The sequence below is a fragment of the Fibrobacter sp. HC4 genome (assembly GCF_023373925.1).
Classification (GTDB): Bacteria; Fibrobacterota; Fibrobacteria; order Fibrobacterales; family Fibrobacteraceae; genus Fibrobacter.
In genome coordinates, this window is record NZ_JALCZV010000011.1 from 57,672 (window position 1) to 100,982 (window position 43,311).

A 43,311-nucleotide genomic window follows, 5' to 3' on the forward strand; every position below is an offset into this window, starting at 1 on the left:
AAGGTGCCTCTGGAACCGGCCGTTGCCGATTGTGGCGATGGGGGAACTCCTGCCGTGTTGAGTAACCCTAATTCGGAATCGGCAAAGGTCTTTATGCAGGTGGCCGATGCCATGGTCCGTACGATTTCTGTATTTGACCATGAAGATGAGGGAACTCTTAAGTCCTATAACTACGAATTTGACCAGCTGCCGGTAGAGACGGTCTAAGGAGTGCTAAATGTTGCAACCGAAAAAATTCTTTAGAACTGCAGATGGAAAACTGGGCGTGGAATGGAATGATGGTTCCCGTGGGGCTTGCTCTGCCCGTGATTTGCGTTGTGCCTGCCCCTGCGCCCTGTGTGTGGATGAACATACGGGTGTAAAGACGCTGGATGACGCTTCTGTCCCTGCTGATATCGCTCTTTTGAAGGTACAGTCCGTAGGACGCTATGCGGCTAGCCTTACTTTTAGCGATGGACATAATTCGGGAATTTATCCGTACGACAAATTGCGTAATTTGACCTTGGGTAAATTGACAGAATCCGTATAAAAAAACATATTTGTTCAACTTCAAGGGCTTTTGCCCGCGATGAATAAAAATGGATTGATAGGTGATCTTATGAGTGATGCAAACGAAGCACTATATTTCCGGGACTTGAATCGTTTCCCGACTCTTACCCCGCAGGAGGAGTCGGCTCTGCTTTCGATTATCAAGACCGGGGCTACAGAGGAAATTCGCAAGTCCGCTCTGCAGCGCCTGATTCGCGGCAACCTTCGCTTTGTGGTCAGTGTGGCCCGTAAGTACCAGGGCCGTGGTCTTTCTCTGCTCGATCTTATTAACGAAGGCAATCTGGGCCTTTTCAAGGCGGCTAAGCGCTTTGATATGGACAAGGATGTCAAGTTCATCAGCTACGCCGTGTGGTGGATTCGCCAGTCAATCCAGAAGGCTTTGTTTGAACAGGTGGGCGCGGTCCGAATTCCGCCTAACAAGCTCGCTCTTGTAAACCGCTTCAAGCGTGCCCTTATGCAGAACGATGGCGACTACGATCGCACCATCGCCATGGAAGAATTTTCCCCCTTCGAAAAAGACATTGTCGAAGTCATGGAAAAGATTGTGGACATCTCTCTGGATGCTCCCATTGGTGACAGTTCCACTGTTTCCAGTTCTAGCGAATCTGTAAGCACCCTGATGGATGTTCTGGGTACCGATGGTAACCAGGATGAGGACATGGAAAAGGATGAACGCCGCAAGCTCATCCAGGAAACCTTGTCTAGCCTGCCTCAGCGTGAAGAAGAAATTCTTCGCATGTTCTACGGTCTCGATACCGTAGAAGATACGACCTTGAAGGATATTGGCGAAGACCTGAAACTCTCTCGTGAACGTGTCCGCCAGATCAAGAACAAGACGCTCCGTCGCCTTCAGAAGAGCAAGGAGCATAAGGAAAAGCTGGCTGACTTCCTGGAACTCTAACCGAGGCTTGGAATCAGATGTCCAATTCCAATAATGCTGCCCGCAAGGCTGCCTATCTCTTTTTGACATTGTGTTGTGGAGCCCTTCTTGCTTTTGTGGGCTTTCGCGTGTACGAGATCTACGGCCCGTCTAAGGTTTCTGTTCCGGCCGTCCCCTACGGATTGCCTGTCGGTTCGACGGTTCTGTTGGGCGATGCTCCCGATTTTAACTCCTCGGTAACAAAGCTGCCTGTTCAGGTTCAGACTGAACTGCGTCGTGCCTCTGAACTTTCTCGCGCCGGAGCCCTTTCTTCGGCTTACGACATCTATGATGGCGTTGTTGTTCTCTACCCTGATTTGCTGAATGCTATCTGGGGTGGGGTGAACATCCTCTTTGATATGGCGACCAATGGGGTTGCCCTGACTGAAAATCAGAAGGACCGTCTTGCCCTGTTGACAGGTAAGTTGCAGGGGCGTTATCCTGGAACGGGTCTGGCTGCCTACCTGGAAAGCCGAGTGGTGTATATGGCCGGTAACGAATCGGCTTCCCTTGAACTGGCTCGTGCCGCTACAGAAAAGGCTCCCTCCCTGACTCAGGCTCGACTCTGGTTTGGTGAATTGCTCCTTAAGAATTCCCGCAGCATCCAGGCGGCCGGCGAACTGAAAACCGCCATTAGCCTTTCTAACGGAGATTCCCCCCGAGCCTATGAACTGTTGGCTGAAGTTTACCACGACAGTGGCTTGCTGGATAGCTGCTCCGCCGTTGTGGAATATGCCCTTTCCCAGTTCCCGGTTGATGCTAAACTTCTTCTGCTTCAGGGATACCTGAAGGAATACCAGGGACACTTTGATGCAGCCGAAAAAATCTATCAGCGCATTCTTGCCTTCCAGCCGGATTACGCCGAGGCTCGTGCCGCCGCAGCGACTCTAGGTGAAAAATCTCCTCCGGGTTCTGGAACTGGTGTTGCTCTGTCTCCCCAGGATCGAGCCCAGATTGCCTGCGATATTCTGCTGCCCTTGGTAGAAAAGTATCCCGAAAACCTGCCTTTGCGGGAGGCTCTTGGCCGTGCCTATCTGAAGGGTCGTCAGTTTGACCTGGCTCGTATGCAGTTCCAGGAAATCAAGAAAGCCGATCCCGAATATCCTGAAATCCAGCTTCGTATCCAGGAAGCAAGTATCACGCGTCCTGCTCCCATTTCGAAGACCGACGGTCTGGCCGCCAACTTGAACCGTGCTATCGACAGCCTCCGCGGAACATCTGGCCCTGCGACGACCCATGACTTCTCTTCAATGTTGGGTCATTATCTTGTTCGCTATGGCGCGACTCCCCGTGAATTTTTCAAGAAGTATTCGATTTCCAATTTCCGCCCGGTTGCAAATAACGTTTGGCAGGAATCTTTCTACATCGCCCCCTATATGCATACCTATACGGTTGTGTTTGATTCCCTGAATCATTTCCGACAGGTTCATGTGGTTGTTGTGGATTCTTCTTCAAACTCTAACCACCTGGGGGTTGCTCCCGAGGTGTTTACGCGTCTGTTGAAGCAGAATTCCCGAATTTCAGGTATTGGAAACAGTACCGGCGAAACGGATTGTGGCGATGGCCTTGTCTTGGATGCCGCTGTATGGGAAACGCAGGATAATTTTGAAATGCTGGCCCGTGTAGTTGGTAAACCTGCCGAGGTTCGTATGGTGCGTTTTGACAAGTCTGCCCTGCCGCCAGGTCTTAAACTTTGTGATTATGCCTCCTATTTGAACCGCTACTAGAATTTGCGATTGAGTACCATTGCCTTTTTTGTATTTTTGACCTGATATGTTCAAGTTTAAGATTATAGCTTTTGCCCTGCTCGCCTTCTTTCTTGAAGGGTGTACCTGCTGTGCTTACTTGAACCACATGTTCAATGCGGAACGTCTTTATGATGAAGCCGGAGAGATGCGCACTGCCCGCCAGGATAGTGTTGCCGATGCCGAGGAATCTAGGCCCAGTCCCGAAGAACGTCAGAAGTATGACAAGGTGATCGAAAAGGGATCCCGCGTGCTGGAACGTTTCCCCAACAACAAGAAGCGTACCGCAGAGGCTGTCTTCCTGATTGGCGAATCTTTTAGACATAAGCAGGAATGGGACAAGGCCATTACCAAGTACGACGAGTACGAACGCTATTTCTCTGATTACGATTCAATGCCGGCGGTAGAATACCAGCGTGCCTACTGTCTCTACAAGAATCATGAATATAATATTAGCCGTTTTGCCCTGGAACCGGTTGTCGCTTCCAAGGACCATCCCTATTACTTCCAGGGGCTGAACCTTCTTTCGCTTCTTGATGAACAGGCTGAATTCCCCGACCAGGCTATCGCCTCTCTAGAAGCAGTTCTTGCCGATACCATGGGTACTCCCTTTATGCGCGGCAAGGCCCATTTTAGATTAGCAGGTCTTTATTTCAAGAAAGAAAATTGGGAAAAGGCTCGTGAACATTATGTGGCCGAAGAGATTAAACTGCTGAACTCCCGTGAACGTCAGACCGCCGGAGAACAGGGTGCTGAATGTCTGGTGAATGTTGGACAGTTCCTTCCTGCCGCTGACGAGTATAAGGCACTCTACAAGGAACCTGAATTTGAAACCAAGCAGCCGGATTATCTGGTCCGTATTGGCGAAATCACCATGATGGCTCAGCGTTATCCCGATGCGTTCATTGTTTTCCAGAAGGTGAATTCCGAATATCCGAGATCCGTGCATGCGGCAAGAAGCTACTATAACCTGGGCGATTACGAACAGCACAAAACCTTGAATTATGAGCAGGCCGTTGTCTATTACGATAGCAGTTTTACTTCTAGGACCATTAGCGATTGGGGTCAGAAGAGCCGCGAACGTAGGGATGCTTTAAAACGTTTGCTGGCCATGCGCAAGCAGAATGACGATGACCGGGCCGACTCCATTCCCAATGTGGATAATTTCTTCGGAACGGAATTCCAGATTGCGGAATTGTTCCTTTTCAAACTGTCTGAGACGGATAGCGCTGTTGCAAGGTTGGACGTCATTATTAACGAATCCAAGGATAGCGCGAGGGTCCTGAAAGCGACTTACGCCAAGGCTTTCATCTACGATGAATTTTTGCATGACCCGGATGCCGCCGAAGAAATCTACAAGGAAATCGTAGAAAAATATCCGGATACGGAATATGGAAAGCAGGCCCAGGCAAACCTCGGTATGCGTGTTACCCTCAAGACTCAGGAAGATCTGGCCAGGGATCGATATATGGTGGCAGAAAGCTTGTGGACTGTCGCATCGGAAATGCCCCTGGATCAGATGGAACTGGTGGATTCTGCTTATGCCCATGCCTTTGATTCCTTTGACAGTCTTTATCAGGAGTATCCCGAAACTCAGTCCGGTGTTCAGGCCCTGTACATGAAGGCCGTCTATTTCCGAATGAACCCGGAACGCGTTGACAGCGTCTTTGCCATTTACAAGGTCCTTCGCGATAAGCATGGTGACACGCCCTGGGGTAAGGAAGCCGCTAGGAAGTTGAATTCTCGCCTGACGATTTCTGATGATGACTTGAAGCGTCTCCGCAAGCGTGTTCAGACTAGCGAGGCCCACATCAACAAGCTCTCGGCTCAGTATTACGAACAGCTCAACCAGAAGCCCGAAGAGAAGAAGGCCGAGGTCAAGAGCAAGGAAGACGAAATCCTCGAGAATACATACAATAGTATGTATGACTTTGAATAGGAACGGCGGATGCGTTTAGGCGGATTGAGTTTGCTTTTGGCGCTTGTTTGTTCGTCTGCCTTTATTGTTGGCTGTGCCGGTTCCGATAGTATTGCCGCCCGAAGAGGGTATGTCCGTTTTCCCGGTAAACATTATGCCTCCAAGGAAAAGGCCGAAATTGGTACGACGATCTCGGGAGAGGCCAGTTACTATGGGCCGGGTTTTCATGGTAAGAAGACGGCCAGCGGCGAAATTTTTAACCAGAACGATCTAACCTGCGCGCACAAAAAATTTCCTTTTGGCACCGTGCTGAAGGTGACTCGTATCGATAACGGCGAAAGTGTTGTTGTCCGTGTGAATGATCGTGGCCCCTATGTGGGTGATAGAATTTTGGATCTGAGCGTGGCTGCGGGCAAGAAAATCGGCCTGGACAAGGTAGGACACGCAAAGGTGAACGCCGAGGTTATAGGGAATTAATCGCCGGGATTGAAACGTCTCATTTTTTTAGAAAGGTACGAGGTGTCATAATATGACATCTCTGTTTTTTATATTTACTGCTCGTAAAGGCACTTTGAATTAGACGTCTGTGAGTGCCTTAAAGGAATGAATATGAAAAACGAAAAAAAGGTAAGTAAGAAAGTTAGTCGTAAACGCATTGTCGAGATTCCCGAAAACAGCATGTGGGAATCCGAAGAGTATCGCGATCGTTATTCGGGATTTGTTGCTTTTAAACGTCGCATCGATGAACAGCTCCAGCTGATGGATGCCGATGTATGTATCGATGACGACGATCTTCTGCCCTTTTACCGCATGGGCGAAAGTGAGAACTTTGTTCTGAGTGCGTTAGGCTGTTTTTAATATTTAGGCCTATGAAAAATGCCGCAACAATGTTGCGGCATCAATTGTCTTTTTTTGCTGAAGGCGTTATTTATTTTGCCTTGTAGCTGACAAAGCGGATGTTGTCGTTATAATCCTTGTGGATTCCTGCAAATTCCAGCCACGGGTAGTTCTGGGCTTCGTCCTTGAGAACTTCTGCCTGCTCGCTTCCGATTTCCAGCAGGATGGGGGCGCCAGAATTAAGGCGGCCTTGGGTCTGCTGCAGAAGCTTGCGAACCAGGTCGAGTCCGTCGGGTCCGCCGTAGAGGGCCAGTTCCGGGTCGAACTTGTCTACTTCGGGCTGAAGCTTGCCCTTTTCCGAATCGGGAATGTAGGGCTGGTTTGCGATGAGACAATCTATCTTGGCATTGGCATCTTGGCCGGCTGCCGTCAGAGCTTCTGCGGTGGCGGCGTTCAGCAGGTCTCCCTTGGCGAAAGTCAGCTGAGGGGCGGCTAGTTCATTGGCTTCGGCGTTTTCGCGGGCCAGGGAAAGTGCATCTTCAGAAATGTCGCAGGCAAGAACCTTGGCGTTTTCGATTTCCTTGGCGCAGGAAATCGAGATGCAGCCGGAACCGGTTCCGATTTCTACGATGAAGGGGTTTTCAACGCCTTTCAATCGTTCGCGGGCCATGTCTACCAGGCTTTCAGTTTCGGGGCGGGGAATCAGGGCACGACGGTCGCACTTGATAATGAAACCGCGGAAACTGGTGTCGCCGATGATGTGCTGCAGAGGTTCGCGGTTGGCGCGGCGGGCTACCATCTCACGGAGAACATCCAGTTCGGAAGGGGTCAGCGGCTTTTCGAAGTTCAGGTAGATGTCCATGCGGCTCTTCATCTTCAGCCCATGGCTGATGATGTACTGGGCGTCCAGCAAGGCGTCGGGAACGCCCTTCTTTTCGAAGAAGACCTTGGTGCGGTTCAGAATTTCGAGCACCGTCATGGGGCCCTGGTTTGCGGGTGCGTTTGCCATCTTGTGCCTGCCCTGGAATTCGCCGAATTAGGCGTTGAACTTACCCAACTTTTCCTGGGCGTTTGCCATCTGGAGGCCGTTGATCACTTCCTGCAGGTCGCCTGCCACTACCTGATCCAGATTGTACAGGGTGAGGCCGATACGGTGGTCGGTCACGCGGTTCTGGGGATAGTTGTAGGTACGGATCTTTGCAGAGCGGTCGCCGGTACCCACGAGGGCCTTACGGCTGGCGGCTTCTTCACGTTCCTTCTTGGCGATGACTTCGTCAAGAATGCGGGAACGGAGCATTTCCATAGCGTGCAAGCGGTTCTGGAGCTGGGAACGTTCGGTCTGGCAGCTCACCACCACGCCGGTGGGAATATGGGTCAAGCGGACGGCGGAGTCGGTCTTGTTGATGTACTGACCGCCAGCGCCACTGGAACGGTAGGTGTCCATGTGGATGTCTGCTTCGCGGATTTCCACGTCCACTTCTTCAGCTTCGGGGAGGATTGCCACGGTAGCTGCGGAAGTATGCACACGGCCCTGAGTTTCGGTTTCGGGGACGCGCTGCACGCGGTGTACGCCACTTTCAAACTTCAAGGTTCCGTAAACGCTATCGCCTTCGATATAGGCACGGATTTCCTTATAACCGCCAACAGTACCTTCGCTGAGGTCCTGGATGGTCAGCTTCCAGCCCATCTTTTCGCAATAGGCGCGGTACATGCGGAAAAGGTCGCCTGCGAACAGGGCGGATTCGTCACCGCCGGTACCGCCGCGAATTTCAATCGTTGCGTTACGGAAGTCCCAAGGATCCTTGGGAACCATCAAAATCTGCAATTCATCAATGAGGCCGGGCATGGTCTTTTCGATGGTAGAGAGCTCGGATTTGGCCATGGCCACCATTTCGGGGTCAGAATCGCCAAGAGCAGTCTTCCATTCTGCCTGGTCATTCAGCATCTGCAGGTATTCGCGAGCCTTGATTACGGCCTTTTCAATACCCTTGTACTGCTTGTGAATCTTGTTGTAACGAGCCTGGTCGCCCAAAACATCGGGATTGCCCAATTCGGATTCCAGTTCTTCGTACTTTTCAATGAGTTTACGTGCTTTATCTTTCATCGCGAGCAAAGATAGAAAATGGTATGAGGTGTGAGGTAATGAGGTCGGGGCCCAAGGCCCCTTTGAGGTTGGAAAATCGTAAGCTCTTATACCTCAGAGCGAAGCGACCTCATTCCTCAAAGGCCGAAGGCCGACCCTAGAACTGGTTGATGAAGAAGGTGATGCAGAGGCTGTTGATGAAGTCGGCGAACATGCTGCCGATAATGGGCACAAGCAGGTAGGGCTTCACGGCGGGGGCGTAACGGTGTGTCAGTGCCTGCATATTGGCCATGGCGTTGGGGGTGGCTCCCATGCCGAAACCGCACACACCTGCCGAAAGCACTGCGGCATCGTAATCGCGACCCATGACGTTGAACACCACGTAATAGGCGAACAGGAACATGAGCAGTGTCTGGGCGCAGAGCAAAATCACCAGGGGCAATGCCAGGGAGGCCAACTGCCAAAGCTTCAGGGTAATCATGGCGATTCCCAGGAACAGGGAAAGGCAAATGCCGCCAACGTCGCGGATTTCACCCATATGGACTTCGTACTTGCTGCTGTACTCGCAGATGTTTCTCATGATGGCGGCGATGATCATGGCGCCAATGTAAGAGGGGAACGTCATGCCGGTCTTTGAAAGGAGCGTGGAAACCAATGTTCCGAGGCCCATGGCGATTGCCAACTGGAATGCGGCGGTAGAATAGCGCTGTGCGGAACGGCGATACTTGCTCTGTTCCTCTTTCAGTTCCGCCTGGTTTTGAGATTTGACTGTTTTGAGCAAGTCGTGCTTGATAATCAACTTTCTACCAATGGGGCCGCCCATCAGGGAACCTGCCACAAGGCCAAATGTGGCTGCTGCGGTACAGAGGGTTGTTGCCCCTTCCATGCCGAAGTCCTCGAGAACGGGGCCGAATGCGCCCGCTGTTCCGTGGCCGCCAACCATGGAAATGGATCCGGCAGAAAGTCCTACCAACGGGCTGACGTTCAAGAGGTTGGCCAAGGCGACTGCCAGGGAATTCTGGAATACGATCAAGACGCAGACGCAAACCAGAAGCAATACCAAGTTGATGCCTCCACTTTTTAAGATTTTAAGGTTTGCGTTAAATCCTACCGAGGTAAAGAACACCATCATACAGATGGATTTAAGAGTCTCGTCAAAGGAAAATTCCAAGACGTTTAATTTGTATAGAATGCAGGAGATGAAGGCGAATACGATACCGCCCACAACGGGTGAGGGAATGCAGAATTTCTCCAGCAACTTGATTTGCTTTTTCAGGTTGGCGCCGAATACAAGAACGACTACGGCAAGGGCCAATGTCTGATACATGTCTAAAGAAAGTTTGTACATCGGGTCTCCTTAGTCGCCAGTAGAAGGAATGGGGCCGCGGCCGGGCAGAGGTGCGGCAATTTCCACGTTCATGTTCTTGGTCTTGTAAACGGCCGCTGCACCGGGGTGAAATCCCACAGGAATGCCTACAGTCTGCTGAGCGCCTACGGTGAAAATTTCTTCGGTGATTTTTGCGACGGTTGCGCTGTCCAAAAGCTGACTTGCCACGAGAACGGCCTTGGCTCCGAGAGTCTGCACCGCAGAATCCTGGCCCGCGTAAGTGTTGGCGGGAATCTCGCTTACGGTGAGTTCTGGGTGCAGGTTCATGATGCGGGTCATGTCTGCTGAATCCAGAGAAATAATGCGGATGTTCTTGTTTGCAGAAAGCTCGCTGATAGAGGGCGTGGGAATGCCAGCGGTGCAGAAGAAGGCGTCAATGCGGCCTTCGCGAAGTGCTGCTGCGGCGTCCTTGAAATTGAGATTTTCCTTCTGGATTTTTTCAAAGGTAATGCCGTAGGCTTCCAGGATGATTTCTGCATTGCGCAACACACCGGATTCCTCTTCGCCAACGGAGACGTGACGGTTTTGCAAATCGGCTACGGTCCTGATTTCGGAATCGGCCGAAACCACAATCTGGATGGATTCGGTGTAAAGACCCGCCACCGCAGAAATTGCAGAAACCTTGCGGCTTCTCATCAGGTGATCCTTGAGGATGTCTGCCTGGACAATTCCCAGGTCAATAAAACCTTCTTCCATGAGGCGGATGTTGGCGTGGGAACCAGCAGTGTTCTTGGGCTGGATTTTGAAAGTCTTGCCGGCGCCGTTGATTTTTTCGGCGAAGGTGGTGGCGAAGGTGTCGTAGAGACCGCCTTTGTTGCCTGAACCAAAACGAACATTTGCGTTTGCGGAATCGCAGGCGTTAAAGAGAAATGCTGAGGCTGTTGCTAAAACGGCAGTGGCCAAAACCTTGGATAAGAAAGTCGATGGTTTCATTGGATAACTCCAGTGGAATAGGGACTAAGGTAATAATAGAAATTCTAACTTTGTATTCATGGAAGTGACTCCCATTGGTACATTTTTTGGCGATGCTGTATACAAGTACGAGGCTCCCCGACAGGGCCGACTTTTCGCTGGGCATCCGGGCCGCATTGAACTGAGTAAAGGTCAGAATTTTGAAACGGCCTTGCGGGACCTGGATGGCTTTGAACGTATCTGGGTCATCTTCCAATTTCACGAAAATGAAGGTTGGCGCCCCACGACAAGGCCTCCTGTACCGCCCAAGGGCAAGGACCGCGTAGGAACCTTTGCAAGCCGAAGCCCCTATCGCCCTAATTCCATTGGCCTTAGCTGTGTTCGCTTGCTGAAAGTGGAGGGATTGACCCTTTACGTGGATGAAGCGGATTTGCTAAACGAAACTCCCGTGCTGGACATTAAACCCTACATCCCCATGGCCGATGCGTTCCCTAACGCGAAAGCGGGCTGGGTTGACGAACAGGATGGGGAAAAATGGCAGGTGAGTGCGTCTGACTTTTTTGTTAAACAGAACGAGTGGATTGCTGAACGCAGTACCTTTGACCTGTACAGCTTTTCTCAGGTGCAGTTGGGCCGAGGCGGTTTTAGCGATGGTGTTTTTGACGGCACTCGTCGACGTTTGACTTTGGATGAAAATGCAAAAACAGGGGTGCTTGCCTACCGCACATTCCGAATAGCATTTTCCTATGATGAATCTGCGCAGCGTGTCACCCTAGAAAAAATCTCCAGCGGTTATTCCGCTGAAGATCTTGAAACAGGTTCGCCTGATAAGTATGGCGATAAGCAACTGCACCGAGACTTTCTTGTTGCCTTTGCAGAAGCTTCCTGCGTTCAACGAACTCTATTCTAGATAGAAAGAACGAAGGAGTTCTCTCTTTTCTGCGGTTAGGCCGATTTTCTGCTCCATATAGTCTTCCATGGAACCGAAGTTTGCGTTGATATAATCCAGGGCGCGTTTCATATAAGAGGGGTTCACGCCGAGCATTGCCTGGATAACACCTTGATGCTCCTTGGAAAGTCCCTTATCCTGGGCGACTTTGAGAGCGACGTCAACCATGGTTTGATAGGATTCGTTGGACTTTACGAAATCTTCCATGATAGATGTGCTGTCTACGCCAAGGGCCGAAAGAATGAAAACTGAAGCCAGTCCTGCGCGGTCCTTGCCTTGGGAACAGTGCCACAAAATGGTGCCGCCCTGGGTGGCGAGAATGGAATCGAACATTCTTGAGTATTCCTGCTGGGCGTGCTCCTTGGCGACTAGACCTACGTACAGGTTTTCCATGACGCTGTCAAAGACACCCGTTTGCACGAAGTCGGCGAGATGTGCTGCCGCTTCTTCGTTGAATGTGTTGGGGTTCATAGCCTTCCCGATTTTAACGCCTGCCTCGGTTTGCTTGACGCTTGATGTTTTTTGGGGAAGCGCCCCCAGTACGTTAAACCATATATTCTGTGCGCCAGAAATCTCAACGTCCAGATTATTTTCGCGTTCCTGTTCCGTGCGGAGATCGCAAATCAGTTTGAGGTTCAAACCTTGCAAAAACTTGACGTCATTTTCGCTGGCTTTAGCCAGGTTGGCCGACCGGAAAAGAACGTTTGACTTTACCTGCTTTCCGTTGGAAGTCTTGATTCCTCCCAGCTCTCTTACGTTAGCCACGTTTTCTAGTTTCATAACTCTTTCCGTATGTTTTAAGACCGCTGTTTCCTTGTGTTCTACTTCGCTGTTGCAGGCGAGAATGTTCGCCGCGATCATTGTCGTAAGAACCATTTTTGCAATATTTTTCAATATCATAAATTCTGTCTCGATGATAAATCGTAAAAGAAACCTTTCTTGCCCATAAGCTCTTCGTAGGATCCGGATTCAACAATTTCACCCTTATTTACAACGATGATTCTGTCGCAGTGAATGACTGTGCTTAGGCGATGGGCTACGACAATCTTGGTGCATTTCATTTTTGAAAGGGTCTCGCCGACGATGGCCTGAGTTTGGTTGTCCAGGGCTGATGTCGCTTCGTCAAAGAATAGAACTTTGGGTTTGCCGACAATGGCTCTGGCAATTTGAATTCTTTGCTGTTGTCCACCCGAGATCGTAGAACAGCTTCCCGAAAGAACAGTATGAATGCCCATGGGCATTTCCTGGATGTCTTTTTCTAGGCCGACATTTTTAATTACTTCTTGAACTCGATCTAGAGTTGTCTTTGGATGGGCTACAGTAATGTTTTCAAAAATAGATCCTGAAATCAGCTTGTCATCTTGCAAGACCACACCAAAATATTTTCGAAGTTCCTTCTTGTCAATTTTGTCGATGTCGTTCTTGCTGTAATAAATTTTTCCAAGGGTAGGCTTCTCGAATCCAAGCAGTAATTTTAATAGGGTAGATTTTCCGCTACCGGAACTGCCAACGATGCCGATGTATTCCCCTTCCCTTATGTTGAGGTTGATATTTTTTAGTGTCGGGGTTTCGGCACCCGGGTAAGAAAAACTGACGTTGTTTACTTCAATGTCGCCTGCGATTTTGCCTGGCAGTAGGGTATCGTCAGAAGTTTCGGGAAGTTCATCCAGAATGACTTTACATTCGTCAAACATGGGGATTGCCGTTACGGCAGAGAATGCCTCTACAAGGCAGAGGATGATGGCGTTGGAGAACAATCCGAATGCAGAAACGAATGCCAGGAACTGACCGGTGGACAACGTTTCTGTGTGGCTGGCCAGATAGAAAAAGCAGATGCTTTCAAAGATTTGGAGCGCGTTAATAAATATGTTGAACTTGTTTTGCGTCCATTCCTGTTTCTGTTCCATTTTCTTTCGTTCTGCATAGAACTTCAGATATTCAAGAATGAAGCGGTTGCCGGCGTTTGCGATCCTGATGTTTGAAATGCCGTTGATAGCCTGGATCATCCAGCTGGAACCTTGATTTCCGCTTCTGATAATCATGCGCTCGACATCAATCTGCCGATGGCAAATGATAACCGCCACGACAGCGATAAGGACTGTCAATCCGACTCCTATGAGGGCCAGCGAGGAAGATATAGAAACCATCTGGCAGAAAAAGAAAACCGAGAAAATTCCGCCAAGGAGCGTTCTAAATAAACCGTTAGAAAGAAGACTGAAAATTCTAACTGGTTGCAGTGCCTTGATGGTCAATTCTCCGCTAGGGAATTTTTGAATGAAACTTTCGCTTAAAGAAAACAGTCGATCGAAAACGGCACTCTGTATGCTGATTTTCATCGTGTTGATGCTACGAAGCATGGCAAAATTTTTGACCAGGGCGAAGGCGGCGCTGCCTACGGCAAAAACAAGTACGACGAAACAAATTTGAATGAGTTCGTTCTTGTTCTGCAGGGGGATGACCTTATCGAAGATGATCTGGTTTAATGCCGGCAGGAACATGCCGATGCATGTGCATATGAGCGAGAGTAATGCGAATGTGAAAATGTCTCTTTTCTGGATGTCTTTCAATCCAAACAATATCAAGTCCCTTAAACCAATTTTCTTGTTGGGGAACGGTCTATAGAAAACAAATGCACTAGGTAAGATTTGCTGAGCGTTTGATTCCGTTACGGCAGAAATTTCACCTGTTGCCGGGTTGCATACTTTGTAGACTCCATGGCCGTAACACAGAAATGCCAAGGGCTCGCCGTCAGAGGAATATCCCAGGAAAGAACCGCAATCCTTTTTGAACCAGTCCGCTTCCAGAATGACCGGACGGAGGGTTACATGGCTTATTCGAGTTATGTCGTTCAGCTCAAAACGCTTGCCGCAGCTTTCACGAATACGGTCGATAGAAGCGATTGAAAAACCTTGGTGAATTCCCAAACTGTGAATCGCGTCGTAAAGGTTGTTGCCCGTGCGGCTCAACAGGAGTTTCTGATTTTCGCGCTTTTCGAAAAAGTCATAGATAATCTGGAAACTTTTTGCAGTGGTCTTGCGCTGTTCTTCGCTGGTGGCGTAAATGGCACCTTCTTCCTTGATGAGGTTCAGCCTGTATTTTTCTACAACCATTTCGTTGTAGGAATCTTCATCAAAGTATCTGATTCCGATTTTTTTTGCGAATGTGGCGTTGGCATTGGATATGTCTTCGGCGGATGCGGAGTTACCTTCGAGCTTTACGTGTTCAAGGGTAGAAATGCCAAAACTCCAGTGGCCAAGTAATTCGGAATCGATGCAGAAAGATGGGAACTGTTCGCCCGCAGAAAGTTCACAGAGGAGGATTCGTCGCCCTGCGGCATTTTCTTCAATTGGGACGATGTAGATAAGGGCAGACCCTTCTTCCACAGTAAAAATGGTAGGCTCGCTAGTCAAATACAATTTGCCGCTCAGTAAAGAGATTTCCATTTACATGCTCCTTACTAGGGCTTGATAGGTTCCTTCTGCATTTACTAGTGATTCGTGGTTGCCCCTTTGAATGATTTTCCCGTGCTCCATGACCAGGATTTCATCGGCATCACGAATAGTGGAAAGTCTGTGGGCGACAATTAGACATGTACAGCCGCGTCGTTTGATATTGTCGAGAATCTTCTTTTCGGTAATGGGGTCGAGAGCGCTGGTGGCCTCATCCAGAATAAGGATGGTGGGATTCTTTACCAGGGCTCGTGCAATTTCAAGACGCTGACGTTCTCCACCCGAAATATTTGCTCCGCCTTCAGCCAGTTTGAAATCGTATGCGCCTGGCTTCGAGATAATCATGTCGTGGATGCAGGCGTCCTTGGCGGCTTGCAGAATGTCGCTTTCCTGCGTTGTAGAATTCCACATGGTCAAATTGTCGCGAATGGTTCCGTTGAAAAGGGAAATCTGCTGGCTTACAGTAGAGATACTTGCCGAAAGAACGTCTTGCGGAATCTTGCTGACAGGAATGTCGTCGCAAAGCATTTCGCCATTCCAGGGCGCGAATAGGCCGCTGACGATTTTTGAGACGGTTGACTTTCCGCTGCCCGATGAACCCACCAATGCAATGGACTGCCCACTGCTCAGTTTAAAACAGAAATCCTCCACAAGGGCTGGCTCCAAGTTATTGTAACCGTAGGAAATGTTTCGCAACTCCAAACGTCCTGAAAGTTTTGTTTCCATATGGATCTTTTCGGTTTCCTTGAAGGTCTCGTCTTCGGGGTAGCTTTCTATGTCGTCAACTTGATTCAAGTCGGCCTTAAGGGTCTGGACTTGATTGTAGAAAGTCAGCAGGTCGTTCATGGGAGACATGAATGAGGCTAGAAGCGTTGATGAGGCGAGGAGTGTGCCTGCAGTCATGGATCCGTCAATAACAAATAGAGCGCCAATCATCAACACGAGAATGCTTGAAACGATTCCTGAAATTTCGGGAATTGTAGAAAGGGATTCCTGCTTCTTTTGCAGCTGATTTCCGACATTGGCCATTTTGGCGTAATGGCCTTGCAGTATACCCATGTAGCGCGCCTCGGCGCCAGAAGCCTTCAATGTACTGGTCAGTGAAATTCCTGCAGACAGGGAACCTGCCAATTTTCCAAAGTCCTGCTGGTAACGTTGAGCCAGGTTAGAAACGGATTTTGCCTGCAGTTTCATCATCAGGGAATTGAACAGGACGTTGACTAGCCCGATCAGGGCCAGCACCACGCTAAGCTTTGCGAGGATGATAAAATAGAACAGGGCTACGAAAACATTCAGGATGGTTTCTGCAAACTGGTTGTACAGGAAACTGTTTACGGATTCGTTATTGTCTATTCGGTTGGCGATGTCTGCCGAGTACCTCTGACTGAAGAATCCCATGGGCAGTCTGAACAGATGATTTATAAAGCTGTAGGTGGACAGGAGGCTCTTTTTGTTCCGCAAACGAATAAGAATTTTTTCCCTGTAATAGTTCAGTATCGAGCTGAATATCAAAGTGCAGAACATGGCGCCCAGCAAAAAGTGAAGCCATTGATTATTCTGGACCGCAAGAACCTGGTCCACAAAGAATGCAGAAAATGCTGGAATCAGTGCGCCAGGCAAAATCAGCAGAAGGCCCACTGCAATGAGGGAAAGCAATGATTTTTTTTCGCCTGCCAGACGTTTCTTCAGGAGGTCTATGAAACTTTTTTTGAGGGAGACCTTCTGAAAATTTTCGGTGGGGGTAAAGGTAAGTACGATTCCCGTGTAGCTTTCGTCTAACTCCTGCAAGGTGAGCTTGCGCTTGCCCATGGCGGGATCGTTTATGTATGCGAACTTTCCGCGGGTGCCCTCATAAACTACAAAGTGGTTGAAGTTCCAGTGAATAATGCAGGGGCCTTCTGTCTGAAGAAGACCTTCAAAACTACGCTTGTATCCCTTGGCCTCGAAATTGAATTTGCGGGCCGCCTTTAGAATGTTGCTCGCCTTACTGCCGTCTCGGGAAACTCCCGTCTCGATGCGCATCTGCTCTAGAGGAATGTGCAATCCGTAAAAGGCGGTAATCATGCAAAGCGAGGCCGCGCCGCATTCGGTGGCCTCCATTTGTAGCACAGTGGGCGTTTTGGCGACTGCCATTATTTTGCCCCGGAAATAAGAAATTCTATGGGGGCCACTTCCTTAGTGATGATTTCGGCTCTTGCGGAAGTACCCTTGAGCTTGTTGGCCTCAGTGGTCTGGATTTCCACTTGTGCGAAGACGGATGTGCTGGAGTTGCCTTCAACTTTTTTTCGGAGATTTTCTACAAGCTCTTCATCTGATGCGGTGTAGGGCTTGACTTGACGTACTGTTCCGTTCAGCAGTTGTAACTGGGTGGAAATGATCGCCTTTTGACCGGCCTTGATGTCGTAGCTTTCGTTTACGGGAATAAAGCAGACCAGGGTAGATTCGTCGGAATCAAGAAAGACTCCCTCGGCAGTAATGCTTTGGGGGAGCGTTCCTAAAAATGACCAGAGGGCCACGCAGAATACAATAACAAAACCGCCCACGATCGCTATCCAGGATGATGGCGAAATTGCCACGATCATCTTGTCTAGCTGTTCGGGGGAGGATATTTTTTCTAGAGCTGTTTTTCTAAAAAGAGGCATTTAGAATCTGCCAGTTCCAGGAAGGCTTTTCTTTAGCTGGTCAATGGCTGCCTTGGCTGCCTTTACGGCGTCATCAACGAATGTTCCTGCGCCGATGGTGTTTGCTGCGTTGCCTCCGGAAACCTGATCCAGTTCGTCTTCGGAGATTTCCTGATTGATTTTTTCGTTGGTGCTCATAATATTTCTCCTTATACGTTGGCTATTGTATTAAATGGCGATTGTCATGGTCAAGACGTTTGACTCCTGAACCCTTTCGTAAGAAACGGAATTCATCATCTTCTTAACCATGAAAATTCCAAGGCCTCCAATTTCCCGTTCTTCGGCGCTGGCTGTTGTGTCAGGTTCCTTTACCTCGGTAAGAGGATTAAAGGCCTTGCCGTTGTCGCGGAGAGACATGGTTACCATGCCATTTTCCTTGCTGCAAGTGATTTCCAGCTCTGTTGCGCCGCTATAGAAAACGACGTTGCTCACAACTTCGTCTGCACAAATGGAGAGCTTTGTAGAAATCTTCATTCCTATGTCATTGTTTTCTGCCCAAAGGGATACGAATTCCTGGACGTCAGAAAGACTTTCCTTTTGAACAGGAAACGTTTTTTTCTCGCTAGCCATGTTGAGCCTTCCTTCAGACTATATGATATAGCTTTCTTTAGGCAATGTCCAGGATGTCGACGAAACCGGTCAGTTCAAACACTTCCTTAACGTTGTCGCTGACATTGATGAGTTTCTGGCTGCCGCAACCATTCATCTTTTTCTGAATCTTGAGCAGGACGCGGAGACCGGAAGAGGAAATGTATTCGACTTTGGCAAAATCCACAATGAGATTCTTGGTTTCGTTGGAAGCGGCTTCCATTTCGGTTTCAAAAGCGGGGGCGTTTGCGGTATCCAGGAATCCTTCCGGTGCAAGAACGATAGAGTCTTCTTTTTGAATCTTATTAATAACCATTGTTTGCATCCTTCTTAATGTTGATTTCGCTGTATTGGTACAGGAAGTCTTATAAGGAAAATATAAACAAAAACAAACAAACTGGTTTAGAAAGCACGAAAAAACTGATTTTTGACGAAAAATGCCCTAAAAGTCCAATTTTTCACCAATGACCAAAAGTCTATAAATGGCTTCTTCGCTGCCGACTCGGTGCTTGTCGGGGCAGTTTCTGCCAAAAGTCTTGTGCCAATCCCAGCCTGTGGGAACTATGGCGTCGTCAAAAGGCCAGGGGCGGATAAAGCCTTCTGGAAGAAGACTGTAAAGTTTGCTGCTGTCGATGTCCAGGTCGCCTACGCGCGGGGGCATGGGTCCTGCATCAATTCGGGGACAACCATGAAGCAGTTCTTCGGGGTAACCTCCGATGGCGTTGACCAACTGGCCTGCGTTATAAAGGGTGACTCGGCGGGGGCCGCCACAGTTGTAAATCCCTGCAGGGAATTCGTGTTCCAGAATGTACTGCACCACGCGACACATGTCGTTTCCGTAGATGGGTCTGCGGTATTCGTCGGTATAGAGGGTGGCAGGGCGACCCGGTCTAAAACGGTAGCTGATCCAGTCGATGGCTCCAGCGCAACCGCCGGGGGCGTAATCCATAGGCAGTGGCACGCGAAGCATTACGGCATCGGGCTTGATCCGCTGGATTTCGATTTCTGCTTCCAGCTGGTGTTTGCCGTAATTGTGGATAGGATCCTTGGGCGCGTCGTCTTTGTAGGGGCGGAGTTGGGCAGTTTCTTCGCTGCCACTCCAGACCATGTCCGTTGAAATTCTTACGAAGGTGCAGTTGTAATCGGCGGCCAGCTGGGCGGCATCTACACCCTGTTCGCAGTTCAGCAGATGGCTTCGGGGTGTGTCGCATTCGCAGGCCTTTAGGGCGCAGTTTCCACTGGCGTCAATGACCGTCTTGAACTGATGCTTTTCGAAAAGGCGGGTGAGGCTTGCGGTATCTTCGGCGTCGATGGCTACTACATCGGATCCAAAAACGCAGGGATGCTTGATGGGCCGGATGCCGATTAGTGGTGCCGCTGCATCAGGGTGACGGGGGGCCGGATGGATTGTTCCGCTGGTGCCGTCGCTTTCGTCGGTGCCGCCAAAAAGTTTGTTGAAGTGCCTGAAAAGGGCGTAGCCCGGAACACCGTTCAAACCGAGAACGAGAATGGGTAACTGCAGTTTTCGTGAGGCGAGTTCGATCACTTCTGGCTCAGTTTCCACTTGAGGTAACCCGCCATCTGCAGCGGGTGATTGAATGTTCCGTCAAGCATTTTGGCCTGCAGTTCTTCGTCAGAAAATTCGGAGGATTCTATTTCTTCGGTTTCGTCGAAGTGGGTTTCGCCTGCTCGGATTACGCCGTCGATGAATACCACATGGAACTTTCCACGGTGACGATCCGGGTTCACCGGATATGAACCCAGGTATAAAGGCACTTGCTTATTAGCTGCGCTGGTGACTCCGTAACCGCATTCTTCCTGCAGCTCGCGGAGGGCGGCTTCTTCGGGAGTTTCATTCTTGTCGATGATTCCTGCAGGAAATTCCAATGCGATTTTCCCTGTGCCGTGGCGGTACTGTTCTGTCATGACCCACTTACCGTCTGCGGTACGTGCCAGAATCAAAACCCAATCGGGCTGCCACAATGTGTAGAAATCGTCGATGACTTTTCCGTTAGGCAGTTCGCATTTTTCCTTGGCCACTTTTAGCCAGGGGGCGTTTACCAGGTATTCCGTATCAAGAAGTTTCCAGGGTTTCATCGTGAACCTTACTTTGCAAATCCCGGCGGGGGAAGGTGCATGCCGGCCATGGTCAGGTTGTTCTGCTTGGCGTAGGCGAGAATTCGCTTGCGGGCTTCGATGGACTTTTCCTTGTCCATGTCGTAATTGGAATTGATTTCGGGATGGTCCTTCTGTAAAGCGTAACCGTGCATCAGGTCACCGATAATCAGCAAGTCGGATTTCTGGAAAACGGTGTGGCCGGGCGTGTGACCCACGGCGTCCATGGCGATGACGTTGTGGGGCAGAGTGTCGCCAAAGGCGAAGAGCTTGAGGCTGTCGCTGTATGTGTTCAGAATGCCGACGGCAAGACCGTTGTCCTTGATGTCGTTGAACCAGGCGTCCTTTTCAACTTGGCCCACATAGACGGCGGCGTTCTTGAAGACTTTTTCAAAACCGGTGTCGGTCTTGTTCACGAGACCGTTGATGTGGTCCACGTGCAAGTGGGTCAGGTAAATCTTGGTGATGGAATCGGGGCTGATGTTCAGTTCTTGCAAGTGGTTCAGCATCTGTCCGCCGAATGCTCCCAGACCTGCGTCGAAGAGGACGTATTCCCCTTGGGACTTCAGGAGGTAAGTGCTAACCGTGGCGGGAATGCCGTTAGGGAGATTCAAACTGTTGTAGAGAGAATCGCTGGCATCGCTGAACAGGTCGCGAGGGTTCAGCTTTTCGCCTGCGTTGTCCTGGATCCAGGTGACTGTGGAACCGTCTGCCAATGTGATGGTCTTGGTCACGGCACGAGCTTCCGGGGCTGTTGTGTTTTCATTTGCTACGGAAGTTTCTGCGGATTCTGTTGCTTTGACTTCGGAAGTGTTTTCAGACTTCACTTCCTGCTTGTTGCAAGCGGTGAATGCAAAAGCCAAGGCGAACGCCGGCAAGGAAATTTTTAAAAGACGATTTTTCATAAAAGAACCCTAGACTATAGATATCAGATTATGAGATATAAGATATGAAAAAATAGGTATGAGGTACGAGGTGTGAGCTCGGAGCCTGCGGCTCCTTTCAGCGGAGAGTTTTGAGCCTTGAGCGATGAGCCAGATAATCGCGCCAGAGTCGCCTTACTTTAACACACGACTCATATCTCCCTTTAACCTTTTACGCTTTAACCTTTCTCCTTGCTCATTTCCCTTGTGTAGTATTTGCTGGTGTAGCTTAGGTACATGATGTCGGCGACGAACAGCGCGGCGCTGCATGCCAGGAATACTTGCTGGTGCATCCCGAAATGCTGTGCCATGGATCCACCTGTTAGAATGCCTGCCCCGATTCCAATATCCCAGGCGCTCAGGTATGTGCTATTGGCTGTACCTCGTTGATCGTGTCTTGCCAGGTTGACGCACATAGTCTGATATCCCGGAAAAATAAGTCCCAGGCTTGTACCAATCATCAAAGCCGATGCAAAGAACAGCAAGGTCGTTCCACCGGGAATCATAGGTCCCAAAGTGCCGCAGAAGGAAAGCAGTAAGTAGGCCGCCACGTTCAAGGTCATGCCCATGCCCACCAGGCGGGTAAGCCATCCTTTGTCGATCAGGCGACCGGTAAGAACGCGGTTTATAATGAGGCCGGCTGCAATCAGGGCGTAGAACCAGCCGCTTCCGCCGATGCCTTGTTCCTTTGCATAAAGAGCGATGTAGTTGGTGACGGGACCGTAGGCGAATCCTACGAAAATGAAATTCAGGAATTGAGGAAAGGCGCGGGTCAAGAAAAAGCGGTCCAGGGAAAGGGGCGGACGTTTTACCTTGGGGCGAGGCTTTACGGGAAGCGTCTTTACCAGGATGAGGCCTATTACGCAAAGGGCCACTGAAATGGCGAAAACCACGTTGCTTCCGAGACCTTCGTAAAGGAACATGCCGGTCATGGGACCTGTGGCAAAAGCCAGGTTCACGCTAATGCCGAAGTAGCCGATGCCTTCACCGCGGCGGCTGCTAGGAAGTGCGTCAATGGCGACGGTGTTACTTGCCGTGGTAGAAATTCCGAAGAACACGCCGTGCATGAAACGGACCACTGCAAGCAGGGGCAAAAGTCCCAGAGCCCAGTAGCCCACAAAGCACAAGGTGAATGCAAAGAAGGTCCAGAAATACAGCGGCTTGCGATTGAGGCTATCTACCAGGAAGCCCGCGAAGGGCCTACAGCAGAGGGCGCCGATAGTGTACAGCGAAATGATGATTCCTGCGGTAGAATTGTCCGTCTGGAATTTTTCAAAGATGTACAACGGCAGAACCGGCAACAGCTGGTAAAAGCTGAAGAATAGAAGAAAGTTGGCTGCGGAACACGTTACAAATGGGCGCGTCCAAAGAGCTGGTTTCTGTTCATTATCCGTCATTTTTCGCGCATCACTTTTTTATTGTTCAACTGAACCGTCAGCAACAGCCCACAACCCACCGTCAACCGTCTACTGTCTACTTCCTACTAACCACTAACTACTTCTTCTCCAGCATCACGATAGTTTCGAGATGGGGAGTTCCCGGGAACAAGTCCAGGGGCTGCACTTCGCGGACGCGGTAGCCGTAACGTTCCCATTCCTTGAGGGCGGCGGGGATTTCGTCGGTGCCGCAGAAAACGTGGCACACGCGGATGGGCTTACGCATGGCGAGAGCGTGAATGACGCCCGGTTCGCAACCCTTGCGGGGCGGGTCCAGCAGAATCTTTTCCGGTTCACCGGGCACAACGCGGGGCAGGCGCAACTGCACGAAATCTTCGTCGATCTTGCCTGCGATAAACTTGTAGTTCTTCTTCAGGTAGCGGGCGCTGGCCTTGGCGGTTTCGATGGAAGGACCTTCCCATTCGACGCCCAGCACAGACTTGGCGGCTTCGCCCAGGGCGAAACTGAACAGACCGTAGCCGCAGTACAAATCCAGGAACTTGTCTTCCTTGGTAAGGCTCAGCATTCGGCTGGCGGCCTTGATCAAGTTGTGGATCTGGCTTTCGTTAATCTGGCTGAATCCGGTGACAGGGTACTTCAGGCTGAAATGACCTAGGTTCAGAGCCAGCTCGCGGGGTCCGTAAAGCTGCTTGAAATTCAGACCTTCCGTGGGGCGCTTGGCTTCCAGATAGTAGTCGGATTCCGTGGTGTCTACATAGGCGTGGGCGGCGGTTACATTCAGTTCGCTCTTCTGCAGCACTTCGGAAATCTGCTTCAGTTTGCGGACGATGGTGGCGTCGATTTTCTTGATGTTAAAAATGACCACGCGGTAGCGGTAAGTACCACGGATGATAATCCAGTTCAAGGCATAGGCCAGGGGCTTGTAAGCCGGAGTGATCAGCTTTTCGAAAAGCAGGTCGTAAATCTTGTTGTGTTCTTCCGGTTCCAGCATGGATTCCTGGCGGTCGAACTGCAGGTTGCCCGGGACCATGGCCACGCGTCGCTTACTGGTGGTGCGGTAACCGCGGGGCATGGGGCTTGCGATGACGTTCTGCGGATTGCCTGCCAGACGGTTCACGTCCCAGAATTCCTTGATGGCCTGATTCTTGATTTTCAGTTCGTCCTTGTAGTCGAACATGGCCAAAGATTCGCCGTGGGCGGAATCGGCTTCGCGGGTGTAATTGGGGACGCAGTTTGCAATAGCCTGCTCAAAAAACATAGGTGCCTCCGTGGCGGCAAAATTTTACAAGTGCAAATGTAGAAAAACGGCGTTGGATTACAATATTTTGGACGTTTGAAAATGTTTCTTGCTTCCGGTTACTAGCTAATCTTCGGGTAAATGCTGGATTGGATAGTAGTTTTTATGGAAAAGATCCAGATAAAGAGATACCTTTACTAACCAAGCTCCCTGAAAAATGGAATTTGGTTAGTAAAATGGTTGTGGACAAAGTAATTTTTACTAACTAAACGCCGATGACTAGAGGGTCTGGTTAGTAACCATCGCCAAATGGACCCAAAACATCCATCGAGGAGGGGGTTGGGGGAGGGTGCTAAGATCGGGTTCGTCCAGCAAAAAAGTCCCCCTCCTTTGAGGAGGGGGTTGGGGGAGGGTGCTAAGATCGGGTTCGTCCAGCAAAAAAGTCCCCCTCCTTTGAGGAGGGGGTTGGGGGAGGGTGCTAAAAAAGGTCCCTTCCAGAGGAAGGGGCCTTTTTGTAAAAGCGGCGGACCGGGATCGAACCGGCAACCATTAGCTTGGAAGGCTAAAGCTCTACCATTGAGCTACCGCCGCAATTTGTGCTCAATTATACAAAAAAACACCCGATTTTAAAGGGGTAAATAAAAAAGTATTGTAATTTTTCAAAAAAAATGTTAAATTTACGCCACTTAAACAATTTACCTGAGGTAGCTTAACTTGGCTTTACAACCCCCCCGTGGCCGTCAGATGCCCAACCGTCAGAGCGACGGCACCCGCATCAACGAAGACATCCGTATTTCCCCCATCCGTCTTGTGAAGGAAGAAGGCGAAGCCATCATCATCGAAACCCACAAGGCTTTGCAGATGGCTAAGGACGCCGGTCTGGACCTGGTGGAAGTGTCTCCCAATGCTAAGCCCCCCGTATGCAAGATCATCAACTACGGTAAGTACAAGTTCGAGCAGGTCAAGAAGGCTAAGGCCGCCAAGGCCAAGCAGCATGTGGTGAAGCTGAAAGAAATCAAGATGCACCCCAAGACCGCCGAAAACGACTACCAGTACCGCATCAAGCAGGCAGGTGAATTCCTTCAGGATGGCATGAAGGTGAAGCTTATCATGCAGTTCCGCGGTCGCGAAATGGCCCATATGGATTATGGCAAGCGTCTCATGGAACGTGCAAAAGAAGACTTGGCCGCCTTTGGCGACCTTGAAATGGACTCTAGAGTCGAAGGCAATACTATGCTTTCTATCTATGGTCCTAAGCGTGGTGCCGCTGCCGCCAAAAAGCAGCAGGATGCACCGAAGCCCGTAACCGAGCCCATGGCAGCAGGTGAGGCTTAACTTAATAACCTAACGAGGTAAAAATGCCTAAGATGAAAACTCACAGCGGTTCCAAGAAGCGCTTCCGCCTGACCGGCTCCGGCCACGTCAAGTTCAAGCGCGCTGGTATGCGCCACATTCAAACCAAGATGACCACTAAGCGTAAGCGTAACCTGCGTAAGGGCGCTCTCATTAAGAAGGTCGACATGTATCACGTCAAGCGTCTGCTTGTAGTAGCATAAGGAGTGTAAGAATGCCCCGCGCAAAATCCAGAGTTCCTTCCCGCGAACGCCGCAAAAATATCCTCAAAGCCGCTAAGGGCTTCTACGGTCGTCGCAAGTCCAACATTCGCCTTGCTATTGACGCAGTTGCTCACGCCGGTCAGTATGCCTACGCACACCGCCGCGACAAGAAGGGTGACTTCCGCTCTCTGTGGATCACTCGTCTGAACGCTGCAGTTCGTGAATACGGCATCAGCTATAGCCAGTTCATTTACAAGCTCTCCAAGGCTAACATCAAGATGAACCGTAAGGTTCTCGCTGATATGGCAGTTGCAGATCCTGCATCCTTCGCCAAGGTCGTGGACGCTGTTAAGGCTGCATAATTTAGACGCAAGTCTAAATTCGCTCTAGCATCATCTAGCGAGAAATTTACCCCGCTCTCCGGAGTGGGGTATTTTTTTGTGTAGTCTGCCCCGGCCGGGCCGTACTTTGTCTGGCGCACACGGCGGACGTACTTTGAATGAACGTACTTTGTCTGAAGTACCTGGCAGACGTTCTTTCTTAATGTACTATCTCAGTCTGCGGTCATTTTCTGAGTGAACCGCATAATAGGCCTTCTTGTTTTCGTACATCTCTCGGTCGATGGTGTTGATGAACTCGTCCATCGTTCCCTTTTTCAGATCGAGCAGTCCCTTTCCGATGGAGGTGGAGAGTTTGAAGGGGGCCTTGGAATTGTTGTTGAACTTTTCGATGCGGTAATGGATTTCGCGGATGAGGCCGTCTGCCTTTTCTTGGTCCGCCGTGTTCAACAGCACGATAAATTCGTCGCCGGCATAGCGGATGGCGACCCCTTCGTCGTGGATGGTCCTCTGGAGGATGTCGGCCATGGCGATCAGGGCGCGGTCGCCAACGGAATGGCCGAAGTCGTCGTTGATCTTCTTGAAGGAGTTCAGGTCCAGCATCAGACCGGTCATGACGGTTCTACGTTTTCGTGAGAAGACGTTCATGTGGCGGTCCAGGTACACGCGGTTGTATAGGCCCGTCAGTCGGTCGCGGAAGATGAGTTCGTTCTGCAGGCTAGAGAAGATGCCGGCAATAGAAACGGCCAAGCCTGCCGAAATGGTGGAAATGCCGTAGAACAGGGTCTGGGCAAAAGTGCCAATCATCAGCGGGAAGAAATACACCCAGATGGGGAAGTACTTCAGGATACCGTTACGCCTGCGGCTCCAGAAGTAGACCACGATGCTGTCCATGGTGATGCCGTAGTCGATAACGGTGTAAATCCAATAGCCCCACATTCTGTGGTAGTGGTTGTTGCCATCGATGGAAAAAATGAACGGGCAGAAAAAGTTGATGAGTACGCCCAACGTTCCAAGCCCCACGACGGTTTTCAGAATCTTGGAGTGAATCCTTGATACGCCTCCACAAATGTGTTGCGAAAGGAAGACGAACCACAGGGTAGAGCAATACATGTTGGATCCGTAGAGCCAACCGTTGCCATAGATGTTGATGAATTTTGCGAGGGCTCCGGGGCGACCTTCCGATGTGAAAACAATGGGGTCGATAAGGCAATTCAGGAATCCGAGGATCAGCATGACCAGGAGAGACGTGTTCTCCAGATTCTTGCGGGGAAGCTTCCAGACGTTACCTGCGGCAACAACGGCCAGAAGTACTGCACCGAAGATGTTAACCACATATATGCACGACAGGGTTGAATCCATACATTTTTAATATAGATTCTTGTGGGGCGTTTTGAGGGCCTAGAAAAAATCTGTTGTGATTTCTGACTTCTTCTTGCTCTTGGGTTCGACCACGGCGGCGGAGTATTTGGCGTTTGCGAACAGGTCGTTTGTGAGGCCCGTCACATCTTCGGCGGTCAAATCCCGGATGATCTTTTCGGAGTGTTCCATGGTGTGGAATTCGCCCAGGTGCAGAATCTGTTCCGCCATGCGGATGGCTCGCTTTTCGGGATTGTCTGCACCCAAGTGCATGCCGCCCAAAATGTTGGCTTTTGTCCGTTCCAGTTCGTCTTTCATGAAGCCTTGCTTTAGGAATTTTTTCGTTTCCTTGACGCTCAATTCCAGCGCCAATTTCAACTGCTTTGGTTCTGTTGCCAGGGCCACTCCCCAGTCCACGCAGTCGCGGTAGATGTCGGCGGTGGAATAGACGGAATAGGCAAGGCCCTTGTCTTCGCGGATCTTCTGGAAAAGTCTGCTGGCCATGCCTGCGCCCATGGCCACATTAAAAATGGAAAGGGCGCAGCGACCTTTTTCGTCCATGCGGCTCTTGTCGAAACTCATGCCCCAGAAAAGATTGGACTGGGTGATGTCCTGCTTCTGCACCACCTTTACGCTCTGGTTGGATTTGTAGATGTTGGCGGGTGCGATCCCGCCGGATTTCTTGCGGGCGAATTTCTGCAGGCAGAGTTCCACTAATGCGTCGTGGTTCACCTTGCCTGCGGCGCAGACGTAAATGGGCAATTCATTAATGACTTGGTCGCGATAAGTCAGCATCTGCTTGTGGGTCAGTTCCTTGACTTCCTTGACGGTGCCGGTAATGGAATGGGCGATACCGCAACCCTTAAAATGGATGGCGTTAAAAACGTCGCCTACAAGTTCTTCGGGAATGTCATCGTAGCTGTGGACTTCCTCGATGATGACTTTCCGTTCCTTTTCCATTTCCTTCTTTTCGAAGCGGGGATTCATGAGCATGTCGGCGATGACGTCGATGGCGAGAGCCAAGTCGCCACTTTCTACGTTGGCGTAAAAGCCGGTTTCCTGGCGAGTGGTGTAGGCTTCCAGATTTCCGCCGCGGTCTTCGATGGCACGGGCGATTTCAAGGGCGGTACGATTTTCGGTACCCTTAAAAACCAGATGTTCATAAAAATGACTCAAACCAAATTCGCCCTTGGCTTCGTGTCGGCTGCCCCGGGGGAACCAGGCGCCAACGGTTACGGAATAGGCATGGGGCATGTAGTCGGTCATGACCACAACGCCGTTAGAAAGCTTTGTCTCTTTGATAATCTGCTTCATATAAATTAGCGGTGTTTTGACTGGATGTAGGCCCTGTGTTCTGCCTTGGTCTTTTCGTTTGCCATGGCGCAGGGTTTCAGTTTCCAGTATAGGCTTTCAAGCTGTTCTGTTTCGAGAATTGTCTTTTGGTTCTTTATGATGTTAGACAGCTTTTTTTGCAATTGAAAAATATGGAGGATGATCCAGTTTACGTCTAGTGAAGAACCGCTAACCTTTGGGGAGGTTGGGATTCCCTTGAGAACGCAGCGGTCGCTGAAGACGATGGCTGAAAAGACGGGAAGCTCGTCAACGTTCAGATCGCTTTTGGAAAAGTTCTCTTTCAGAAAATGTCGGAGGGCGCGGATGTGTCCGGCGTTTTGCTGGATGGGGTTGTGGAAGGTGTGGGTGGTGCGGGCGTTCAGGCGCTGGTGCCAACGTTCCTCTTCCAGAGTGCCGGTAATTTCACCGGAGATGTTCTTGGTTTCTAGCACGTAGATGCCGGACTGGTGCAAGAGCAGGGCGTCGATTTCGGTGGTACCGCCGTGGCTTGGAATGTACAGGTTTTTCATCAGCACGAATTTGCGTCCGTCGTCGTTGCAAATGCTGGTCAGTGTCTTGAAAGTGGCCGCTTCGCCGTAGACTCCGTCGGGATCATTTTCCAACTGTTCCTTCTGGAAGTCCTTGAAAGTCTTGCGGCGACCATCATTATGGAACTGCCCTGGTTTAGGCTTGGCTGCCTTTGTCTTGAAAAATACGAAGGCCAAAAGCAAAATGATGGCGAGCAATGTAACGATGGTGGAAGTCATGGCGAAAGTATAAGAAAAATGTTCCGCTAAAATTTTTACAGAATGGTTTATGCAAACGAAAACGGCTCGCATTTAGCGAGCCGTTTAAAATCGCGTTGGTTGATTGCGAACTTGCCGTATTAATGTCTTCCGAAGCGGCGGGTCTTGCGGAAGGGCTTGTCGCCGAAGTCGCGTTCGTCATGGTCCTTGCGGAAAGGCTTTTCGCCGAACTTTTCACGACGGCGTTCTTCGCGGTTGCCTGCAAACTTGCGGTCTCCGCGTTCGCCGTGATCGACACCGAAACCGCGACCTTCACGTTCCTTGCGGAATCCGCCACGGCGTTCTTCACGATTGCCTCGGCCAAAACCGCCGCGGCCTTCACGGTGGAAGCTGCGTCCTTCGCGGGGGCGAGTTCCCGGAGCGGGGCCGGTAGGAGGTTCGTCTGTCATCAGACGGAAGCGGGCGTCGTTTCCGCGGATGGTGATGCCTGCCAGAATGTCAAGAACTTCCTGGCTAGTGTCTTCGGGCAGTTCAACGGTGCTGAACTTGTCGAAGAGCTTGATGCGGCCGATGATGGAGCTGCTGATGTTTGCTTCGCCGGCGATGGCGCCTACGATGTCGCGGGGGGTAACGTGGTCGATGCGGCCCACGCCCATGTAGTAACGCAGGTAACCTTCTTCAACGCCGTTATTGCCTTCCTTACGTTCTTTGCGCAGACGCTGCTTTTCTTCGCCGTTCATGCCTACGCCAAAGTCGTCACGTTCGCGGCGGGCCTTTTCACGGCGTGCTTCGCGGGGAGCGTCCAGGGGCTGCAATTCCGGGAACAGGGGCTGCTTCTTCTGGTACATTTTGATGATGGCGGCGGCTACGTCTTCGGCGGTGATTTCGGTAACGGATCCATCTTCGTTTTCAACGCCGTTGGTCTTATTGCAGCCGGCTGCTACCATCTCGCGGACCAAAGTCTTGAACTTGTCCAGTTCGCCGTAGCTCAAGACGCTGTTCACCTTTTCCTTGAAGGCGGCCACGCGTTTCTGGCTGATGATTTCGCCGGTGGGCATTTCCATCACGTCGATGGGCTGGCGGGTGGCCCGTTCGATAATCTTCAGCATGCGCTTTTCGCGGGGAGTGATGAAGAGGATGGCGTCGCCGCTACGGCCTGCACGACCTGTACGTCCAATGCGGTGTACGTAGGATTCCGTGTCAAAAGGAATGTCGTAGTTCACCACCAGGGAAATGCGGTCCACGTCGATACCGCGGGCGGCCACGTCGGTAGCCACCACGATATCCAGCTTGCCCATCTTTAAACGGTTGATGGTGCGTTCGCGCATGGACTGGGCCAAGTCGCCATTCAGCGGGGCGACGGTAAAGCCGCGGCTTTCCAGCTTTTCGGCCACTTCGGTGGTGTTCTGCTTGGTGCGCACAAAGATCAGCACGCCGTCAAATTCTTCGCCTTCCAGGACGCGGGCCAAGGCTTCGACCTTGTGCTCGTTCTTTACCATCAGGTAACGCTGGCGAATGTTTTCAACGGTGGTGGTCTTGCTTTCGATGCAAGCCTCATCGTATTCGCCCAGGTACTTGTCGATAATGGCCTTCACCTTCTTGGGCATGGTGGCGCTAAAGAGGGCGCGCTGTGCGCTTGCGGGAATTTCCTTCAGGATGGTTTCGACATCTTCTTCGAAACCCATGTCCAGCATTTCGTCAGCTTCGTCCAGGACGATAGCCTTCACGCCGCCCAGGGTGATGGTGCCGCGCTTGATATGGTCAATAAGACGGCCCGGAGTGGCAACGATGATGTTGGCCTGGCGCTTGAGGGCGCGGATCTGCACGGCGATATCCTGACCACCGTAAACGGGAACCACATGGACCTTGGGCAGGTTTACGGAATACTGCTGGATGGCTTCGGCGACCTGGATGGCCAATTCGCGGGTAGGAGTCAGCACCAGCATAGAGGTTTCGTGACCGTTGAATTCCAGGCGGGAAAGCAGGGGCAGGGAGAAGGCGGCTGTCTTACCGGTACCTGTCTGTGCCGTACCCAGGAGGTTTCCGCCCTGAAGCAGTGCGGGAATAGCCTTCACCTGAATGGGGGAGGGGGTCACATAGTTCATGGCCTTGATGGCGTCCAGAACGGCGGGAGCCAAGTCCAGGTCCTCGAAAGTGACCAGTGCTTCGTCACCTTCGGTTTCGTCGCTCAGTTCTTCGTCTTCGTCCTCTGTGGAATCGTTTTTGTCTGCGGAATCATTTTCGTCTGCGGATTCTTCGACGGTTTCGATGTTTTCTTCTTGCTCTTGTTCCGTAGTTTGCTGTTCTTCGTCGACGAATTCAATAGATTCACCAACATTTGCCTTGGCTTCTGCGCCAGCCTTTACGATGTTGCAATCATCATCGATGACGATTCCATCGGGATTCAATGCCAAAAAAGCGGCTTCGTCAGCTTCGTCTTCGTCGGCCCCACCAGCAATGGATGCCAAAAAGGCATCGGCTTCGCGGGCAATCTTGGATTTGGAGTCAATAGTTTCTTCGGGGATGCGATCTTCCGCACCCTGCTTTTCAGGATTCTTCATAAATCACCTTCGGGGACCCGTAAACTTCATCTGCGGCCCATGCCGCGTCATCTCGTCGCTGTAAAGCGTTTAAAATAAGCCCCGAAGTGCACTCGCACTCAAAAAACCTGAAGTTCGTTAGGTCACCTAACTCAAATGTGGGCACAAAGGTAGAAATGTGTATTGGAAAATCAAAGGTTATAAAAAGCACATATTCCAATATGGAATATATTCGGGTCTTGCTTTCTGCCCCTTTGTGTAATATTAAAATAAGTTAGAAACAAAACGTAAAAGGAAAGAAGGGACCAATTAATGAAGCGAAATGGAATTTTAAATAGTGAAATTTCCCGAGTTTTAGGGTATTTGGGCCATACGGACTGCATTTGCATTGGCGACTGTGGCCTGCCCATTCCCGACGAAACAGAGCGTATCGACCTGGCTCTGGCTTTTGGCGTACCCACCTTTATGCAGACCTTGACCGAAGTGGTGAAGGATATGAAGGTGGAAAAAATCGTCTTGGCCGAAGAAATCAAGACCAAGAATCCCCAGGTTGAGGGTCAGGTGCTGCAACTGTTAAAGGGTGTTGAAGTGGAATATGTACCTCATACGAAACTGAAGGCACGCACCCAGACTTGCAAGGCTGTAATTAGAACTGGGGAAACTACTCCTTATGCCAACATAATTTTGCAATCCGGGTGCATTTTCGCCTGATAGGAGGATCGTAATACTCTATGCATGTTGAAATGAAAGGCATTAACAAGTCTTTTGGAAGCAACCAGGTATTGAAGGATGCCGGCTTCTTCCTGAAAGACGGTGAAATCCACGCCTTGATGGGTGAAAACGGGGCCGGAAAGTCGACCTTGATGAAGATCCTGACGGGCGTGTATACCCGCGATTCCGGTACCGTGATTGTGGATGGCAAGGAAGTGACCTACCACAGTCCCAAGGAAGCCGAAGAGGCGGGTATCGTTTTTATTTACCAGGAATTGAACGTTCTGTTTGACCTGACGGTTGAAGAAAACCTGTTCATGGGTCGCGAAATTACCAAGCGCTTTGGTATCTGCGACAAGAAGGCCATGCGCGCTAAGGCCCAGGAAATCATGGACCGCATGGGAGTCCATATTCCCGTGGATGCGGTCATGAGCGACTTGTCTGTGGGCCAGCAGCAGATGGTGGAAATCTGTAAGGCCCTTATGGTGGATGCCAAGGTCCTGATTATGGACGAACCTACGGCTGCCCTTACCCAGAGCGAAACTGAAGTCCTGTTTGAGGTCATCAATTCCCTGCGCAAGAAGGGTGTCTCTATCGTCTACGTTTCTCACCGCATGGAAGAAATCTTTGAATTGTGCGACCGTATCACCATCCTCCGCGATGGTACCTATATCGATACCAAGTACATCAAGGATATCACCATGGATGACGTGGTGAAGATGATGATCGGCCGTGAAATCGGTGAACGTTTCCCCAAGCGCGATAACGCCATCGGCGGTGAAGTGCTCCGCGTGGAAGGCCTTACTCATGAAAAGCTGTTCCGCGACGTAAGCTTTAATGTCCGTGCCGGCGAAGTGCTTGGCGTGTCGGGCCTTATGGGTGCTGGCCGTACCGAGATTATGCATGCCGTTTTCGGCAATATGCCTACGGTGTCCGGCAAGGTCTTTATCAACGGTAAGGAAGTATTCATTCGCAATCCGCGTCAGGCTATTGAAGCGGGTATCGGCTTTATTACTGAAGACCGTAAGACCGAAGGCCTGCTGCTGGAAAAGTGCATTGCTGAAAACATCGAACTGACCAACTTGGGAATCGTTTCCAAGAAGGGTGTTCTGGATTCTGCAAAGCAGTCCAGCCTTGTGAAGCGCGGTATCGAGGAATTCCGCATCCGCTGTTTCGGCCCTCAGCATGAATGCGGTAACTTGAGCGGTGGTAACCAGCAGAAGGTGGTTCTTGCCAAGTGGATTTATACGGATCCCAAGATCCTCATTCTGGATGAACCCACTCGCGGCGTGGATATCGGCGCCAAGAAGGAAATTTACAACGTAATCAATGATATGGCCGCCAAGGGCGTCGCCGTTATCATGGTGTCTTCTGAATTGCCCGAAGTTCTGGGCATGAGTGACCGCATTATGGTGGTTCACGAAGGACATGTGACTGGCATTATTAATGGTGCCGATGCGGATCAGGAAAAAATTATGACTCTTGCTACAGGAGGTAAAATCTAATGAAAAAGGAAAATAAGAATCTAGGTGCTTTTTTATCGGAATATGGCGTCTTTATAGCGCTTGCTATTCTGGTGGTGGTCATTAGCTCCATTAGCCCCGAATTCCGCCAGCCGGGTAACTTCCTGAACTTGTTGCGTCAGGCTTCCTTTAACGGCTTGATTGCCTTCGGTATGACCTGTGTCATTCTCAGTGGCGGTATCGACCTTTCTGTGGGTTCTACCTTTGCCTTGAGCGCCATTGTCTGTGCCGAAATGATTGGCCATGGCGTACCTGTCATTGTTGCGGTTCCCGTAGCATTGCTGGTGGGTGTGGCTCTCGGCTTGATTAGTGGTCTTTTGGTGACCAAGGGTCGTTTGCAACCGTTCATTGCAACCCTTATTACCATGACGGCTTATCGTGGCCTCGCCATGATCCTTACCGATGGTAAGCCCATTTCCCGCCTGGCAGAAAGTTCTGGTGATAGCCTTTTGTTCAAGGCTCTGGGTAAGGGTAATGTGGTCTGCGATTTCTTGCCGGCTATTAAAATTCCTATTCCTATCTTGATCCTGTTGGCCTCCTTTGGAATCTTCTATTTCTTGCTGAAGCATACCACTTTCGGTCGCCGCCTTTACGCTACCGGTTCTAACGCCAAGTGCGCCGCACTTTCTGGCGTGAACATCGATCGCGTGAAGATGAGTGTCTATGGTATTTCCGGTTTCCTCAGCGCATTGGCCGGTCTGATCATGATTAGCCGTGTGGACTCCGCACAGCCTATTATGGGTAGCGGTTATGAACTGGATGCCATCGCTGCTGTTGCCCTTGGTGGTACCAGTATGAATGGCGGCCGCGGAAGAATTACCGGTACAATTGCAGGTGTTCTGATCATTGCTGTTTTGAACAACGGCTTGAACATCTTGGGTGTCACTTCCTACTATCAGAACGTGATCAAGGCTGTAGTAATCTTGGTTGCTGTGCTTGCTGATCGTAAGAGATAAGGAGATTTGAATCATGAAAAGAATTTTTGCTTTACTTTTCGCTTCTTTTGTGTCTGTGATGATGGCTGCATGTTCTATTGTCATTGACGGTGAAGAAAAGACTACTGCCCAGAAAGTTGATTCCAAGGGCGCAATCGGCTTGTCTGTTTCTACTCTGAACAATCCTTTCTTCGTGACTCTTGTGGAAGGCGCCAAGAAGGCTGCCGTGGAACTGAATGCCAACATTACTGTGGTGGATGCTGGTGATAATGTATCCAAGCAGGTGAGCGACATCGAAGACTTGGTCAGTAAGAATGTCAGCATCCTGATTGTGAACGCTGTAGACTCTGACGCCTTGACTGGTGCTGTAAAGGCTGCCAAGTCCAAGGGCGTGAAGGTCATTAGCGTGGACCGCGCCATCAACGGCGTGGAAGTGGATTGCCAGATTGCTTCTGATAACGTTGCCGGTGCAGAACTTGCAACCCAATATATCGTAGACAAGCTTGGCGAAGGTGTTGTGACTGCAGAACTGCAGGGCACCATGGGTTCTTCTGCTGCTATTGATCGCGGTAAGGGTTTCCACAACATTGCCGATGCAAAGTTGAATGTGGTCGCATCCCAGACTGCAAACTTTAACCGTACCGAAGGCATGAGCGTTATGGAAAATATGCTCCAGGCCAACGGCAACATTGCTGCCGTATTCGCTGCCAATGACGAAATGGCTCTGGGTGCCGTTGAAGCTAGCAGCGGTGCAGGCAAGAAGGTGATGGTGGTTGGCTTTGATGCAACCGACGATGCTGTAGAAGCTATCAAGGCTGGCCGCATGGCTGCAACCATCGCTCAGCAGCCTGGCCTGATTGGTGAAACTGCTGTTCGTGCTGCAGTGGATCTGAACAACGGCAAGTCCATCGAAAAGAACATTCCGGTGAAGGTCACCTTGGTTACTGCTGAAAATGCAGACAAGTTGAATGCCGATAAGCCCAGCTTCAGCGGTACCATCGGTCTGTCTGTTTCTACTCTGAACAATCCCTTCTTCGTTACTCTGGTTGAAGGAGCCAAGAAGACTGCTGCTGAATTGAAGCTTGCCCTCACTGTGGTTGACGCTGGTGACAATGTTTCCAAGCAGGTTAGCGACATTGAAGATTTGATCAGCAAGAACGTTAGCATCCTTATCGTGAACGCTGTGGATTCCGATGCTCTGACCGGTGCCGTAAAGGTGGCCAAGTCCAAGGGCGTAAAGGTCATTAGCGTGGACCGCGCCATCAACGGTGTGGAAGTGGATTGCCAGATTGCATCCGATAACGTTGCCGGTGCAGAATTGGCTACCCAGTACATCGTAGACAAGCTGGGTGAAGGCGTTATTACCGCTGAACTTCAGGGTACTCTGGGTTCCTCTGCCGCTATCGATCGCGGTAAGGGTTTCCACAACATTGCCGATAAGAAACTAAAAGTGGCTGCCTCTCAGACCGCAAACTTCAACCGTACCGAAGGCATGAGCGTCATGGAAAATATGCTCCAGGCTAATGGCAAGATTGCTGCAGTCTTTGCCGCTAACGACGAAATGGCTCTGGGAGCCGTAGAAGCTAGCAGCGGTGCAGGCAAGAAGGTGATGGTCGTTGGCTTTGATGCAACCGACGACGCTGTTGAAGCCATTAAGGCTGGCCGTATGGCTGCAACCATCGCTCAGCAGCCCGCACTGATTGGCGAAACTGCTGTCCGTACTGCCATGGACATCGCCAACGGCAAGGTTGTAGAAAAGAACATCCCGGTGAAGGTCACTTTGGTCACTGCTGAAAATGCAGGTAAGTAGGAAGGTATCATGAAAGTTCTAAATATCGGATCCATGAACCTTGACCACGTCTATAGCGTGGACCACATTATCCTGCCGGGCGAAACTGAAGCTACCGGAGCCGTCAAGCATTACCTGGGCGGCAAGGGTATGAATCAGTCTGTTGCTCTTGCTAAGGCTGGCGTTGAAGTTTATCAGGGCGGTATGATTGGTGAAGATGGTCAGCCCTTCCTGGACGCTTGTAAAGAGTATGGTGTTCATGGGGAATTCATTGCTAAAGTCGATGATCAAACTGGCCATACCATCATCCAGATTGACAAGAACGCCCAGAACAGTATCTTGCTGTATGGTGGTGCAAACCAGCGTCTGACTCAGGAATATGTGGATGGCGTTCTCGGCCACTTTGCTGCCGGCGACATTCTGTTGCTGCAGAACGAAGTGAACCTTTTGCCCTACATCGTGGACAAGGCTTACGAAAAGGGAATGCAGATCGCCTTGAATCCGTCCCCATTCAACGAAAAGCTGGATGCGGTGGATATGACCAAGATCAGCATCTTCTTGCTGAACGAGGTGGAAGGCAATCAGGTGACCGGCAAGACGGACCCGGATGAAATTCTGGCTGAAATGCGCAAGCGTTTCCCCAAGGCCCGCATTGTGCTGACCCTGGGCAAGGACGGTGCCGTGTATAGCGATGGTGACCAGAAGGTGTTCCAGCCTATCTTCCCCGTGAAGGCAGTGGATACTACCGCTGCAGGCGATACTTTTACCGGCTATTTCCTGGCAGGTCTCGCAGAAGGCATGCCCATTGCTCAGGCTCTCCGCATGAGCGCCCGCGCTTCCGCCATTGCGGTAAGCCGCCCCGGCGCCGTACCCTCGATCCCCTTGCGAAAGGAAGTGGAGGAAGCTCTGGCCAACGGCTGATGATGTAGCTAATTGGACCTGCTCTAAGGGTCGAATGGACCGCCGCTAAAAACGGCCACCTGTAAAGGAACCTTAATAGACAAAGCAGAGAAATTATACTACATTGCGCCTTACGTCGGAGAGATGTCAGAGTGGTCGATTGAGCCGGCCTCGAAAACCGGAGTCTGTAATAGGACCGAGGGTTCGAATCCCTCTCTCTCCTTTGAATAAAAGACGCCCCCAGGTGGGGCGTCTTTTATTCTATAGACGATCGGGAGTCGAGCCCTCGATTAAGAGGGTTCGCTTGACTTCGCGAGAGCCGTAGGCGAACTGTTTTTTCTAAAAAAAACATTGTATATTGTTTCAGTAACGTTTTAACCTCAATTCAAGGAGACACGATGGCTAATAAGTACGCTGGTACCCAGACCGAAAAGAACCTCGAAGCTGCATTTGCAGGCGAATCCCAGGCTCGTAACAAGTACACTTACTTTGCATCCCGCGCAAAGAAGGATGGTTTCGAACAGATCGCAGCTCTGTTCCTGAAGACTGCAGAAAACGAAAAGGAACATGCCAAGATGTGGTTCAAGGAATTGGGCGGCATCGGTGACACCGCAGAAAACCTGAAGGCTGCTGCCGACGGTGAAAACTACGAATGGACCGACATGTACGAAGAATTCGCAAAGACTGCCGAAGCTGAAGGTTTCGCCGCCCTTGCAAAGAAGTTCCGCCTGGTAGCAGCTATTGAAAAGCATCACGAAGAACGCTACCGCGCACTTCTCAAGAATGTGGAAACTTCCGCCGTGTTCGAAAAGAGCGAAGTCAAGGTTTGGGAATGCCGCAACTGCGGTCATATCGTCGTGGGTACCAAGGCTCCCGAAGTCTGCCCCACTTGCGCTCACCCCCAGTCCTACTTCGAAGTCAACGCTGAGAACTATTAAGAGCCGAGCGTCGCAGAAAAAAGAAAGAATCCGGTGGGGTTCTTTCTTTTTTTGTTGGGAAATTACGGTTGAAGAAGATGTCTTTCCTGAATTAGACCGTATGATTGTTGTTGTGGAGCTTGATTTTTGATTACTGGTACGGTTTATTTTTGAAAAAAAATGAATTTCCAACCGTAGTTCCCGTGGAACGGGGGGGGTATACAAAAAACACCACTCAAGTGAGCGGTGTTTTTGTATACCTCCAAGCGGTTTCGAACCGCTGTTGCGGGAATGAAAATCCCGAGTCCTGGGCCACTAGACGATGGAGGCGTTTAGGTGCGACCAAATATAGGAAAGTATCTGAATTAGTCAAGGGTGTTGCATAAAAATTTTTTTTCGTACAAATTTACCGTTTTGCCTCACATTGTATTATATTTGCGCTTCGTAAGATTTTCGTAGTATTTTGGGCCTTTTGTGAGGCTGATTAAGGCGGATGTGATTGATGTCTAGCGGTGTTGAATTGCTTGAATCTGTTTTGGACGGCTCTGATCGTCTGGTCCTGGTTTGCGATGCAGAATCGTTTTCTGTGGTTTATGCGAATAAGATGGCCCGAGATTATGCAAAACAGGGTGAAACTCCCTATAAGGGGGTGCCTTGTTTCAAGTATATGATGGGCCTGGATAGTCAGTGCCCTTTTTGCCCCCTCCGCAAGTCAGAAAAACGCGATTCCCTAAATGCCGATGTGAATCTTGGTGACCGAGTTTATAATACCAAGGTTGAATACAAGGAGCTGGATGGCCGGAAGGTTTTTGTTGAGTATGTTGCTGACGTAACCTCCATTCGCCGTACCGAAAAACAGTATGTAGATCAGCTTAAATTGCTGAAGGATTCCATTCCCAATACCGATGTGGTTTTTCATTTGGACCTTACCGGCAATGCGGTCCTGGGGGTAGATGGCGAGGACGGTTACATCGAGGGGCTTAAGTCCTGGATGGCTTCGCGTCAGGAATCCACGACAGTAGATTCCATTGTGGAAATACTTTCCTGTAATATCCCCAAGCAGGTTTCCCGTATAGCTTACCTCAAGGATTTTGCTTGTGCTTCCTTGATCCGGCATTATGAAGAGGGCAAGATGTCCTTCGAACGGGAGATGGAATGTTTTAGGGACGATGAAATTATTCCGTACCGTGCTTGCGTCCGCTATATGATGAACCCCATCAACGGTCATCTGGAAGCGGTTATCTATGGAGTCGATCTTTCTCAAGAGAAACTGGCTCAGGAACGTCAGCTGAACTTCGTTACTGCCTTAAGCCAGGATTTCCGTTATGTGTACCTTTGGAATCCTGACAAAGATGAGATCTCCATTGTCAAGCAGGACGGCTTCATGGTCCGTAGCGACCTTGGGGCTGAAAACAAGTTCCCGTATGATGCCATGTGGGCTCACTACATTGAAGACCGCGTCTTCTCGGAAGATCGCGAAATGATGTACAAGGCCATGGAAAAGGAGAAGGTCCTTGCCTATCTCAAGGATCATGAAAACTATGTGGGCACCTACCGCGTGGTTGAAAATGGAGATATTCATTACTTCCAGTACAAGTACGTAAAAATCGAGGGATCCTCCGAGATTATTGCGGGTTTCCAGAACGTGGACAAATTGTTGGATACCGAAATTTTCCGTAATTCCATTATCAGTACCTTGGCCAAGGTTTACTTCTGTGCCTATGATATTGACCTTTCTACGGGGCATTTCCGCGAACTGGGCGATTCTACCCGAGATTATATTTCCAACGTCATCGGTCAGATGGGTGAGTCCATGGAAAAGTTCAGGGCCATTTGCCAGACGACGGTGGCGCCGGAACAGGTCCAGGAATTTCTCGATTTTACGAACATTCATACCTTGGCTGGCCGCCTAGCTAACCGCGATTCCATTGGTATCCATTTTAAGGGTTTGAATGCGGGTTGGTGTGAAGGTCTATTTGTTGTCATCAGTCGAGACAAGAATGGTCGGTGCTCCCATGTTCTGTGGGTTGTTCGTTCCATTAACGAAGAAGTGGCTAGGGAAGAAGCTTACAAGGTTCAGCTGAAGGACGCCCTCCGAAAAGCGGAGCGGGGAAGTGAGGTCAAGTCCAAGTTCCTGGCCAGGATGTCTCATGATATCCGCACGCCTTTGAATGGAATTATCGGTCTGCTTGAAGTTGCTGACCGTAAGGAACAAAGTCCGGAAGAGCGGGCGGAAGGCCGCAGGAAGGCGAAGAACGCCGCCAATCATTTGCTGTCGTTGTTGAACGATGTGCTGGATATGTGCGAGTTCGATGACGCCGAAACTCAACTGTTGGAAGAGCCTTTTGATCTTCAGCAGGTTCTTGGTGAAGTTCGTTCTATTGCCAATCTCCGTGCTGATGAAAATGATGTTGTCGTTAGATATGATGGTGCGTTGAGTGTAAAATGTCCCCATTTGCTGGGGAGCCCGCTCCATGTCCGTCAGGTATTCCTGAACATTTTGACCAATGCCATTAAGTTTAACAAGAAGGGCGGTTCCGTAGACTGTTATTCCGAAATCGTGAATGAGACGTCGGATGTCTTGACCTACTGTTTCCACGTGGTGGATTCGGGTATCGGTATGAGTAAGGAATTCCTTGAACGGATGTTTGAACCTTTTACCCAGGAACGTAATGATGCCCGAAGCACTTATCGGGGCTCCGGTATGGGCATGGCGATTGTAAAGGCCCTTGTGGAAAAGATGAATGGCCGGGTTACGGTCCGTAGTACAGAGGGCGTTGGAACTCACGTTGCTGTGACGATTCCCTTCAAGGTTGATCAGAGTTCTCGTGTTTGCCTCACTGAAGGTGCGGAAAGCGAATCCTTGGATGGTATGAAGGTCTTGCTGGTGGAAGACAACGACTTGAATCTGGAAATTGCCCGCCGAATCCTGGAAGACATGGGCGTGGTGGTGACTAGCGCTAGAGATGGCGAAGAAGCGGTGCGGGTCTTTGAAAGCGCTGGCCAGAACGAACTGGACTTGATTCTGATGGACTTGATGATGCCTGTGCTGGATGGTTTTGGGGCTGCCAGGAAAATCCGTCTTTCTGCTAAGAAGGAAGGTGCTGAAATTCCCATTGTGGCCTTGTCTGCCAATGCATTTGCAGAAGATGTGAAAAAGTCCAGGGACGCCGGCATGAACGGTCACTTGGCCAAACCCATCGATATTCCCTTGCTAAAGAAAACGCTGAATATGTACAAAAAGGCTTGATTTTCTTTTTGATAATTTATTTGGCGCTCCCCGTTCTTTTTTCAAAACTTTAGAGTAATTTCAATAGAAAAATGTTATCGTACTGATAACTTTTTTTCTGGTTGCTTTTGAAAAAGCGGAGGGATTATGGCTGTAATGATTATTCAGCTCTTGATTGTGCTGGCTGCTCTTTACGTGGGTTCACGTTATGGTAGCCTTGCCTTGGGTGCAATTTCTGGTATTGGCCTTGCCATCTTGGTGCTGGGCTTTGGTATGCAGCCGGGTAAGCCGCCTACCGATGTTATCTACATCATTATCGCGGCTGTGACCTGCGCCGGTATTATGCAGGCTGCGGGCGGTATGGATTGGTTAATCCAGTTAGCGGAAAGACTTCTGCGTAAACACCCTAACCAGATTATCTTCCTGGCTCCGCTTTGCACTTTCTTCCTCACGGTTCTCGTGGGTACCGGCCATGTGGTTTACACCCTCATGCCCATTATCTGCGATATTTCCCTGAAGAAGGGTATCCGTCCGGAACGTCCCTGCGCCGTGGCATCTGTGGCTTCCCAGGTGGGTATTACTTGCTCTCCCATTGCGGCCGCCGTGGCTTCTTTCGTGGTGATTTCCAACGCCAACGGTTTTGAAATCAACAACTTGCAGGTGATTGCGGTAACCATTCCTGCTTGCCTTTGCGGTTTGATGGCAGCCGCTGCCGTTAGCTACAAGCGCGGTCTCGATCTGGACAAGGATCCCGCTTTCCAGGCGAAGCTGAAGGACCCTCAGCAGCGTGAATACATGTACGGCAACACCGCTTCTGTGCTGGACAAGGCTGTTTCCAAGGAAGCAAAGCGTTCCGTGTTTATCTTCCTGGCTGCTTTGGCTGTGATTGTGATGTTCTCTGTGTTCCAGATTGCGGGCCATGACATTCGTCCCGCTTTCCCCACCGGCAAGGTAGTGGATGGCGTGGCTCAGGTGAAGCCCATGGGCATGAACTTGATCATTCAGATTGTGATGATTTCTGCAGCCGCCTTCATGATTATCTTCTGTAAGGCTGAACCCAAGAAGGCTGTGGCTGGAGCCGTTTGGCAGTCTGGCATGGTGGCTGTGGTGGCTATCTACGGTATCGCCTGGCTGGCTGATACTTACTTCGCCAACTACATGGATGTGATGCAGGGCGGCCTGAAGGATATTGTTCAGCATTATCCCTGGGCGATTGCCCTGGCCTTCTTTGCGGTGTCTGTGCTGATCAACTCTCAGGGCGCCGTGGTGGTGGCCATGCTTCCGCTGGCGTACAGTCTGGGTATCGAAGGTGCGGTGCTCTTGGGCGTGCTCCCCAGCGTATACGGCTACTTCTTCATTCCCAACTATCCTTCCGACATTGCCACCGTGAACTTCGACCGTTCCGGCACTACGGTAATCGGTAAGTACCTGCTGAACCACAGCTTTATGCTGCCGGGCATGACCAGCGTTATCGTTTCCACTATTGTGGGTTCTTTGATTGTGAAGGTGTTCTTCTAATTATGGGAGGTGTCGCGCGAATTTTTCGCGGGAAAGATCTTCGTGTGCTCTGGGCTCGCCGTAAGGCGGGCCCTTTTTTTGCGGTTATAAAACTAGGGGCGGTTGTAAAACAAGAAAAGCCCAACCTTTCGGTTGAGCTTCTCTTATACCTCCAAGCGGTTTCGAACCGCTGTTGCGGGAATGAAAATCCCGAGTCCTGGGCCACTAGACGATGGAGGCGTTTAGGTCG

Annotated in this window: 39 protein-coding genes, 4 tRNA genes and 1 pseudogene (1 of these 44 cut by a window edge); 21 read left to right on the forward strand and 23 right to left on the reverse strand. The window is 50.4% G+C overall.

Annotated elements, in window-relative coordinates:
- The 7 genes from MMG03_RS08660 to MMG03_RS08690 form a co-directional block, all read left to right on the forward strand.
- Positions 1–207 carry the end of an Mrp/NBP35 family ATP-binding protein gene (locus MMG03_RS08660; protein WP_073158797.1) on the forward strand. Its footprint begins 918 nt before the window's first position, so the window shows 207 of its 1,125 coding nt (coding positions 919–1,125); its start codon lies beyond the left edge, outside the window; the stop codon is at positions 205–207.
- 10 nt (positions 208–217) lie between these two features.
- A complete protein-coding gene (locus tag MMG03_RS08665; RefSeq protein ID WP_249506113.1) occupies positions 218–529 on the forward strand; it encodes a DUF971 domain-containing protein in 312 nt (103 codons plus the stop codon).
- Between the two features lie 69 nt (positions 530–598).
- Entirely contained in the window at positions 599–1,450 is an 852-nt protein-coding gene (locus MMG03_RS08670; RefSeq protein ID WP_083538097.1) for an RNA polymerase sigma factor RpoD/SigA, read from the forward strand.
- A 17-nt stretch (positions 1,451–1,467) separates the two neighbouring features.
- Entirely contained in the window at positions 1,468–3,195 is a 1,728-nt protein-coding gene (locus tag MMG03_RS08675) for a lipopolysaccharide assembly protein LapB (protein WP_249506114.1), read from the forward strand.
- Between the two features lie 46 nt (positions 3,196–3,241).
- Positions 3,242–5,152 (forward strand): tetratricopeptide repeat protein, encoded by a 1,911-nt coding sequence (locus MMG03_RS08680; protein ID WP_073158806.1) that lies wholly within the window; start codon positions 3,242–3,244, stop codon positions 5,150–5,152.
- Between the two features lie 9 nt (positions 5,153–5,161).
- Positions 5,162–5,608 carry a septal ring lytic transglycosylase RlpA family protein gene (locus tag MMG03_RS08685; RefSeq protein WP_073158808.1) on the forward strand — a complete coding sequence of 149 codons (447 nt, stop codon included), beginning with the start codon at positions 5,162–5,164 and terminating at the stop codon, positions 5,606–5,608.
- A gap of 132 nt (positions 5,609–5,740) precedes the next feature.
- Entirely contained in the window at positions 5,741–5,989 is a 249-nt protein-coding gene (locus MMG03_RS08690) for a hypothetical protein (protein WP_073158810.1), read from the forward strand.
- Positions 5,990–6,059: 70 nt separating this feature from the next.
- Here MMG03_RS08690 and prmC read toward each other — a convergent pair whose 3' ends face one another.
- From prmC to MMG03_RS08710, 4 genes are all read right to left on the reverse strand, one after another.
- Positions 6,060–6,977, reverse strand: coding sequence for a peptide chain release factor N(5)-glutamine methyltransferase (prmC, locus tag MMG03_RS08695; protein ID WP_249506115.1), 918 nt, complete (start codon positions 6,975–6,977; stop codon positions 6,060–6,062).
- 27 nt (positions 6,978–7,004) lie between these two features.
- Positions 7,005–8,072: a peptide chain release factor 1 gene (gene prfA / locus MMG03_RS08700; protein ID WP_073158814.1), complete on the reverse strand. Its 1,068-nt coding sequence runs from the start codon at positions 8,070–8,072 to the stop codon at positions 7,005–7,007.
- 136 nt (positions 8,073–8,208) lie between these two features.
- Entirely contained in the window at positions 8,209–9,399 is a 1,191-nt protein-coding gene (gene gltS / locus MMG03_RS08705; RefSeq protein ID WP_199174009.1) for a sodium/glutamate symporter, read from the reverse strand.
- Between the two features lie 9 nt (positions 9,400–9,408).
- Entirely contained in the window at positions 9,409–10,371 is a 963-nt protein-coding gene (locus tag MMG03_RS08710) for a TAXI family TRAP transporter solute-binding subunit (RefSeq protein ID WP_083541986.1), read from the reverse strand.
- 58 nt (positions 10,372–10,429) lie between these two features.
- Between MMG03_RS08710 and tsaA the strand changes: the two genes are divergently transcribed.
- Positions 10,430–11,260 carry a tRNA (N6-threonylcarbamoyladenosine(37)-N6)-methyltransferase TrmO gene (gene tsaA / locus MMG03_RS08715; RefSeq protein ID WP_249269385.1) on the forward strand — a complete coding sequence of 277 codons (831 nt, stop codon included), beginning with the start codon at positions 10,430–10,432 and terminating at the stop codon, positions 11,258–11,260.
- Here the strand turns inward: tsaA and MMG03_RS08720 are convergent.
- The 13 genes from MMG03_RS08720 to MMG03_RS08780 all read right to left on the reverse strand — a co-directional run bounded on the left by MMG03_RS08720 (position 11,252) and on the right by MMG03_RS08780 (position 24,280).
- Positions 11,252–12,175 (reverse strand): tyrosine-protein phosphatase, encoded by a 924-nt coding sequence (locus tag MMG03_RS08720; protein ID WP_249506116.1) that lies wholly within the window; start codon positions 12,173–12,175, stop codon positions 11,252–11,254. The genes tsaA and MMG03_RS08720 overlap by 9 nt on opposite strands.
- 20 nt (positions 12,176–12,195) lie before the next feature.
- A complete protein-coding gene (locus tag MMG03_RS08725) occupies positions 12,196–14,742 on the reverse strand; it encodes an NHLP bacteriocin export ABC transporter permease/ATPase subunit (protein WP_249506117.1) in 2,547 nt (848 codons plus the stop codon).
- A complete protein-coding gene (locus MMG03_RS08730; protein ID WP_249506118.1) occupies positions 14,743–16,881 on the reverse strand; it encodes an NHLP family bacteriocin export ABC transporter peptidase/permease/ATPase subunit in 2,139 nt (712 codons plus the stop codon).
- Positions 16,881–17,390: a hypothetical protein gene (locus tag MMG03_RS08735; protein WP_249506119.1), complete on the reverse strand. Its 510-nt coding sequence runs from the start codon at positions 17,388–17,390 to the stop codon at positions 16,881–16,883. Before MMG03_RS08735 ends, MMG03_RS08730 begins: the two co-directional genes overlap by 1 nt.
- Entirely contained in the window at positions 17,391–17,567 is a 177-nt protein-coding gene (locus MMG03_RS08740) for a bacteriocin (RefSeq protein WP_112131996.1), read from the reverse strand.
- 30 nt (positions 17,568–17,597) lie between these two features.
- The gene (locus MMG03_RS08745) at positions 17,598–17,999 is read right to left on the reverse strand and encodes an ATP-binding protein (protein WP_073158827.1); all 402 of its coding nucleotides are present in this window, start codon (positions 17,997–17,999) and stop codon (positions 17,598–17,600) included.
- A gap of 37 nt (positions 18,000–18,036) precedes the next feature.
- Positions 18,037–18,333: an STAS domain-containing protein gene (locus tag MMG03_RS08750; protein ID WP_073158829.1), complete on the reverse strand. Its 297-nt coding sequence runs from the start codon at positions 18,331–18,333 to the stop codon at positions 18,037–18,039.
- Between the two features lie 126 nt (positions 18,334–18,459).
- Positions 18,460–19,563, reverse strand: a complete 1,104-nt coding sequence (locus tag MMG03_RS08755; protein ID WP_249506120.1) for a sugar nucleotide-binding protein — start codon at positions 19,561–19,563, stop codon at positions 18,460–18,462.
- Complete coding sequence (locus MMG03_RS08760; RefSeq protein WP_073158831.1) at positions 19,560–20,114, reverse strand: NUDIX hydrolase; 555 nt, start codon at positions 20,112–20,114, stop codon at positions 19,560–19,562. Before MMG03_RS08760 ends, MMG03_RS08755 begins: the two co-directional genes overlap by 4 nt.
- 8 nt (positions 20,115–20,122) lie before the next feature.
- Entirely contained in the window at positions 20,123–21,037 is a 915-nt protein-coding gene (locus tag MMG03_RS08765; protein ID WP_073158833.1) for an MBL fold metallo-hydrolase, read from the reverse strand.
- 197 nt (positions 21,038–21,234) lie between these two features.
- Positions 21,235–22,452, reverse strand: coding sequence for an MFS transporter (locus MMG03_RS08770; RefSeq protein ID WP_088665981.1), 1,218 nt, complete (start codon positions 22,450–22,452; stop codon positions 21,235–21,237).
- A gap of 97 nt (positions 22,453–22,549) precedes the next feature.
- Positions 22,550–23,710, reverse strand: a complete 1,161-nt coding sequence (locus MMG03_RS08775; RefSeq protein WP_073158837.1) for a class I SAM-dependent RNA methyltransferase — start codon at positions 23,708–23,710, stop codon at positions 22,550–22,552.
- A 498-nt stretch (positions 23,711–24,208) separates the two neighbouring features.
- Positions 24,209–24,280 (reverse strand) — tRNA-Gly (locus tag MMG03_RS08780).
- 123 nt (positions 24,281–24,403) lie between these two features.
- Between MMG03_RS08780 and infC the strand changes: the two genes are divergently transcribed.
- Genes infC through rplT form a run of 3 tightly spaced genes read left to right on the forward strand, consistent with a single transcriptional unit; the run spans position 24,404 to position 25,607 of the window.
- Positions 24,404–25,024: a translation initiation factor IF-3 gene (infC, locus tag MMG03_RS08785; RefSeq protein WP_249269383.1), complete on the forward strand. Its 621-nt coding sequence runs from the start codon at positions 24,404–24,406 to the stop codon at positions 25,022–25,024.
- A 23-nt stretch (positions 25,025–25,047) separates the two neighbouring features.
- A complete protein-coding gene (gene rpmI / locus MMG03_RS08790) occupies positions 25,048–25,245 on the forward strand; it encodes a 50S ribosomal protein L35 (RefSeq protein ID WP_073158842.1) in 198 nt (65 codons plus the stop codon).
- A gap of 11 nt (positions 25,246–25,256) precedes the next feature.
- The gene (gene rplT, locus MMG03_RS08795; RefSeq protein ID WP_073158843.1) at positions 25,257–25,607 is read left to right on the forward strand and encodes a 50S ribosomal protein L20; all 351 of its coding nucleotides are present in this window, start codon (positions 25,257–25,259) and stop codon (positions 25,605–25,607) included.
- A gap of 186 nt (positions 25,608–25,793) precedes the next feature.
- On the opposite strand, the gene MMG03_RS08800 is transcribed toward rplT, so the two are convergent.
- The 4 genes from MMG03_RS08800 to MMG03_RS08815 form a co-directional block, all read right to left on the reverse strand.
- The gene (locus MMG03_RS08800; protein ID WP_073285342.1) at positions 25,794–26,945 is read right to left on the reverse strand and encodes a GGDEF domain-containing protein; all 1,152 of its coding nucleotides are present in this window, start codon (positions 26,943–26,945) and stop codon (positions 25,794–25,796) included.
- 39 nt (positions 26,946–26,984) lie between these two features.
- Positions 26,985–28,256 (reverse strand): pitrilysin family protein, encoded by a 1,272-nt coding sequence (locus MMG03_RS08805; protein WP_249506122.1) that lies wholly within the window; start codon positions 28,254–28,256, stop codon positions 26,985–26,987.
- Between the two features lie 5 nt (positions 28,257–28,261).
- Positions 28,262–29,041: a nuclease-related domain-containing protein gene (locus MMG03_RS08810; protein WP_073285337.1), complete on the reverse strand. Its 780-nt coding sequence runs from the start codon at positions 29,039–29,041 to the stop codon at positions 28,262–28,264.
- A gap of 119 nt (positions 29,042–29,160) precedes the next feature.
- Complete coding sequence (locus MMG03_RS08815) at positions 29,161–31,581, reverse strand: DEAD/DEAH box helicase (RefSeq protein ID WP_088658879.1); 2,421 nt, start codon at positions 31,579–31,581, stop codon at positions 29,161–29,163.
- A 291-nt stretch (positions 31,582–31,872) separates the two neighbouring features.
- On the opposite strand from MMG03_RS08815, the gene rbsD reads away from it, so the two are divergent.
- From rbsD to rbr, 8 genes and pseudogenes are all read left to right on the forward strand, one after another.
- Positions 31,873–32,271 (forward strand): D-ribose pyranase, encoded by a 399-nt coding sequence (gene rbsD / locus MMG03_RS08820; RefSeq protein WP_073158851.1) that lies wholly within the window; start codon positions 31,873–31,875, stop codon positions 32,269–32,271.
- 20 nt (positions 32,272–32,291) lie between these two features.
- Positions 32,292–33,776: a sugar ABC transporter ATP-binding protein gene (locus MMG03_RS08825; RefSeq protein ID WP_249506123.1), complete on the forward strand. Its 1,485-nt coding sequence runs from the start codon at positions 32,292–32,294 to the stop codon at positions 33,774–33,776.
- On the forward strand, positions 33,776–34,750 hold the full coding sequence (locus MMG03_RS08830; protein ID WP_073158854.1) for an ABC transporter permease: 975 nt from the start codon (positions 33,776–33,778) through the stop codon (positions 34,748–34,750). The genes MMG03_RS08825 and MMG03_RS08830 overlap by 1 nt, the downstream gene beginning before the upstream one ends.
- 13 nt (positions 34,751–34,763) lie before the next feature.
- Positions 34,764–35,672 (forward strand): annotated as a pseudogene (locus MMG03_RS16115) (substrate-binding domain-containing protein); the annotation flags it as partial.
- On the forward strand, positions 35,667–36,539 hold the full coding sequence (locus MMG03_RS16120) for a substrate-binding domain-containing protein (RefSeq protein WP_346348710.1): 873 nt from the start codon (positions 35,667–35,669) through the stop codon (positions 36,537–36,539). The pseudogene MMG03_RS16115 and the gene MMG03_RS16120, both read left to right, overlap by 6 nt.
- A 9-nt stretch (positions 36,540–36,548) precedes the next feature.
- Positions 36,549–37,439 (forward strand): ribokinase, encoded by an 891-nt coding sequence (locus MMG03_RS08840; RefSeq protein ID WP_073234523.1) that lies wholly within the window; start codon positions 36,549–36,551, stop codon positions 37,437–37,439.
- A 117-nt stretch (positions 37,440–37,556) separates the two neighbouring features.
- Positions 37,557–37,641, forward strand: a tRNA-Ser gene (locus MMG03_RS08845).
- 175 nt (positions 37,642–37,816) lie between these two features.
- A complete protein-coding gene (gene rbr, locus MMG03_RS08850; RefSeq protein WP_073158858.1) occupies positions 37,817–38,356 on the forward strand; it encodes a rubrerythrin in 540 nt (179 codons plus the stop codon).
- Between the two features lie 236 nt (positions 38,357–38,592).
- Here the strand turns inward: rbr and MMG03_RS08855 are convergent.
- Positions 38,593–38,665 (reverse strand) — tRNA-Glu (locus MMG03_RS08855).
- Positions 38,666–38,837: 172 nt separating this feature from the next.
- Here MMG03_RS08855 and MMG03_RS08860 point away from each other — a divergent pair.
- Positions 38,838–41,585, forward strand: coding sequence for an ATP-binding protein (locus tag MMG03_RS08860; protein WP_249506124.1), 2,748 nt, complete (start codon positions 38,838–38,840; stop codon positions 41,583–41,585).
- A 126-nt stretch (positions 41,586–41,711) separates the two neighbouring features.
- Positions 41,712–43,082 (forward strand): anaerobic C4-dicarboxylate transporter, encoded by a 1,371-nt coding sequence (locus MMG03_RS08865; RefSeq protein ID WP_073158862.1) that lies wholly within the window; start codon positions 41,712–41,714, stop codon positions 43,080–43,082.
- Between the two features lie 146 nt (positions 43,083–43,228).
- Here MMG03_RS08865 and MMG03_RS08870 read toward each other — a convergent pair.
- Positions 43,229–43,301 (reverse strand) — tRNA-Glu (locus tag MMG03_RS08870).
- Positions 43,302–43,311 lie beyond the last annotated feature (10 nt).

Coding starts and splice junctions, on each gene's coding strand:
- MMG03_RS08810 (WP_073285337.1), bottom strand. CDS start 29,041: ATGACTTCCACCATCGTTACATTGCTCGCCATCATTTTGCTTTTGGCC.
- MMG03_RS08775 (WP_073158837.1), bottom strand. CDS start 23,710: ATGTTTTTTGAGCAGGCTATTGCAAACTGCGTCCCCAATTACACCCGC.
- MMG03_RS08825 (WP_249506123.1), top strand. CDS start 32,292: ATGCATGTTGAAATGAAAGGCATTAACAAGTCTTTTGGAAGCAACCAG.
- MMG03_RS08710 (WP_083541986.1), bottom strand. CDS start 10,371: ATGAAACCATCGACTTTCTTATCCAAGGTTTTGGCCACTGCCGTTTTA.
- gltS (WP_199174009.1), bottom strand. CDS start 9,399: ATGTACAAACTTTCTTTAGACATGTATCAGACATTGGCCCTTGCCGTA.
- rpmI (WP_073158842.1), top strand. CDS start 25,048: ATGCCTAAGATGAAAACTCACAGCGGTTCCAAGAAGCGCTTCCGCCTG.
- MMG03_RS08745 (WP_073158827.1), bottom strand. CDS start 17,999: ATGGCTAGCGAGAAAAAAACGTTTCCTGTTCAAAAGGAAAGTCTTTCT.
- MMG03_RS08815 (WP_088658879.1), bottom strand. CDS start 31,581: ATGAAGAATCCTGAAAAGCAGGGTGCGGAAGATCGCATCCCCGAAGAA.
- prmC (WP_249506115.1), bottom strand. CDS start 6,977: ATGGCAAACGCACCCGCAAACCAGGGCCCCATGACGGTGCTCGAAATT.
- MMG03_RS08765 (WP_073158833.1), bottom strand. CDS start 21,037: ATGAAAAATCGTCTTTTAAAAATTTCCTTGCCGGCGTTCGCCTTGGCT.
- prfA (WP_073158814.1), bottom strand. CDS start 8,072: ATGAAAGATAAAGCACGTAAACTCATTGAAAAGTACGAAGAACTGGAA.
- MMG03_RS08690 (WP_073158810.1), top strand. CDS start 5,741: ATGAAAAACGAAAAAAAGGTAAGTAAGAAAGTTAGTCGTAAACGCATT.
- MMG03_RS08675 (WP_249506114.1), top strand. CDS start 1,468: ATGTCCAATTCCAATAATGCTGCCCGCAAGGCTGCCTATCTCTTTTTG.
- MMG03_RS08800 (WP_073285342.1), bottom strand. CDS start 26,945: ATGGATTCAACCCTGTCGTGCATATATGTGGTTAACATCTTCGGTGCA.
- MMG03_RS08860 (WP_249506124.1), top strand. CDS start 38,838: ATGTCTAGCGGTGTTGAATTGCTTGAATCTGTTTTGGACGGCTCTGAT.
- MMG03_RS08735 (WP_249506119.1), bottom strand. CDS start 17,390: ATGCCTCTTTTTAGAAAAACAGCTCTAGAAAAAATATCCTCCCCCGAA.
- MMG03_RS08725 (WP_249506117.1), bottom strand. CDS start 14,742: ATGGAAATCTCTTTACTGAGCGGCAAATTGTATTTGACTAGCGAGCCT.
- MMG03_RS08740 (WP_112131996.1), bottom strand. CDS start 17,567: ATGAGCACCAACGAAAAAATCAATCAGGAAATCTCCGAAGACGAACTG.
- MMG03_RS08840 (WP_073234523.1), top strand. CDS start 36,549: ATGAAAGTTCTAAATATCGGATCCATGAACCTTGACCACGTCTATAGC.
- tsaA (WP_249269385.1), top strand. CDS start 10,430: ATGGAAGTGACTCCCATTGGTACATTTTTTGGCGATGCTGTATACAAG.
- MMG03_RS08760 (WP_073158831.1), bottom strand. CDS start 20,114: ATGAAACCCTGGAAACTTCTTGATACGGAATACCTGGTAAACGCCCCC.
- MMG03_RS08865 (WP_073158862.1), top strand. CDS start 41,712: ATGGCTGTAATGATTATTCAGCTCTTGATTGTGCTGGCTGCTCTTTAC.
- MMG03_RS08665 (WP_249506113.1), top strand. CDS start 218: ATGTTGCAACCGAAAAAATTCTTTAGAACTGCAGATGGAAAACTGGGC.
- rbsD (WP_073158851.1), top strand. CDS start 31,873: ATGAAGCGAAATGGAATTTTAAATAGTGAAATTTCCCGAGTTTTAGGG.
- MMG03_RS08730 (WP_249506118.1), bottom strand. CDS start 16,881: ATGGCAGTCGCCAAAACGCCCACTGTGCTACAAATGGAGGCCACCGAA.
- MMG03_RS08805 (WP_249506122.1), bottom strand. CDS start 28,256: ATGAAGCAGATTATCAAAGAGACAAAGCTTTCTAACGGCGTTGTGGTC.
- MMG03_RS08685 (WP_073158808.1), top strand. CDS start 5,162: ATGCGTTTAGGCGGATTGAGTTTGCTTTTGGCGCTTGTTTGTTCGTCT.
- rplT (WP_073158843.1), top strand. CDS start 25,257: ATGCCCCGCGCAAAATCCAGAGTTCCTTCCCGCGAACGCCGCAAAAAT.
- rbr (WP_073158858.1), top strand. CDS start 37,817: ATGGCTAATAAGTACGCTGGTACCCAGACCGAAAAGAACCTCGAAGCT.
- MMG03_RS08770 (WP_088665981.1), bottom strand. CDS start 22,452: ATGACGGATAATGAACAGAAACCAGCTCTTTGGACGCGCCCATTTGTA.
- MMG03_RS08680 (WP_073158806.1), top strand. CDS start 3,242: ATGTTCAAGTTTAAGATTATAGCTTTTGCCCTGCTCGCCTTCTTTCTT.
- MMG03_RS08720 (WP_249506116.1), bottom strand. CDS start 12,175: ATGGTTCTTACGACAATGATCGCGGCGAACATTCTCGCCTGCAACAGC.
- MMG03_RS08750 (WP_073158829.1), bottom strand. CDS start 18,333: ATGGTTATTAATAAGATTCAAAAAGAAGACTCTATCGTTCTTGCACCG.
- MMG03_RS08670 (WP_083538097.1), top strand. CDS start 599: ATGAGTGATGCAAACGAAGCACTATATTTCCGGGACTTGAATCGTTTC.
- MMG03_RS08830 (WP_073158854.1), top strand. CDS start 33,776: ATGAAAAAGGAAAATAAGAATCTAGGTGCTTTTTTATCGGAATATGGC.